Source organism: Janthinobacterium sp. TND4EL3, from assembly GCF_900156175.1.
Lineage (GTDB): Bacteria > Pseudomonadota > Gammaproteobacteria > Burkholderiales > Burkholderiaceae_D > Janthinobacterium.
In genome coordinates, this window is record NZ_FTMV01000014.1 from 165,345 (window position 1) to 220,993 (window position 55,649).

Genomic DNA, 55,649 nt, shown 5'->3' on the forward strand with positions numbered 1-55,649 from the left:
GCGCATCGCGCGCGACAAAGACGAGCTTGCGCCCCTGCCCCTCCTTCCAGGGCGGCCCGCCAGCCATGTCGAAACGCCAGATATTGCCCTGCATATCGCCCGCATAAAGATACGCGAGCGCGCCGCCGGCGCCCGGCACCACGGCGGGCGGACCCAGCGCGTGGGGCATGGCGTCCGCATCCGTGTCATGGCCGCCACCACCGCCGCTGGCCACGGGCACCTTGAGCCGGAAGTAATTATTTCCCAACGCCCAGGGCGTGCCGGGGGCCTTGTCCAGCGCCAGCAGGAAGATGGCGGCGGCCGCTGCGGGCGCCATCGTCTCCTTGCCGTCGTTCATCTGATTGTTGTAGCCGCTGGCGACGATGGCAAAATCGCGGTAGGCCGGCGCGCCCTCCTTGCCGCCCATGTCGATGCGGGCAAAGGCGGGCGGCGCGCGCACATTGCCCATGAGCTTGTCGTCGCGGTCCGTAAATTCCCACAGCGCCCCGTCCTGCGCGAAGCGCAGCGGGTCCGTGATGTCGAGCGCAAACACGCCCTGCGCACCGCCGCCCATGCCCGACACCAGCACCGTCTTCCAGCGGCCCGCCGCCAGCACTTCCGCCGTGGCCGCCGCGCCATCGAGCAGCGGGCCGGGGCTGTAGTGCGTGCTCGCAGCGGCTGGCGCCGCATGCAGCAGCGCCTGCGGCAGATAGGCAAACAATTCACCGCCCGTGCGCGCATCGAAGGCGTGCAGCAAGCCGTCGTTGGCGCCCACATACAGCATTTTCCGGCGCTGCAGCAGCGCCTTGCGGTGCGCGCCATAGCCGGCGCCCGGCATGCCCAGCCCCGGCGCACCCACGTACAGCAGGTTGCCATGCGGCGCGGCGCCCAGACTGCCGGACCTGCGCCGCAGGAAGCCGCCCGGCTGGCCCGCCTCGTGCGTACGCTGGCCCAGCAGATATGCCAGACGCGCCTCGCCTCTGCCATCGCCGCCGTCGAATGCGCCGCGCTGTTCCGCGTCCAGCCGCTTCCAGTCCAGCGGCATCAGGGCGCCCCTGGCGTCGAGCGTGTAGACGGGACGCAAGGCCGCCGGCGTTCCATCGGGTGCCAGCAGGTTCACTCCGCCGGTGCGCCACCATGGCTTGCCGGGAAGCAGCGCGCCATCGGCGCCGACGGAAAACGCGCTGCGCGACAAGGTCATGCTGCCGTCGGCCAGGCGCATCTGCGTCAGGAACCAGTATGCCTCTTCCGTGCCGCCGGCCAGCGCCATCAGGGACGGCCCCGGCAGCGTCACCGCCAGCGTGCCCTTGTCGGCGGAGACAAAGGCCGCGCGCAGTCCCGCGACGAGGGCGGCCGGGTCGCTGCCGGGCAGGTAATGAGCGGGCCAGCGGCCATCGAAGCTCCATTCATCGAAGGCGCTGCCCGTTGCGCTCTTGAAGGGGTTGGCGTCGCCGTTCGCATCGAGAAAACCGCCATATTTGGCCGCAAGAAACAAGGGCGTCGCGGCAGGCACGCCGGCCGGGTCGCCCTGGCGCAAGTCGCCCGCATAGTGCTCGATGTGGTTCATGCCGTCGCTCTTGCCGCCGGGACGCAGCGCCTGCACATGCGACCAGTAAGCCAGGCCCGCCGCATGGTAGCTGGCGCCGCCCTGCCCGTCGGCCAGCAGTTCCAGTGCCGCCAGTTCGGGCCGTGGCGCGGGATTGCCGGGCGTGCCGCCGCTTTCCAGGCCGCCCACCGCATGCGTCCAGGCCATCGCATCGAATGGCGGCGGCGCAAAACCGTCGGGCGCGCGGGCCCGGTCGCCGCTCGATGCGGGAGTCACAGGAACATTGCCGGGCACGTAGCGGTCAAGCGCCATGCCCCCATCGCCGAGGCTGACGACGATATGGCGCTGGCAACTGGCCGTCTGCGGCTCGCTCCACGGAGCGATGACCGGCAAGCCGCCATCAATGGCAGGCGGGGCCGTGGCAGGAGGCACTGCGGCGCTCGCCTGCCGTCCCTGCAGATAGCGCAGCGATTCGTACAGCAATTCGGCCAGCGGTGCGGCCCTGGCGTAGGCGCCCGGATGCCCGGCGTTGCCGCGGCCCAGGCCATTGATGTAAGCGGTCACCCCGCCGCCAGGCCCCGCGCCCTGGAACCCTGCCGGATATGCATACACGCCGGTGGCGGGATTCCACTCGGCGTCGGGATTGTCTTGCGGCAAAAAATCGGGCGCCGCCCAGCGCTGCCGGCCCACATGTGCCAGCGGCGCGCGCAGCACGCCGCCATACACGGGGCCGGCGCCGGCGGGCAGGCCATTCAACAGACCAAACACGCCCACGCGCACCCGGCCGCCATGGCGCTGCACGGCGCCCACCGGCTTGTAGTTCTTGCCATACGCGAGGCACAAGTCGTCGCGCAGCGGCCCTTCCAGCGCATCGCAAACGCGCACGCGCGCGAGGAACACGCCATGCGTGGCCGCAGCGCCGGGTGCATCGCAACTGCCGCCGGCAGGCAAACTGGCGTCGCCGAACAGCAGGCGGTTGCGGCAGGAAACGATGGCCAGTTGCGCCAGCGCAAACGGCGTGGCCGCCGCCACGCCGGCCTGCAAGACCTTGCGCGGAAAGAAGACGGAGTGGGCAAAAAAGTCGACCGGGCTGGCCGCGTCCGGCAGGTAGGCGCGCTGCAGCACCGTCTTGCGCACTTCGTCGATGACGCGGTCGCCGCCCGTCAGCGCGTAGCGGACGATGTCGAGCATGCTGGCGCTGGCCCAGTTCAGAAAGTTGCCGCTAAAACTATCGCCGCCGCAGCCGTGCAGCGCATCGGACGGCTTCAGCACGGAGAAGTAAGCGGTCGCTACGCGCAAGTCCGGCAGCATGGCGCCATCCACGCTGCGGTAGGGGTAGCTGTAGCACATGCCTGCATGGAAATAGCCGGCGTACTCGCGCTGCGGCGCATAGTCGCCGCCATGCGCGGCAGCGGCCGCCGCATGCGTGAGTGACAGGTTGAGCAGCAGGTTCGGCGGCACGCGCGCGCCGTGCAAGCCCGCGTCGGCACGCGCCAGTACCACGGCGGGGACGGCGGCGGGGCACGCCCCACAAACCAGGCTGGCCAGGCCTGCCACCAGCAGCAGCCACGCCCAGCCGCCGCGCCGCCCAGCGAATGGAAAAACCTTCATGGCCCCGCTCCCGCCGCCTGCTTGCGGTAATAAGTCTGCAGCACGACTTGCGTACTTTCCTGCGCGCCAAAACCGATGGCCGTGATGCGGTACACATAGCTTGCCGTGGTCAGGCCGCCGGCTGCCGCACCCGCCTCCGTGCCGGGCTGGTGAAACGGCAGCAATTCGATCAGGTAGCGGGGCCGGCGCGACGGCAGGAAACCCTGCCCCGTCTGCATGACGGCGCCCGTAAACCGGCCGTAAGGCACGGCGCGGCTGCCCGCTTCGGCGCCATCGAGGTCCGCGCTCAACCAGAGCGCCTGCCCGTCTGGAGGCGCGGGCAGGCACAGGCCCAGTGCGCCCGCCTCGCCGCAGCCGTCCGCGAATCCTGCCGCACTGCCCGGCGCAAAGAGGCTGCTGCGGCCCGGCGCGCCGGGCAAGCCTTCGATATCGTTCTGCGCATCCACCAATGCCTCCTCCGCCGCCTGAAATGCGATCTGCCGGTCGCGCTCGCCGCGTGCCGATTGTTCGCCCTGCAAGGCCATCTGCGCCGCCGATATACCCAGCAGCAAGATGATCACGAGCAGGCACAGCACATACACGAGGGTGGCGCCACGGCGGCGCGCACGCGGCAAGCGGCAGCGCGCCATCGTCCTGCCCCCCCCCTTACACCGGCCCGTTGCGCAGCATGATGCTCGCCTGCACCAGTTGCCGCTGCCTGGAGCGCGTTGCCGCAGGCAAGGACGCGCGCGCGATACGCACGCCCGCGTCACCGGCCCCATGCGCCTCGGCATACGCCTTGCCGAACAGGTCGAACTGCGCCGGCCCCAGTTCCGCCATCGCGTCCGCCTGGCCCGCCTCGCCATGCAGCAACAGCGCCACGCGCACGCTGGCCACGCGCTTCCAGTGCGTGCGCCGGTGCAAATCGCGCTGGCGCGCGGCCGCGTCCGCGCCTTCCAGCACCAGCGCCGCATCGCAGGCGTCGAGTGCGCTGGCGTTGACATAGCGGTTCGCCACACCGTCGGGCGGCGTATCCGTGTCGAGGCCATACAGCACCTGGAAGCCGTCGACGCCGCGGATGACGGCATCGGCGCCCCAGCCGTTCGCGCCACGGTACTTGCAGCGCAGTTCGCCTTCGCCATCGGCGCCCTGCGCCACGTAGAAAATGCTCCAGCCCCGCTGCGCCTGCGTTTGCGCGGCGCCCACGCCGAAGCCGGCGCAATTGAGCACGGAACCGTCGCCGCCCCCGTCCTTGCCTGCGCCGTAATAGCGCAGGGCCAGCACGTCGCTGCCGTGCAGGGCGCCGGGCAGCGCCTCGCTGATGCCTTCGCTGTTCTTGCCCAGGCTGCGCGCGTCGAGCCCGGCGATATTCGCGCTGTCGTGATCGGCATGGGCGACGGGCGCCGCGCTGCTGTCCCAGTTCACATAGGCCGTCTGGCGCACGGCGCGGGCGATGGCGTCGAGCGCATAGCGGCCATTGTCGTCCAGGCGCGCGCTGGCGGACTGGTCGCCATAGCTGCCGCTGGCAGCCAGCAGCACGGTACTGGCGGCCAACATCAGCAGCGCGCCCAGCGACAGGGCCACCAGCAATTCGACGAGGCTCAAGCCGCGCTGCCGGCGCCGGTGGACACGCAGGCCGTTCATGCGCCGCCTCCGCCCAGCTGGAACGCCAGCCTGGGCAGCGACTCGCTTGCCGCATCGACGGCGGGAGAACCACCGGGCAGGCGGGTGCGCCAGCCCAGCTTGATGACGACGGGCGCGCCCTTGCCGCCGCTGCACGCCCAGTGCAAGCCTTCGGCGCCGGGATCCCAGGCGGCAAGGTCGCGGCAGATGCGCAGGCGCGCGCCGGGCAAGGCCGATTGCAGCTGCTGTTGCCACTCGGCGATATCGAATTGCGCCAGCTGCGCCGCATCGCAGGCGCCGTAGCAGTCGGGCGCGCCGCCAGCCTCGGGCGCGCCGCCGTCCGCCGCCGCATAGTCCACGTTCAGGTAGGGATTGCCCCCATCGGGGCCGTTCATGAGCACGCTGTTCGCCCGCATGCGTTCGGCCATGCCGGCGGCCAGCTGCGCGCCCGCCGACAACAGCGCCGACTCGTGGCGCGCGCGCAGGGAACTGAGCTGCAGGATGCTGGCGCCCAGCAGGCCCAGCGCCAACAGCAGCAGCGACACCAGCACCTCGACGAGGCTGCTGCCATCCACGGAAACGCGCGCGACGCCTTGCATGGTTGACTCCTGCGGCAAGAATGCAACGGGGACTGGAGCCGCACGCAGGCACGGCCCAGCTACACGATAAGCGCGCGCAGGAACTCAGGCATGAGGCAGCGCAAACGTCGCGGCGATAGGCGAAAAATCAGCAAAAAGCAGGGAAACAAAATGCGCCTGAATTGATCAGGCCGCTTGCCAGGCGAACGCTGGCATGGTGAACACGGGGCGCGGGAGCGGCCCCGGTGTCGACAACGTGAACGTCAGGGCTTGCGCGCCTGTCCCACTTCGGCGATGGCATCCTGGAATTCGGCCAGGTCTTCGAAATTCTTGTAGACGGACGCGAAGCGGATGTAGGCGATCTTGTCCAGACGCTTGAGCTCCTGCATGACGAGTTCGCCGATATAGCCGGAATCGACTTCGCGCAAGCCACTGGTCAGCAGTTTTTCCTGGATGGACGCGATGGCCGTATCCACAGAGGCGGCCGCGACGGGACGCTTGCGCAAGGCCAGCATCAAACTGCCGCGCAACTTATCCGCAGCGAACTCCGTCCGGCTGCCATTCTTTTTGACGACGGCCGGCATGATAAGTTCAATGCGCTCGTAGGTGGTGAAACGCTTGTCGCATTTGCTGCAGCGGCGCCGCCGCCGAATGGCATCCCCTTCCTCCGATACGCGCGTATCGAGAACCTGGGTGTCGCCGTGCTGGCAAAATGGACATTTCATGGGCTGGCTACAACTTTATAGTAATAATTACGGGAAATCGCCGCCCTTGTACAAAGGGCGCCCGAATCACTCCGGGCGCCCTGGGGCACGAAGGAATGTGTCATACAGAATCTTACTCCGTATGACACATTCTGGACAAATAATTATGAGGCGTACACAGGGTGCGCGTCGGCCAGCACTTTCACGGCCGCTTTGACGCGCTCGATGGTGGCGGCGTCATGCGGATTGTCCAGCACGTCGGCGATCAGGTTGCCCACTTCTTCCGCTTGCGCTTCCTTGAAGCCGCGCGTCGTCATCGCCGGGCTGCCCAGGCGGATGCCCGAGGTGACGAACGGTTTTTGCGGGTCGTTCGGGATGCCGTTCTTGTTGCAGGTGATGTGCGCGGAACCGAGGATGGCTTCGGCTTCCTTGCCCGTCAGGTTCTTGGCGCGCAGGTCGACCAGCATGACGTGCGACTCGGTGCCGCCGGACACGATGCGCAGGCCGCGCTTGATCAGGGTCTTCGCCAGCACGTCGGCGTTCTTGATCACTTGCTTCTGGTATTCGACGAATTCAGGGCTCAGCGCTTCCTTGAAGGCAACGGCCTTGCCGGCGATCACGTGCATCAGCGGGCCGCCCTGGATGCCGGGGAAGATGGCCGAGTTGATGGCTTTTTCGTGTTCGGCCTTCATCAGGATGATGCCGCCGCGCGGGCCGCGCAACGATTTGTGCGTGGTCGAGGTGACGAAGTCGGCGAACGGCACCGGGTTCGGGTACAGGCCGGCGGCGATCAGGCCCGCGTAGTGGGCCATGTCGACCATGAAGTAAGCGCCAACTTCCTTGGCGATCTTGCTGAAACGTTCGAAGTCGATCTTTTTCGAGAAAGCGGACGCGCCGGCGATGATCAGTTTTGGCTTGCGCTCGCGGGCCAGGCGTTCCATTGCCTCGTAGTCGATGTCTTCTTCCGCCGTCAGGCCATACGATACGACGTCAAACCATTTGCCGGACATGTTCAGCGGCATGCCGTGGGTCAGGTGGCCGCCTTCGGCCAGCGACATGCCCATGATCAGGTCGCCCGGCTTCAGCATGGCGAAGAACACGCCCTGGTTCGCCTGCGAGCCCGAGTTCGGCTGCACGTTCGCGCATTCGGCGCCGAACAGCTGCTTGACGCGGTCGATGGCCAGTTGCTCGGCCACGTCGACGTACTCGCAGCCGCCGTAGTAGCGCTTGCCCGGGTAGCCTTCGGCATACTTGTTCGTCAGCTGCGAGCCTTGCGCTTCCATTACGGCTGGCGAGGTGTAGTTCTCCGACGCGATCAGTTCGATGTGATCGTGCTGGCGCACGTTTTCTTTTTGAATGACGGCGAACAATTCAGGATCGACGTTGGCGAGGTTGTGATCTTTTGCAAACATGTAAAAACTCCAAGTATGAGGGTTCTTGTACTGGCAGGTTGGATCGAATGAGGGGAGCCGGCGTTAACTGAATAACAACACTGGACAGGCAGCCTCTTCGTGCATTTCCATAGGGGCTGCCCAGGCGAACGGCTGATGAAATCTCACGTTTCCCGGTGGGTGTCCACCTTTCGCCGCTTGGCCGACCGCCACCTGGTGGAGATCGCCCCGACTTTTCGCCAGTCACGTGAGACGTAATGGAAATCAAATTGTAAGTTAAGTGCCCAAATTGAGCAAGGAATGCAACCGTGCGGCTATAATCGCCGCGCGCCGCCGCAGCCCGGGCGCAGCCGCAGGCGACTGCGGGGCATGGCGGCGACTCTTAAGCTGGCCTTAAACCTGGCGGCGGCATGTAAGCGTATGTTACGGGGCTTGCCATTGCAGCCCTCCGTTTTACAATGCTGCAGTGCAACTTGCATGCTGCTTTTGCATGGCATTCCAGCAAGCGCCTCAAGTCACAAGAAGAAAAATCGCGTAAAATGTTGCTCAATCTCACTACTGGCGCAATAAACATGCCTTCAGTCTTTACCTGGAACGTACGTGTCTACTATGAAGACACCGACGCCGGCGGCATCGTCTATTACGCAAATTACCTGAAATTCTTCGAACGCGCGCGTACCGAATGGCTGCGCGCCATCGACGTGGGCCAGCAGCAATTGCTTGAGCAGCATGACGCGATGTTCGTTGTCAAAAGCGTCAACGCCGACTATCATGCGCCCGCCAGGCTCGATGACACGGTAAGATTGACATTAAGCATAGAGAAAATGGGGCGCGCCTCCATTGTTTTCCTGCAACAAGCCTGGTGCGGCGACGTCCTGCTCAACACGGCACGCGTCAAGATCGGCTGCGTCGACTCAAGCATGCGCCCGCGCGCCGTGCCCGATGCCGTCGCGGCCCGCATGCGCGCCGCCTGAGCCCCACCCGCCACCCCGGATAATTCACACAACAGACTGCCAGCCAATGAACGTTACACAAGATCTTTCTTTCCTCGCGCTCATCACCAATGCCCATTTGATCGTGCAACTGATCATGGCCCTGCTGCTGCTGATTTCCCTGACCAGCTGGACCTATATTTTCCGCAAGATGTTTGCCGTGCGCCAGGCGCGCAAGCAGACCATCGAATTCGAACGCAGCTTCTGGGCCGGCGGCAACCTGCATGCGCTGCACCAGAACGCCAGCGGCAACCGCGACCAGAGCGGCGCGCTGGCCCGCATCTTTGATGCCGGCATGGGCGAATTCATCAAGGGCAAGGCTTCCTACGGTTCGCGCGAAGCGCTCGACGTCGGCGCCGTGCTCGACGGCGCCCGCCGCGCCATGCGCGCCGCCTTCCAGCGTGAAATGGACGCGCTCGAATCGCACCTGGCCTTCCTCGCTTCCGTCGGCTCCGTCTCGCCCTACATCGGCCTGCTCGGTACCGTCTGGGGCATCATGAACGCCTTCCGCGGCCTGGCCAACGTGCAGCAAGCCACCCTGGCCGCCGTCGCGCCCGGCATTGCCGAAGCGCTGATCGCCACGGCCATCGGCCTGTTCGCAGCCATTCCCGCCGTCGTCGCCTACAACCGTTTTTCGCACGACATCGACCGCCTGGCGATCCGCTTCGAGAGCTTCGTCGAGGAATTTTCCAACATCCTGCAGCGCCAGTCGCGCTAAGAGGGGGCAAGGTCCATGGGTTCCTCCTTCAATAGCGGCGGCATGCGCGGCGGCCGCGGCCGCAAGTTCAAGTCCGAGATCAACGTCGTGCCGTATATCGACGTGATGCTGGTGCTGCTGATCATTTTCATGGTGATGCCGTCGTCCAACAATCCCAGCGTGGTGAACCTGCCCAACGCGGAAAAGTCGGCGAAACCGCCCGATGACTATATCCAGATCGTGCTGAAACCAAATGGTTCGCTGTCGATCAGCGTGATCGGCAAGGAACAGCTGGCGCCGGAAACGGAACCGAACCGCGACGCCCTGCTGCGCAAGCTGCGCGGCTTGCATGAAAGCAATCCCGACTATCCCGTGATGATCGCGGGCGACAAGGAAAGCAAGTATGACGACGTGATCCAGCTCATCTCGGAAGCGAAAAAGATGGGCATTACCCGCGTCGGCCTGGCCACCAAGTAAGCGCAGCACCCTGTTTCCAGACTTGACCGTTTTTAGATAGACTAGACTTTGCAGACCAAACCAATCGACCATGTACTCGGCAAGCCCTACAGCGTGCCGCGCGAACGCAGCCGCTGGCCCTCGCTGGGCCTGGCGCTGGCGATGCACCTTGGCCTGCTGTTTTTCCTGTGGGTGGGCGTACACTGGCAAAGTACCGAGCCTGTCGCCGTCGAAGCGGAAGTGTGGGACATGAAAGTGCAGACGGCCGCGCCGCCGCCTGAAGTGGCGACGGAACCGGAGCCGACACCGCCGCCGCCGCCCGAGCCGGAAGTGGAGCGCCCTGCCCCGCCGCCGCCACCGCCGGTGGCCGCGCCCGAGCCGAAGGTCGATCTGCGCGAGGCGGAAATCGCCCTGGAACGCAAGAAGGCCAAGCTGAAGGAAGAAAAAGAGAAAGCGGCAGCGGAAGAGCGCCGCAAGCAGGAACAGAAGGAACGCGAGGAAGAAAAGCGCGAACTGGAAAAACAGAAGCAGAAAGAAAAAGACAAGGCTGAAAAGCTGGAAAAAGAAAAGGCCGACAAGCTGGAGAAAGCCAAGCTCGAAAAAGAAAAAGAGAAAGCGCAAGAAAAAGCCGAGAAAGAATTGGCTGAGAAGAAAGCTGCAGCAGAAAAAGCCGCCAAGGCCAAAAAAGCGGCGGCGGAAAAGGCGGCAGCCGACAAATTGCGTGCCGATGACATGAAGCGCATGATGGCGCAGGCAGGCAATGGCACGACGGGCACGGCCGCGAAAGCGACCGCGCCACGCAAGGACAGCGGCTATGTCGCTGCCCTGACGAGCAAGATCAAGAGCAATATCGCGTACAGCGGTAGCACGGACGTGCCGGGCAACCCGCGCGCCGTGTTCAAGATCGAGCAACTGCCAACTGGGGAAATTATTTCGGTCCGAAAGATAAAAAGTAGCGGCCTGCCGGCGTATGACAGCTCGGTGGAAAACGCCATTAACAAATCGTCGCCACTGCCGAAGAAGAAAGACGGCACCGTGGAGCGCGAGATTGAACTCATATTCGAGATGAAGGATTTGCCTAAATGATGACCATGAAAAAAATGAGCTACGTTGTGCTCTGCGCCGGCCTGATGCTGGGCGCGGCCGGCGCCCAGGCGCAATTGCGCGTGGAAATTACGGGGATCGGCAGCAACCAGATCCCGGTGGCCGTCGCCACCTTTGCCAATGAATCGGCGGCACCGCAATCGTTATCCGGCATCATCAAGGCCGACCTGGCGCGCAGCGGCGTGTTCAAGCTGATCGACGCCGATGCGCCCGTGGCGGAAACGGCGCCCGTCAGCTACGAGCAGTGGAAGTCGCGCGGCGCCGACGCGCTGGCGGCCGGCAGCGTGCAAAGCATGGCCGATGGCCGCCTGGACGTGCGCTACAAGCTGTTCGACACCATCAAGGGCGCGCAGATCTCCGGCATGAACAATGCAGCCGCGCCGCAGTTCAACCGCCTGCTGGCGCACAAGATCGCCGACGACATCTATGAGAAGTTGACCGGCGTCAAAGGCGCGTTCGCCACGCGCATCGCCTACGTCACGCAATCGGGCCGCGAATACCGGCTGGAAGTGGCCGACGCCGATGGCGAAGGCATCCAGGTCGCGCTGCGCTCGAACGAACCGATCATTTCGCCAGCCTGGTCGCCGGACGGCACCAAGGTGGCATATGTTTCCTTTGAAAAGAAAAAACCCATCGTTTACGTGCAAAACCTGGTGACGCGCCAGCGCACCATCGTGTCGAACGAAAAAGGCAGCAACTCGGCGCCCAGCTGGAGCCCGGACGGCTCGCGCCTGGCCGTGGCCCTGTCGCGCGACGGCCATACCCAGGTCTACACCGTCAATGCCGACGGCAGCGGCTTGCGCCGCGTCAGCAACAGCAGCGGCATCGATACGGAACCCCAATTCTCGGCCGATGGCCAAAGCATTTACTTCACCAGCGATCGCAGCGGCGGACCACAAATCTACCGCATGTCGGTCAGCGGCGGCGAAGCCAAGCGCGTGACGTTTGGCGGCTCCTACAACATCAGCCCGCGGATTTCGTCCGACGGGAAGACACTCGCTTATATTTCCCGTCGCGACGGCAATTTCCAGCTCTACGCGCTCGACCTGGCTAGTGGCCAGGAACTGCGCCTGTCGGACACCGCCAACGACGAATCACCGAGCTTTTCGCCCAACGGGAAATATATCATGTACGCGACCGAATCCGGACGACGCAAGTCGCTGGCAGTGGTATCGGTGGATGGACGCGTCAAACAGCGTTTGACTACGCAAGCTGGCAATATCAAGGAGCCCACCTGGGGTCCTTTCATGAAGTAATGCAGTACGTTTTACCTTAACCATGACCCGGAGAATAAAAATGAGTAACTTTAAAAGTTTGGCTTTCATCGCCGCTACCGCCGCACTGTTGTCGGCTTGCAGCACCCCTGTGAAACTGGCAGAAACCCCAGTTGTCGAGCGCGCTCCTGAGAAAGTCGCCGCACCAGTTGACACCCGTCAAGTTCAGCCAGTGACGACCGCATCGGTCGATCCACTGGACGATCCAAAAGGCGTGCTGGCCAACCGCAGCATCTACTTCGACTTCGACAAGTACGTCGTGCGTGAATCGGAAACGCCAGTCGTGCAAAACCACGCTGCTTACCTGGTAAAAACCCCATCGCGCAAGATCCTGATCCAAGGTAACACCGATGAACGCGGCGGCGCCGAGTACAACCTGGCCCTGGGCCAGAAACGTGCCGAAGCCGTGCGCAAGTCGATGGCCGCCCTGGGCGTGCCTGAAGGCCAGATGGAAGCCGTGTCGCTGGGCAAAGAAAAGCCTAAGGCACAAGGCAGCAACGAAGCAGCATGGGCAGAAAACCGCCGCGCTGACATCGTTTATTGATGTGTACAGGTGAGCGCGGCAGCATTGACGCTTACCTAACTGGCCAGTCATAGGCATAATAATGGGGCGCAGCGCGGTGATACACCGCCCGGCGCCCCGTTTGCATGCTTGCGTAACCTTTGAAAGCCCGACTCATGATGACATTCTCGAAAGCCGGCGTCGCCGCCGCCCTGATGGCCGCATTTGCCTATCTGCCCCTGCACGCCAACGCAGCCCTGTTCGACGACGACGAAGCCCGCAAGGCCATCCTGGAACTGCGCTCGAAGGTCGACGCACTGGCGCGCGACGTGAACAGCCGCATCGATACCAAGGCGGACAAGACCAGCACCTTGAGCCTGATCAACCAGCACGACCAGACCATGCAGGAGATCGCCCGCCTGCGCGGCCAGATCGAAGTGCTGGGCAACGACCTGGCCAACGCGCAAAAGCGCCAGAAGGATTTCTACGCCGACCTCGACGCGCGCCTGCGCAAGCTCGAACCGCGGCAAGTCACCATCGACGGCCAGGAAGCGGCCGTCGGCGTGTCCGAACAAAGCACGTACGAGTCCGCCTTTGGCCTGTTCAAGTCGGGCGACTACAAGGGCGCCGTGACGGCCCTGGACGCCTTCGTCAAGCGCTACCCGGAATCGGCCTACGCGGCCAACGCGCAATACTGGCTGGGCAACGCCTATTACGCCCAGCGCGACTGCAAGAGCGCCATCAGCGCCCAGCAAGCCGTCGTGAAGAACTACCCGGACAGCCCGAAGGCGCCCGACGCCATGCTCAACATCGCCAGCTGCTACACGGAGCTGAAAGACAAGGCCAACGCCACCAAGACCTACAACGCGCTGATCTCGCGCTATCCGGAGTCCAGCGCCGCCCAGACGGCCAAGGAACGGGCCGGTAAAAAGTAAGAGCGGGGAAAAAGTTGCCCGTTAGGTTTGACAGAATCCCGGGCACCCCCTATAATCTTTCTTCTTCGGGTCGTTAGCTCAGCTGGTAGAGCAGCGGACTTTTAATCCGTTGGTCGCAGGTTCGAATCCCGCACGGCCTACCACGAATACGCAGTACTGATCTGCTTGCGAGTTGTTATAGCAAGCATTTTTTTACGGCACAGTGTTACCGAAGTTGTTGTAAAAAGTTTTTGGGTCGTTAGCTCAGCTGGTAGAGCAGCGGACTTTTAATCCGTTGGTCGCAGGTTCGAATCCCGCACGGCCTACCAAATACTATGAAGAAGCCAACCGTTCGCGGTTGGCTTTTTTGTTTTCAACGGCATCGCCTGCGCGGGATGCGATCGCTGATGCAAATCAAATACCCTGCCACCTGCGAGGCGCCCCTGTTGAACTGTCGTATAATCAGAAAATCATGAACGGCCCCCTATCCTCGATCACGTCCGCATTTGAGACAGCGGAAGCCGCCGAAACCTATGACCACTGGTTTCGCGCCAAGGTATTGGCGTCGCTAAATGATGACCGCCCTGCCCGCCCACATGACACTGTCATGGCGCAACTGAAAAAAATCGTCGCAGCCCAGCCTGATGACCATGCTGCCGATTCTATGGAAGGCTGAAGCGCAGGAAGATTTGACCGCGATCCTCACGTACATCGCGCAGCGCAGCCAGCCAGCAGCGCTGCAGCTTTACAACGACATCGACCACGCCATCTCCCAACTTCCCCATCACCCTCAGTTATACCGACCTGGAAGAGTTTCAGGAACGCGCGAACTGGTTGCCCACCCAAACTATGTCGTCGTATATCGCGCTGAAGCAAGCGCAATAGAAATTCTTGCCGTCATGCATACACGGCAACTCTATCCCTGAGTCCCCTCCCCACATATCGAAAACCAGTCGTTAACGCGACGCCAGCGCCGGCCTTCCGGCCAGATGCGCCAGCACGCTCCCCATCACCCGCCCCAGCGGCACCTCCACCCAGCGGTGAAACGCGGCGCCGGCCGCCAGGCTGGCGCCCCAGGCCGTCAGCATGCCCAGCGCCTGCCACTCCGGTTCGAGCGGCACATAGGTGATAAACAAGGCATTCACCAGCAGGCTGACGGGAAAGTGTACGAGGAAGACGGCATACGAGATGCGCCCCAGGGCATTGATGATGTTCCACGCGCCGCCCTGCGCAGGCGTGCGGGCGCGGCCGAACAGGAACAGCGCGCAGGCGACGAGCAGGGCCAGCGCGATGCGGCTGCGGTAGTCGATGGCCAGGGCCAGCAGGACGGGCACGGCGGCCATGGCCATGAGCGCGGCCATGGCACCCGGTTTGCGGGCCGGGTCGCTGGCCCACCAGGCCAGCATGCCAAGGCCATAGCTGCCGAAGAAATACGGCGCCCAGTTATCCCAGTCCGCGTCGAGATTGAAGTACAGCATGGAAAAGGCGATGCCCACGGTGACGGCCAGCGGCATCAGCCAGTGTCCGCGCCGCCGGCCCGCCAGGCGGCCGCCCAGCCACAGCAGCGATACCGTCAGCAGGTACAGCTGGAAATCGATGGCCACGTACCAGGCGCCGGCCGACAGCGATTCATAGCCCAGCACGCCATGCAGCAGCAAGGCATGGGCGCTCAGCTGGCCCAGGGTGACGGCGGCCGACATGGAATCGTGCTGCATCCAGATGCCGGCCACGGGCGTCAGCACGGCCGCGAGCAGGGTCGCCGCCAGGAAAGGCGGCGCCAGTTTGGCATAGCGGCGCCAGATCGCCTGCAGCGGGGCGGCAATGCCGGGCTGGCCGGCGGGCGAGAGGGATTTGGCGACGAGAAAGCCGCCGATGACGAGAAACACTTGCACGGCGATGCGCGCGTTGCCGCCCAGCCAGTCCAGCAACGCGGGCCACAGCGGCTGAACGTAATCGGACATGGGGCCGTAAAACGCCAGGTGATGCAACACGATCAACTGCGCCGCACCCGCCTTCAAACCATTGATCCAGCCAAACTGCACGCGGGCCGCCTGGCCCGCCTCGATTCCTGCCACTACCTTCATGCACAACCCTTGCCACATTACCACTTTTCAACAACTCAATCCCAGGCAAGCGCATTGCTGATGATTTTGCCGACCGGCCGACATGATAGCCGAGCCTGGCAAATGGCGGGGCACGGCAGGCGGCTAAGCTGCCGGCTTTTCCGCCTCCGGCTGCCCGGGCGCCAATGGCTGCTGCGCCAGGATGGCGTCGAGCAAGCCGGGAAAACGGCTCTCGATATCGGTGCGGCGCAGGGTGTTCATGTGCGTCGTGCCCGCATTTTCCGTATGGACGAGGCCCGCTTCGCGCAAGACCTTGAAATGGTGGGAGACGGTCGATTTCGGCCGCCCGCCGTCGAGGTCGCCACAGGCGGCCGCGTCGACTCTGGCCAGGTGGCGCACGATGTCGAGGCGGATCGAATCGCTCAGGGCGTACAGTACGCGTTCGAGCACGAATTCGCTGGCGGGGGGATGTTTGTGTGGACGCATGAGCAGAATCATACAGCATGCGCTATACTAATTCCATTCTTCGAATATTTACGAACTACCGAATCAGCATTCCTCAACTTTTCTACCAACAAATATAAAGGCCACCATGTCCGCCCTCTTCCAGCCCTACACCCTCAAAAATGTCACCCTGCGCAACCGCATCGCCGTGCCGCCCATGTGCCAGTACATGGCCGTCGATGGCGTGGCCAACGACTGGCATCTGTCCCATTACGCAGGCATGGCCCGTGGCGGCGCCGGGCTGGTGATCGTCGAAGCGACGGCCGTGGCACCGGAAGGGCGCATCACGCCCGGCTGCACGGGCATCTGGAACGATGATCTGGCGCAAGCCTTCGTGCCGGTGGTAAAGGCCATCAAGGCGGCCGGCTCCGTGCCCGGCATCCAGATCGCCCACGCGGGCCGCAAGGCCAGCGCCAACCGTCCATGGGAGGGCGACGACCATATCGCTGAAGGCGACGCGCGCGGCTGGCAAACCATCGCCCCGTCCGCCATCGCCTTCGGCGGCGGCCTGGGCAAGGTACCGCGCGCCATGGACCTCGACGATATTGCCCGCGTGAAACAGAACTTCGTCGATGCGGCCATCCGCGCCCGCGAAGTGGGCTTCGAATGGCTGGAATTGCACTTCGCCCACGGCTACCTGGCGCAAAGCTTCTTTTCCGCCCACGCGAACCAGCGCGACGATATCTATGGCGGCAGCGTGGAAAACCGCAGCCGCTTCCTGCTGGAAACATTGAAAGCCGTGCGTGAAGTGTGGCCCGAGCACCTGCCGCTGACGATCCGCTTCGGCGTGCTGGAATTTGACGGCCGCGACGAGCAAACCCTGCTCGAATCCATCGGCCTCGTGCGCCAGTTCAAGGATGCGGGCATGGACATGATCAGCGTCAGCATGGGCTTTACCATTCCCGACGTGTCGATTCCGTGGGGCCCGGCCTTCATGGGACCGATTGCCGAAAGAGTCCGCCGCGAAGCGGGCGTACCCGTCTCGTCCGCCTGGGGCTTCGGCACGCCGGCCATCGCCGAGCGCGTTGTCAAGGAAGAACAGCTGGACGTGGTGATGGTCGGCAAGGCGCACCTGGCCAATCCCCACTGGGCATATTTTGCCGCCAAGGAACTCGGCGTAGAGCGCGCCTCGTGGACCCTGCCGGCGCCGTACGCGCACTGGCTGGAACGCTACTGATCGTCCTTCACCGTTGCCGGATGCCCTTCCAGGGGCAGTTCCGGCAGGAACAGCAGGAAGACCAGTCCCACCAGCAGCAGCACGGCGCCGGCGCCAAACACGCTGGCGATCGCATGGCGGTACACTTCCACCGTCTGCGCCGCGGCATGCGCACCGAGCGCCGACACGGCTTCCACGCCATGTTTGTGCAGCTGGTGCGCGAGGATGGCGCCGGACGCCGTCACGCCCAGCAAGCCGCCCAGCGAACGGAAAAAGGCCAGCATGGCCGTGCCCACGCCCCGGCGCGCCAGGGGCAAGGCATTTTGCACGGCGATCGTCATGTTCGGCATCACCAATCCCAATCCCGCGCCGAGGAAGAAGATGGCCGGCTCGATGATCCAGTAGCCGCGCGACGTTTCCATGGCCCAGGCCAGCACGGCAAACGCCAGCAGCGCCACGGCCAGCCCCGCCACCTGCACCATCTTGTACTTGCCCGAGCGCGACAGCACGCGGCCGTTGAACATCGACGACGCCACCAGCCCCACCATCATGGCCACCGTCATCACGCCCGATTGCGCCGGAGTGGTGCCCATCACCAGCTGGAAGAACAGGGGGAAGAAGACGCTGGCGCCCATCAGGCCCATGAACGTCACGGCCATCACCAGGCTGGCGATATTGAAGGTGCGGTTTTCGAACAAATCGGGCGGCAGCACGGGTTCGTCCACCCTGCCCACGTGAAACGCCAGCCAGATACCGAGCAGCAGGGCAACGCCGCCGCACACCTTGATGGCGAGAGAGTCCCACGGCCACTCGGTGCCGCCCAGCGCCAGCACCAGCAGCGCCGCCGTGACGGCGCCCGTCAGCAGCGCAGACCCCAGGTAATCGATCTTGTGCGCATGCGTGCGCGCCGGCTTGCGCATGGCGCGCGCGATGATATAAAAGGCCACAATGCCCACGGGCAGGTTGACATAGAAAATCCAGTGCCACGACAAGGCGTCCGTAATGACGCCGCCCAGCACGGGGCCCAGCACGCTGGTGACGGCAAACACGATGGGCACCATGCCCTGCCGCTTGCCCCGCTCGGCCGGCGGCACGATGTCGCCGATGATGATCTGCGCCAGCGGCATGAAGCCGCCCGCCCCCAGGCCCTGGATGGCGCGGAAGATGATCAGTTCCGTCATGTTCTGCGCCAGCCCGCACAGCACGGAACCGAGCAAAAAGGTCAGCAGGGCCGTGAAGATCATGGGGCGGCGGCCATACTGGTCGGCCAGCTTGCCGTACAGGGGCATGGTGGCCGTCGACGCCAGCACGTAGGCCGTGACCACCCACGACAGATGCGCCATGCCGCCCAGGTCGCCGACGATGCGCGGCAAGGCCGTGGCGACGATGCTCTGGTCCAGCGCACCGAGGCCCAACACGGCCATCAGGCCCAGGTAGATGGCGCGCACTTCGCGCCTGGTGACGGGTTTGAAGGCGTCCTTGTCTGCGCCTGCGGCGTGATCGTGGCCGCTCATGCCTGGGCGATCTCAAGCAGCGGCTGCATGGCCGCTTCCAGCGCATCGACCTGCTGCGGCGTCAGGCGGGCGATGCGCCGCGCCAGCGCATCGCGGCGCCGCGCGCGCAGGGTTTCGAGCATGGCCAGGCCGTGCGCGGAGACGTGCAGGCCCGAACGCCGGCGGTCCTGCGGATCCGGCGCGCTGCGCTCGACGAGGCCCGCCTCTTCCAGCGACTTGACCTGGGCGCTGACGGTCGGTCCGCGCACATTCTGCAGCCGCGCCAGCGCAGCCACGCCGATGCCGGGCTGCTCGTGGATCAGGGCCAGCAGCATGTACTGCATCATCGATACGCCGCCCTCCAGCTCGCCCCCTTCGCGCTGCATGGAACGCAGCAGGCGCTTGAACGCCAGGCGCAAGTCATCGGACAGCGCCAGCGCGCGTTCAGGGATGCGAAGATCTTCGGTAGTGGGCATGGGATGAGTTAAATAGGTAGGCTACCTACCCATATTAGACCGTGCATGAGGGCCACGCAAGGCTTTTTTCCATCCTTGCCCCGTCCAGCCCTTCCCAAAACCGCCGTTGGCCGTCATAATAGCCGCCCTTGGGTCGTTAGCTCAGCTGGTAGAGCAGCGGACTTTTAATCCGTTGGTCGCAGGTTCGAATCCCGCACGGCCTACCAAGAATTTGCAGTCCGCTTACTTGCCTTCGTGGCAAGCACGTACCGCACAGTGTTACCGCAGTAAGTAGTCAAAGTTTTTGGGTCGTTAGCTCAGCTGGTAGAGCAGCGGACTTTTAATCCGTTGGTCGCAGGTTCGAATCCCGCACGGCCTACCAAATACTTCAGAGAAGCCAACCGTTCGCGGTTGGCTTTTTTGTTTTGCGTGCCCATTCCACCCCGCCCCGCCCCCTTGCACGCACCGTCAGCACGCTGCGGCACCTCCCTGCAACAGCATAAAAAACCCTTACGTATCAACAAGCTGCGTACGGTAATGATTTGGTTATGTCAAAACCCTGGCCCTGTCAGGCTGTGCAAAGCAGAATGAGCCAGACCAGAGCCGGCCCGCCAGTACGTGCAGGCCAGCATCATCGAGTCGCTGACTCGCACAACCGAGGAGAACCCATCATGCAGATCAAACTTGTCCCAACCCTCATCATCGCCACGCTGCTGGCCGGCTGTAGCGGCGCGCCCAGCGAAAGCGAAGTACGCGACGCCTTGAGCAGGGAGATGACCTTGCAGACCCCCTCCTTCCTGCAGGTCGACATACCGGGAGTCGTCGCCAAGATCAAGGTACTCGGTTGCAGCAAGGCCGATACGAGCGGCTACCTGTGCGATATTCAAGGAGTAGAAGGACAAGTCAGCGGCATGCGCTTCATCAAGACGGACAAAGGTTGGTCTGTCGCACGGAAGTGAGCACCAACACCCCTTGCAATCAATGATAAAAGGCATGACGACATGAGCGACAACGATTCCACCTGCAATTCCCACTCCCCGCATAGCACTATCCACGGCTCCGGCCTGGGAGAACAAAGCATGGCAGGGGTCAACCTCCATGAACATCCATTTTCAGCCGCTGCCAAGGTAGAGACATATCGCCGCAACAATGGACTCGATATCTACACTGGCATGCCGGTGCAACGGCAGCAAGCCAGGCATACGGCCGGTAGCGGCAGAGCTGCCGTAGACCACGTCATGATTGCCGACAGCACCGCCAATGCGCGTGGCGGCACTCTGCGCAAGACGGTCAAAGTCATCTTCGCGATACTCGGCTGCCTGCTGGTGCTCAGCATTATCGATACCGTGCGGCTGCTCGCCACCTACAGCCTCGAAAATCCGCCGCCAAATATTACCGGGAAAGCGAGATAGCCCGTCGGAGGCACGGGGATGCGGCCGGTCCGGGGCATGACGATGCCGCAAGTAGCAGGGGCTGGGGTCATAGCAGGGGCCGGGGCCAGGTCCGGCATTCGTACACGATTTCAGCCTTGGCCGCCTCCATCAACAGCAAGTTGCGCTTTATCCAATACCGATATTGCCCGATTCACTGCCATCCCCATACCTGCCCGGCGTCACCCCCATCACCCGCTTGAACATGGCGATGAAGGCGCTGACGTTGTCGTAGCCCAGGTCCAACGCAATCGTCGTGACGGGCTGGCCGGCGGCCAGTAGTTCCAGGGCGCGCAGGATGCGGGCGCGCTGGCGCCAGGCGGAGGGCGCAAAACCCGTCTCGATGATAAAACGGCGCGCCAGGGTGCGCAGCGAGACGCCGGCCCAGGCGGCCAGCGCTTCCACGCCCCGCTCGTCGGCCAGGTCATCGAGCACGGCGCGCGCCACGCGCAGCAGGCGCGGGTCCGTGGGCAGGGGCAAGCCGAAGGCCTCGTGCGGCGCGGCGGCGATCTCGTCGAGGATCACGCCCGCCACCCGGACCTGCCGCGCGTCCAGTGCGTCAGACCCATCCTCGCCCCAGGTGCTGGCGCGGCCCACCGCTTCGCGCAGCAAGCCCGAGACGCGCATCACGCACGGCGCGGCGGGCAAGCCGGCGCAACTGGCCTCGTCCACATACACGCTCCAGCCCGCGAACGGGCCGTGCGAACGCAGCGCGTGGACGTGATGGGGCGGCACCCACACGCAGTGACTGGCCGGCACCACCCACTGGCCGCTGTCGGCGGCGACGGAAAGCAAGCCCCGCATGGCGCCGAACAGCTGGCCGCTGGCATGGCGGTGCGCCCCCGTCACCCTTTCCTGCGGCTGGACCATGCGCATGGCGCGCAGCAACAGCGGCGATGCCGGAGAAATTGGCGGATTTGACGTATCGAATGACATAAACAACGCAGGCAAGACAATCCGGCCATCATACAGTGAAGTCTTTCCAACCTTCAGGAGTTCACCATGCGTGCAGAAGACGTATTAGCCGATCAACAAAACCAGGGGCAGTTCAAGGGCGTCACCGTGCGCAAGGGCACGGTGGGCGCTTTCCTCGCCAATGCCCGGCTGTGGCTGGACGACGCCAGCAGCAGCGACGACAAGGCCATCGCCGAGCGCGACATTGTCGACGCCCTGCCCGCCCTGCACGCGCTGGGACTGTTCGACATTGTGCAGGTGCGCGATGCGGCGCTGCGCGAACTGGTGTCCGTCGCAACGGAGTAAGCGGCCAACGGCTCGTCCCCGGCGCGCATTTCCTCTATCATGCTGCTTTGCCCGCCTTCGCACCCGCCATGCCGTTTACCATTGCCGCCCCCGTCCACAGCGAACTGATCATCAAGAAAAGCCGTTTCATCGGTTGCGTGCAGCCGATGACGGACCGTGCCAGCGCGCAGCAGGTGGTCAATGACTTGAAGGCGCAGCATCCGGGCGCCTGCCACGTGTGCTGGGCGCTGCTGGCGGGCGGGCAATCGGCGGCCGTCGATGATGGCGAACCGAGCGGCACGGCCGGACGGCCCATGCTCGACGTGCTGCGCCACCAGGACCTGGAAGGCGTGCTGGCCACCGTCGTGCGCTATTTTGGCGGGATCAAGCTCGGCGCGGGCGGCCTCGTGCGCGCCTACACGGACAGCGTGGCGCAGGCGCTGCTGCAGGCGGAAAAGACGGCCATCGTGCGCCAGCGCAACCTGCGCTGCACGGTGCCGTATGCGATGGAAGGCATGCTGCGCCGCGAACTCGACGGCGCCGGCGCCACCTTGCTGAACGTGGCACACGGCGACGCCGTGCTGTTCGACTTCAGCCTGCCCGAAACGGCGGCCACCGCCCTGCTGGCCCATCTGCATGAGGCGGGCAATGGGCGGATAGCCTGGCTGAAGGAAGAGGCCGAAGAGGAAGAATAAACCTACAGGTCGCGCGGCCGCTTGATCTGCAACAAAATAAAATGCGTCCACGCCAGCGCCGGCAGCACCAGCAACAGCAGCATCAATCCGGCCGGCATGTCCGGTACGAAACGCGCGAAGCAGGCAAGAAAGCTGGCGATGGCCAGCCAGAAGCGCCAGTTGAAGGCATACGCCTTGCGCGCCACCGTGGCCAGCGCGATACGCCAGAATTCCAGCAAGGCCCACACGCCGCCCGTCAGCAGCAGGGCGGCCAGCGCGTTGGCGCCGGGGGCGTCCGCCCAGGTGCGCACGAGGTTGTACAGCAGCACGGGATAGCCGGCCGTGACGGCCAGGGTGGCCGGGCCGGCGGCGATGACAGCTTCAAACAGCTGCCCTTTGGAACGATGATCCACTAAATGATGCTCCTCAAGCCACGACGCCGGAATGGGCGGCGATCACTTGCAGCGCGCCGGCCGCATCCTGTGCCCAGACGCGCGTAAAACGGAAGTCGCCATGCGTTTCCACGTCGTGATAACTGCCCGTCAGCTGCATGCGCACGGAGACGACGGCCACGTTGCCGTTGATGCGCACATGGCGCTCGGAGGCACGCAAGTCCGTGATCGTCAGCAATCGCTGCTCGTGCGCGGCCAGGTCCGCATGCTTGCTCAGCAAGTGACCCAGGTGATTGGTAAACAACAATTCATCGGCCAGCAAATCGTTCAGCACGGCCACATCGGACGCCATCATGGCCAGGCGCAAGCGTTCTTCCGCATCGAGCACTTGTACTTCCGTTAAAGCATTCATCTTTTTCCTTATTAAAGTAACGCGCGCATATTAGCAAACGGGAAAACCATGCTGGCACGAAATAGCCAATTTCACAATCATCCGGAAGGCTTATGCCTGTGGAGCATATTCATATAGCGTAATATTCGCAGCAGCATTGCGCAAAACACCCCCATAGTACTGTACAGTGCTTGCCCTTTCGCCCCAGGCTGGGGCAGCAATGACTTGTAGTAAAGTGCTCTCTGCAGTCTCGAATAAAACCAAGATAAGGCCCCTACATGGCAATTAACATCATCCTGAACCTGCTCGTTGCATTGCTCGTCTTCGCCTTCATGTTCCACCAGCAACGCAAGCACGCAACCTTCACCGTGCGTGTCTTCACGGGCCTGGGCCTGGGCGTGCTGCTGGGCGCGGCCGTGCAGTGGCTGTACGGCGCGGGTTCGCCCATCATCGCCGGCACCAATGAATACATCGACATCGTCGGCAGCGGCTATGTCAAACTGTTGCAGATGATCATCATGCCGCTGATCATGGTGTCCATCATTTCCGCCATTTTAAAGCTGAAGGATGCGAGTTCCCTGGGCAAGATCAGCGCGCTGACCATCGGCACCCTGCTCATTACCACCGCCATCGCCGCCGCGATCGGCATTTTGATGGCCAAGCTGTTCGGCCTGACGGCCGTCGGCCTGACGTCGAGCGCTGCCGAAGTGGCGCGCGGCGTGCAGCTGCAAGGCTCGCTGGAAACGGCAAAAGCCCTGTCCCTGCCGAAACTGCTGGTCAGCTTCGTGCCGACCAATCCCTTCCTCGACATGACGGGCGCGCGCAAGACGTCGACCATCGCCGTCGTCGTGTTCTCGATCTTCATCGGCATCTCGGCCACGGGCATCGCCGCGAAAAAACCGGAAATCTTCGCCTCCTTCGAGCACTTCATGAAAGTGGCGCACGCCATCGTCATGCGCATGGTCACCCTGGTGCTGCGCCTGACGCCGTACGGCGTGTTCGCGCTGATGTTTGAAGTGGTGGCGTCGTCGAGCTACACGGACATCTTGAAATTGATCAACTTCGTCGTCGCCTCCTACAGCGCGCTGATATTGATGTTCCTCGTGCACCTGGCCATCATCGCCGGCGTGGGCCTGAACCCCTTGCGCTTCGTCAAGAAAGTCTTCCCCGTGCTGGCCTTCGCATTTACGTCGCGCACGAGTGCCGGCTCGATCCCGATGAGCGTGCAGACGCAGACCCAGCGCCTGGGCACGCCGGAAGGCATCGCCAACTTCGCCGCCTCGTTCGGCTCGACCATCGGCCAGAACGGCTGCGCCGGCATCTATCCGGCCATGCTGGCCGTCATGATCGCCCCCACCGTCGGCGTCGATCCGTTCACCGTCAGCTTCCTGCTGCCGCTGCTGGCCATCATCACCATCGGTTCCGTCGGCGTGGCCGGCGTGGGCGGCGGCGCCACGTTTGCCGCCCTGATCGTGCTGTCGGCGATGGACTTGCCCGTCGCGCTGGCCGGCTTGCTGATTTCCGTCGAACCGCTGATCGACATGGGCCGCACGGCCCTGAACGTGAGCGGCTCGATCACGGCCGGCACCGTCACCAGCCGGGTCATGGGCGAAACCGACCTGGCCGTCTACAACAGCGACGACGCGCCGGACCTGGACGAAGCGGAACACGCCGCCTAAAAGCCCATCGAGTTGCGCGCCGCGCCTTGCCGCTTTCGTCTATATTTATTAATAATAAATACGGAGGAAGGCGCAAGGCGATGGAACAGAAATGGCCGCAGCAAATCTGGATCGTGCGTCACGGCCAAAGTGCCGGCAACGTGGCGCGCGATGCCGCCGAAGCGGAAAAGCAGCTGTTGATCGCCATCGCCGAGCGCGACGTCGATGTCCCCCTCTCCGAGCTTGGCGCGCACCAGGCGCAAGCCCTCGGCGACTGGTTCGCCACCCTCCCGCCTGAACAACAACCGACCGTCGTGCTGTATTCGCCCTACGTGCGTGCGCGGCAGACGGCGCAAGCCGTACTGGCGCGCATCGGTGCCGACAGCCTGAGCGCCGTGGTAGCCGACGAGCGCCTGCGCGAAAAGGAATTCGGCATCCTCGACCGCCTGACCGTGCACGGCATCGCCAGCAAATACCCGGAACTGTACGAACAGCGCCAGCACGTCGGCAAGTTTTACTTCCGCCCGCCGGGCGGCGAAAGCTGGTGCGACGTCATCCTGCGCCTGCGCAGCGTGCTCGACACCATCACCCGCGAATACCGGGGCGAACGGGTGCTGATCGTCGGCCACCAGGTCATCGTCAACTGCTTCCGCTACCTGCTCGAGCGCTGCGACGAGCACGCCATCCTGGCCATCGACAAGGCGGCCGACGTGCCCAACTGCGGCATCACCTCGTACGCCTTCAACCCCGCCCTGGGCAGGCACGGCAAGCTGCAGCTGGACCTGTGCAACTTCGTCGCGCCGCTGGAAGCGGCCGGCACACCCGTCACGGCCCAGCCCGACATGCCGGCCGCGCCGAAATCCTGATCCTTCGGAGCTCATCCATGGACGCCACCGCCATCACGCCCTCCCTGCTGCGCTCCTGGCCGCTGCCCATGCCCCAGCCCGACGGCGACAAGGAAGTGCGCGGCCATCTGCTGATCGTCGCCGGCTCCGAAGAAATGCCGGGCGCCATCGTGCTGGCGGCCACGGCGGCCCTGCGCGCGGGCGCGGGCAAGCTGACCCTGGCGACGGGCGCGTCGGTGGCGGCGCAAGTGGCCGTCGCCATGCCCGAGGCGCGGGTCATCGGCCTGGACGAAACGGCGCTGGGCGGCTTCCGCCACGAAGCGCGCCACCAGCTGGCGCCGCTGGCCGGCAAGGTGGACGCCGTCCTCGTCGGGCCGGGCATGTGCGACACGTCCGCCAGCTGCGAGCTGATGCGCCACCTGCTGCCCCTGTTTGCCGGCAGCCGCCTGATTCTTGACGCCTGCGCCATGCAGGTCGTGCGCCAGCCCGCGCATTTCCGTTTTACGCAGCCGGTGCTGCTGACGCCGCACGCGGGCGAGCTGGCCCAGCTGATGGGCGTGACCAAGGACGCCGTGCTGGCCGACCCGCATGCCTGCGCCGTGGACGCGGCGCGGCGCTGGCATGCCGTCGTCGCCCTGAAAGGCGCCCTGACCGTCATCGCCCTGCCCGACGGCAGCAGCTGGACACATGCTGGCGGCAATATCGGCCTGGCCATATCGGGTTCCGGCGACACCTTGGCCGGCATCATCACGGGCCTGGCGGCGCGCGGCGCGCCGCTGGAGCAGGCGTGCGCCTGGGGCATCGCCCTGCATGCGCTGGCGGGCGAACAGCTGGCCCTGCGCTTCGGCATGCTCGGCTACCTGGCGCGCGAGATCCCGGCCGAGATTCCCGCCCTGCTGCGTAATCTGGCGGCATAAAAACGGCATGAGCATGACGTGGCCGTGGCCATCAGCCAGGGAGTCGTCGCCACCCGACACCACGCCCGCATCGGGCGTGGACTGGGAAGCGGCAGTACGCAAGGTTTCGTTGTAGAAATAAGCATGGCCGCTGCCAGTACGCCCTGTCCTGGCGCCTTCCCTGCCGTTCACGTGGCGCGTTTGCGCCATGTCAAAGCGGATCGCCGCTCCCCCAGCCGAGGGCCGCTGATTTGTAAATCCCGTGAACCTGCGCGCGCCTGCCTACTCTAATTTTTGCTAGCGATGCCAGCCTTGCCACGACGGCCCGCCCGCACCGTGGCAGCCAGCCTGGCATGACCACCCACGACAGCTTTCCAACGAGAAAGGAACAATCATGACGGCCCCAACCCCTAGCACCAGCAAGCTTGTCCTCGGCACCGCCATCGTGTGCGCGCTGCTGGGCGGCTGCAACAAGCGCAACGAATCCACCACCACGGCCCCGGCGGCCGCACCGGCCACCACGCCCGCCACGGGCGGCAGCGGCACCTCGGGCACCGGCGGCACCACCACACCGGACACCACGGCACCGGCCACCCCATCCATGGCGCCGGGCACCACCACCAACCCCGACGGCACGACGACGCCGCCGGCCAACCCGCCCGGCACCACGCCGGGAACCGGAACCGGGACCGGGACTGGAGCCGGAACGACGACGCCACCGCCACGCAGCAGCTAGCAGCCCCAGCCGCCCCGCTCCAGCGCAGCGGCGGGACGGGCGGCAAGCGGTACAGGCAAGAGGTACAGGCAAGAGGTACAGGCAAGAGGTACAGGCAAGAGGTACAGGCAAGCGGTACAGGCAGGCGGCACAACGCCGGCATCAGACTACCAGGGAATACCTGGCAAGGAGCCTTGCGACGAAGGCTCCTTCTTTTTCGCAGCGCAACAGTTCCCCCTGCCACGGCCCATCAACGGGCGGGCGCCGCCTTCGCCGTGGCCCGTGCGCCCAACGCCTGATGGTCGGCCGCCAGGAACAGATACATGGCCGGCACGACGAACAGGGTAAACAAGGTGCCGATGGACAAGCCCGTAAAAATCACCAGCCCCATCGCGTGGCGTCCGGCCGCGCCCGCGCCCGAGGCGATCACCAGCGGCAGCACGCCAAACACCATGGCCGCCGTCGTCATCAGGATGGGGCGCAGGCGCACGGCGGCGGCCTCTTCCACCGCCTCGCGCTTGCTCTTGCCCGTCTTTTGCAACTGGTTGGCCACTTGCACGATCAGGATGCCATGCTTGCTGATCAGGCCCATCAGGGTCACCAGGCCCACCTCCGTGTAGATGTTGATCGAGGCAAAGCCGAGGAAGATGAACATGGTGGCGCCAAACAGGGCCAGCGGCACGGAAACGAGGATCACGACGGGGGCGCGGAAGCTCTCGAACTGCGCCGCCAGCGCCAGGAAGACGATCACCACGGCAAACAGCATGGTGACGACAAAACCGCCCGACTCCTGCACGAACTGGCGCGACTGGCCCGCATAGTCGGCCGTGTAGCCGCTGGGCGCCACCTGGGCCAGCGTCTCGCGCATGAAGGCCAGCACCTCGCCCTGCGAGGCGCCGGACACGCCGGAAAGCGTCACGGAATTGAGTTGCTGGAAGCGGTTGATCGACTCGGGCACGACGTCGTACTGGATATGCGCGACGGTGCTGGCCGGTATCATCGCGCCGTCGGGCGTCTTGATATGGAAGTCCAGCACGGCCGACGGATTCAGGCGGTCCACCTGCAGCACCTGCGGGATCACCTTGTAGGAACGCCCGGCGATGGAAAAATAATTGACGTAGTTGCCGCCCAAAGCCGCGCCCAGCGCCTGCCCCACATCCTGCTGCGTCATGCCCAGCGCGGCCACGCTGTCGCGGTCGATCACGACGGTGGCTTGCGGTTTATCAATCTTCAAGTCCGTGTCGATGAAATAGAACTTGCCCGATGCGCGCGCCTTCTCCAGCACCTGCTGCGCGATGGCATCGAGGTTTTCAAACGGCTCCGTGGTGGCGATGACGAATTGCACGGGCAAGCCCGAGGAGCCGGGCAAGGCGGGAAACTGGAAAGCGGCCACGCGGGCGCCGGCGATCCGGTTCCAGCCCGCCTGCAAGTCCTGCTGCACCTCTTGGGCGCTGCGCGCGCGCTCGCCCCACGGCGTCATCAGCATGCCGCCAAAACCCGAGTTGACCGTCGGCACGCCCGTGATCTGGAACATCTGGCTGTATTCGGGCATGGCCTTGGCCACCTGGTAGATTTGCTCGGCATACACCTGCATCTGGTCCGACGTGGCCGTCGGGTCGCCCACCACCTGCGACAGCACGACGCCCTGGTCTTCCTCGGGCGCCAGCTCGGACTGCGACATCCTGAACATCAGCCCCAGCACCACCATCAATAGCGCCGCCATGACGATGAGCACCACCCAGGTGTCGAGCAGCGCGTGCAGCAGGCGCTGATACCTGTCATGCACCTTGCCAAAGACGCGGTCGATGGCTTGCACGAAGCGGCCGCTGTCTTGTTCCGGGCGGAAAATGCGCGAACACATCATGGGCGACAGGGTCAGGGCCACCACGCCCGACACGGCCACGGCGCCGGCCAGGGTGAAGGCGAACTCCGTGAACAGCGCGCCCGTCAGGCCGCCCTGGAAGCCGATGGGCACGTACACGGCGATGAGCACCACCGTCATGGCCAGGATGGGGCTGCCCAGTTCGCGCGCCGCCAGCAGGCTCGCTTCCAGCGGCGGCTGGCCCTGCTTCATGTGGCGGTCGACGTTTTCCACCACGATGATGGCGTCGTCGACCACCAGGCCGATGGCCAGCACGATGGCCAGCAAGGTCAGCAGATTGATGGAATAGCCGAGCGCCAGCATGGCCGTAAACGTGCCGATCAGCGACAGCGGCATGGCGATCACGGGCACGATCACGGCCCGCAGGCTGCCGAGGAACAGATAGATGACAATGGTGACGATCAGCAGCGCCTCGACCAGGGTCTTGATGACCTCCCTGATGGACGTATTGATGAAGAAAGTCGAGTCGTACACGATTTCCCCCGTCAGCCCGGCCGGCAGCTGCGACTGGATATCGGGAAAGCTGGCGCGCACGCGCTGGGCCACGTCGAGGATATTGGCTTCCGGCGCCACCTTGATGCCGATGAAGACGGAGCGCACGCCGCTGAAGGCGACATTGAAATCATAGTTTTCCGACCCCAGCACGACGGTGGCCAGGTCTTCCAGCCGCACGATGGAGTCGCCGCTGCGCTTGACGACAAGTTTCCTGAACTCCTCGACCGAATGCAGATCCGTGCCTGCCGTCAGGGGAACGGTCACCATCTGGCCCTTGCTCGATCCCAGCGCGGCCAGGTAATTGTTATTGCCCAGGGCGGTACTCACCTCGGCCGCCGTCACGCCGAACGCGGCCATCTTGTCCGCATCGAGCCAGGCGCGCAGGGCGAACAGGCGCGCGCCCAGCAATTCCGCCGTCTGCACGCCGGCGACGGCGTCGAGCTTGGGCTTGACGACGCGGCTCAGGTAATCCGTCACATTATTCGTCGGCAAGGTCTTGCTGTAAAACCCCAGGTACATGGCGTCCGTCGTCTGCCCCATCTGCACCGTCAGCACGGGCGTCTGCGCCTGGGCGGGCAGCTGGTTCTTCACGGAACTGACCTGGGTATTGATTTGCGTCAAAGCCCGGTTCGCGTCGTAATTGAGGCGCAAGGTGGCCGTGATGGTCGACACGCCGCTGCTGCTCGACGAAGACAGGTAATCGATGCCCTGCGCCTGGGCGATGGCCGATTCCAGCGGCTGCGTGATGAAGCCGGCCACCGTCTGCGCATCGGCGCCGTAATAGGTGGTGGAAATGGTCACCACGGCATTCTGCGTCTTCGGATACTGGTTGATGGGCAGGCTGAACAGGGAGCGCAAGCCCAGCACCACCAGCAGCAGGCTCACCACCATGGCCAGCACGGGCCGGCGGATGAAGAGATCGGTGAAATTCATGGCGGCGCCTCGACTCAATGTTCCTGCGGCGTGGGCTGCGGATTGTTGCGCGGCTCGACGACGTTGCTGATCACCACGGGGCTGCCGTTCTTGAGCTTGATCTGCCCGCTGGTGACGACCCGCTGCCCCTCGGCCAGCCCCGTCAGCACGGCCACCTGGTCGCCCCGCGTTTCGCCCGTCGTCACGAACACTTGCTGCACCACCAGGTCGCCCGCCTTCGGCGGGGGCGCGCCGGCCTTGGGCGGTGGCGCCGGATGCACGACGAAGACGGTGGAGCCGTACGGGTTATAGGTGATGGCCGTCTGCGGCAAGGTCAGGTATTGTTTCTTCCCGCCCACTTCCACGTGGACGTTGGCGAACATACCAGGCAGCAACTGCCGCTGGGGATTGGCCACCGTGGCTTCCACCTGCACATTGCGCGTGGCGGGGTCGACCTTGGAACTGATGGCGCTGACCTTGCCCGCAAACGCCGTGTTCGCATGCGCATCGCTGGACAGCGTCAGCACCTGGCCCACCTGCAGGCCGCCCAGCTGCTGTTGCGGAATATAGAAGTCGACATAGATGGGGTCGATGGTTTGCAAGGTCACGATCTTGTCGCCGGGATTCAAATACTGGCCCGGATTGACGGTGGTGATGCCGAGTTTGCCCGCGAACGGCGCGCGGATGGTTTTCTTTGCCACCAGCGCCGCCTGCTGGGCCGCCAGTGCCTGCTTGCTTTTCAGGTCGGCCGCGTCGTTGTCGATCTGCGCCTGACTGATCGCCTGCACGGCAAATTGCTGGCGGTCGCGCGCCAGCACGGACGCGGCCAGTTCGGCGGCCGCCTCCAGCGCGCGCAGCTGCGCCAGGTCGGCGTCGGCGTTCAGCTGCAGCAACAGTTGCCCTGCCACCACTTCCTGGCCGGACTTGAAATGGATGGACCTGACGAGGCCGGCGATTTCGCTCGTCACGTCGACGCCGCGCACGGCCACCAGGGTGCCTACGGAGGACAGCTGCGGTTGCCAGTCGACCTTGCGGATGATGGTTGCCGACACCGTCTGCGGCGCGGGCTTGGGCGAACTGGCCATGAGCTGGCGAATGTGCAGGAAAAATCCCAGCGCCAGCAGGGCAATCAACAGCGCCACCGCCCCCAGCATGATGAGCATGCGCTTCGTGCGTTTCGTCATGGATGCCCTCCCCGTGTATTCCGGCGTCCAAAAATCAGTCCCGGCCCGCCCTCGCCGGCAAGGTGGTTGTGGCGGCAACATTGTCCAGCGCAGGACGGTTCCACCAGCCGCCGCCCAGCGCCTGGAACAGCGCGGCGCTGTCGGCATGGCGGGCCGCCTGCGCCTGTACCAGGCCCACCCTGGCCTGCTGATAGGTGCGCTGGGCATCCAGCAGGCTCAGGTAGCTGATGGCGCCCAGCTTGAATTGCTGCGTACTCAAGGCCAGCGATTCGCGGGCCAGCGCCTCCACCTCGGCCTGCTGCTGCAAGGCGGCCGCATCGGCCTCGAGCGCGCGCAGGCTGTCCGCCACATTCTGGAAAGCGCCCAGCACGGTGGCGCGGTAATCGGCCGCCGCGCCCTCGTAGGCGGCGACAGCCGCACGCCGCTCCGCGCGCAGCGCGCCGCCATTGAAAATGGGCTGGGCCAGCCCGGCCGCCACGCCCCACACGGAGGAACCGCCGTGCAGCAGCGCGGGAATGCTGGTGGCCAGGGCGCCCACATTGCCCGTCAGGGTGAACTGGGGGTACATGGCTGCCGTGGCGACGCCGATCTGCGCGCTGGCCTGCTGCAGCAGTGCTTCGCTGGCGCGGATGTCGGGGCGCTGGCGCACGAGGGCCGACGGCAGGGAGACGGGCAAGTCCCGCGGCAAGTGCAGCGACGCCAGGTCGAACTCGGGCATGCCGGGCTCGCTGGGCAGCCTGCCCGCATACACGGACAGCTGATGACGCGCCAGGGCCAGGGCTTTTTCCAGCGGCGGCAGGGTGGCCCGCGTCTGCGCCACCGTGTTGCGCTGGAGCAATACCGTGGCGCGAGCGATGGCGCCGAACTGGAATTGCTGTTCGATCAGGTCCAGCTGCTTCTGCTGCGCATCGAGTATCTCGCCGGTGGCCTGCAGCTGGGCGCGCAAGGACGCCACGCGGATGGCCGTCGTCACCAGGTTGGCCGTCAGGGCCAGGTACGTCGCTTCCAGTTGATATTGTCTGTAGTCGACCAGGGCTTGCAAGCCCTCCAGCTGGCGCTTGTTGCCCCCAAACACATCCAGCGCATACGACACATTCACGGAGGCGTTATACAAATTGAGGACGCCGCCCACGCCCTCCAGGCTGCTGTTTTTCTCGCGGCTGGCGCCCAGCTGGGCGCGCACGTCCGGATACAGCAGGCGGCCGGACAGGGCGCGGTAGTTTTCATCGGCCTGGCGCAGGGCCGCCTGGGCCGACGCCAGGCCGGGATTGCGCGCGAGGGCGCCGCGCACGAGCTGGTCCAGCGCCGGCGACTGGAACAGCGTCCACCATTGCGCGGGAATATCCTGGCCCGGCACGAAGCGCTGCGCCTGGCCGGCCGGACCGGGCGCCGCCGCCGTTTGCGCCGGCAAGGGCGCCGGGGTATAACTGTCGCCGCCGCCGGGGGCGGCGGGACGCTGGAAGTCCGGCCCGACGGCGCACGCGGCCAGCAGGCATGCCGTGAGGATGCCGAGTATGGGCTGCCGGAGGCTGGAAAACATGGTGCAGGTCCGATACGTTGCCGTGCCACATTACCGTTGAAAAATATCCCCGTACGGACCGGCGGATCTGCCCATCCGTTCTACGATTGTAGAGCACCAGACGTAAAAAGAGCCTTCCGAAGAAGGCTCTTTGACCTGGCACAAGGAATGCGCAGTCGAGGCTGGCTTGAATTACTTTTGCAGGCTGACGGACGCCGCTTTCGGCGCGCGGCGGCCCATCAGGAACAGCACGGCCTTTTTCAGCATGCGGTAGACGAAACGCACCAGCAGCAGGGTCAGCACGCATTCGAGCAAGGTCAAGACCATGGCCACGGCCACGGGCATGCGCGCGGCGCGTCGGTGGAACTTGGCCACGGCGCCATCGCGGGCGATTTCGATGCTGTCATAGAAGGTCGGCACGACCAGCAGGGTCAGGATCGTCGAAGTGATGGTGCCGCCGATGATGGCGATCGCCAGTGGACGGTAGAACTCGCCGCCCTCGCCCAGGCCCAGCGCCACGGGGAACATGCCGGCGATCAGCGCGAACGTGGTCATCAGGATGGGGCGCAAACGCATGCGGCCCGCATACATCAGTGCTTCCTCGCGGCCATGGCCTTCTTCCTCGCGCTTGCGCGCCGCGTCGAGCAGCAGGATGGCGTTCTTGGCCACCAGGCCCATGAGCATGATGATGCCGATAAAACTCATCAGGTTGAGAGTGTTATTCGTGATCACCAGCGCCACCACCACGCCGATCAGACTGAGCGGCAAGGACATCATCACGGCCACGGGCGCCGTGAAGGAACCGAACTGCATGACGAGGATCAAATACATCAGGCCGATACCCATCACCAGCGCGATCAGCATTTCCGTGAACAGCTCCTGCTGGTCCTGGCCGGCGCCGCCCAGCGCCAGGCCGTAGCCGGGCGGGAAGTCGATGGACTTGGCCAGTTTCATGGCGTCGCTCGTCACTTCGCCGTTCGAGCGGCCCTGCGCATTGGCCGACACGGTGATCGTGCGCTTGCCATTCTTGTGCTCGATGCCGGACGGGCCCTTGCCCATGGTAATGGTGGCGATCTGGTCGAGCGGCACCATTTGCGAGGTGCCCGTCACGCTGATCGGCAGGCGCTCGATGTTTTCCGATGCCACGCGGTCGTCGGGATGCAGGCGCACGGCCACGTCGCGCGTTTCACCCGTCGGATCGACCCAGTCGCCCACTTCCACGCCGGCAAAGGCCACGCGCAGCGATTGCGCCGCATCATTGACGGAAATGCCCATCGAGTTGGCCAGGCCGCGGTTGAGTTCAATCTGCAGTTCGTTCTTCGGATCCTGCTCCGACAAGCCCACGTCGACGGCGCCGGGTATGGCGCGCAGCTTGTCCATGTAGGCGTTCGTGATTTCCATCAGTTTGCGCGAATCCGGGCCCGTGAATTCCACCTGGATGGGCTTTTGCGAACCATTGCTCAAGTCATCCTGCACCACGTATTCGGCGCCCACCAGGCGCGACATCTTCTCGCGCAGCTCGACGGCGATTTCCTTGGCCGAACGCTTGCGCGTGTTGCGCTTGCCGATGTCGACATACACGCGGCCGCCGCCCGCATTGATGGAGCTGTTGGTATCCTTGGTTTCAGGCAAGGAGCGCGCCAGCACGGCCGCCGCTTCCAGCTTCAGGCGCGAATACTCGATGCTGCTCGACGACGGCGTGCGCACATTGATCATCAGATTGCCGGAATCGGATGCCGGCAAGAAACTCGTGCCGCCATGCGTAGCGTGCAGAACAATGGCGCCCACCAGGCTGCCGAAGGCGATGACGGCCATCCAGCGGCGGTGATGCAGGGCCCAGGCGATCACGCGGCCATAGCGGTCGGCCTGGTGGTCGAACCAGTGGTTGAATTTCTCCAGCACGCGGCCGATGCCCTTTTTCGGCGCCGCATGTTCCTCGACCGGATCGCCCCAGTAGGCCGACAGCATGGGGTCGAGCGTAAACGAGATGCCGAGGCTGACGAGCACCGAGCACGTCACCGTCAAGGCAAACGGACGGAACCATTCGCCCGAGATCCCCGGCATGAAGGCGACGGGAATGAAGACGGCAATAATCGAGAAGGTCGTGGCGGCCACGGCCATGCCGATCTCGGCCGTGCCTTCCAGCGCGGCCGTGCGGCGGTCCTTGCCCATCTGCATGTGGCGCACGATGTTTTCGCGCACGACGATGGCGTCATCGATCAGCACGCCGATGGCCAGCGACAGGCCCAGCAGGGTCATGAAGTTCAGGGTAAAGCCGCACAGCCACACGGCGATGAAGGCGGCAATCACGGACGTGGGCAGGCTCAGCGCCGTGATCAGGGTCGAACGCCAGGAGTTCAGGAAGGCGTAGACGACGAAAATGGTCAGCACGGCGCCCAGCACCAGCGATTCGATCACATTGTTCAGGCTATGCTGGGCGTTTTCGCCGCCGTCGCGCGTCACTTGCAGGATCGTGCCTTGCGGCAAGGTCTTGTTGATTTCCGCCACCATGTCGCGGATCTTGTTGGCTACGCTGACGGTGGAGGCGTCGCGCACGCGGGTAATCGACATGCCCACGTTGGGCTTGCCGCTGCGCATGCTCAGGCTGTTGACCTCGGCAAAGCCATCCTGGATGGTGGCCACTTGCGCCAGGCGCACGATTTCCTCGCCGCGGCGCTTGATCACGACTTTTTCGAAGTCGGCCGGCGACTCGATACGGCCCACAAGGCGGATGCTTTTCTCGTCCAGGGTGCCGCGCACCTTGCCGACGGGCGCATTGGTGTTCTGGTTGCGCAGGGCGGTGACGACGTCGCTGACGGAAACATTATATTCACGCAACTTTTCCGCGCGCAGCAGTACGGACAGTTCGCGCTTGAGCGAGCCGCCCACGTTGACCAGCGCCACGCCATCGACGGTGCGGAAGCGGTCCGACAGCACGTCCTCGGCCAGGCGGGATATTTCCGCATGGCTTTGCGAGTTCGACGACAGGGCCAGCTGCATGATCGGTTCGGCAGCCGGGTCGATGCGCTGCAGGATGGGTTCACGCATTTCCGTCGGCAATTTGTAGCGCACGGCGGCAATCGCATTGCGGATATTGTCGGACGCTTCGATCAGATTGGTATTGAAGGTGAACTTCAGGAAGATGCTGGCCGAACCTTCATTCGAATCGCTATTGACTTCGGTCACGCCGGAAATGCTTTGCAGCGACTTTTCCAGGCGGTTGACCACTTCGCGCTCGACCGTGTCGGGCGAGGCGCCAGGGTAAGGAATGCTGACGACGATGAACGGCACTTCGACGTCGGGATTCTGGTTGACGCGCAGTTTTTTGAGCGCCAGCAAGCCGACGCACATCATCGCCAGGATCAGGACAATGGTGGCCGTGGGCCGCTTGATACTGAAATCGGAAAGGAACATGGCTTAGTTTCCTTTACCGGCAACGGCGGTGCTGCTGCTGGCCATGGCGGCCGCCGGCAAGGCCTTGGCCGCCGTCAGTTCCACTTTCTGGCCATCCTTGAAGGTCGAACCGGGCGTGCGCAGCACGGTGTCGCCGCTGGCCAGGCCGCTTTTCACTTCCCACTGGCCCGTGCGCACGTCGCGCGCGCCGATGCGCAAATTGGTTTTATGCAAGGCCTTGTCCTTGACTTTCCACGTGTACGTGACGTCGCCCGCCTTCACGAGGGCCGAGTCGGGTATCATCAGGGCGCTGACGGTTTCCGTCTCGATGCGCCCTTCCGCATACAGGCCGGCCACGCGCGGCTGCTCCTTGTCGTTGAAATCGACGAGCACGGCCACCTGGCGCGTGACGGCGTTGGCGGCCGGATCGACGCGGCGCACCTTGCCCGCGAAATCCTGTCCCGGATAACCATTGATGCGGAACAACACGGGCTGGCCCACCTTGACGACGCCGATCTTGTCGGCCGACACCAGGCCTTCCAGGCGCATGCTGGTCGGATCGATGACCTTGATCAATTCCTTGCCGATCTGCGCCGTATCGCCATTCGATACCTTGCGCTCGCTCACGATGCCATCGAAAGGCGCGCGCACGAGGGTGCGCTGCAGCTGCTGGCGCGCCTGCACGGCGCGGCTCTTCGCGGCGGACAGGTCGCTTTGCGCATTGTTGCGGCGGATTTCCGCGTCTTCCAGCGCCTGCGTCGACGTCATGCCCGAGGCGCGCAGGGTCTTCATGCGCTGGAACATGCGTTCGGACTGCTCCAGCACCTGGCTGGCGGCACGGCTCGCTTCCTCGGCCGAATTGAGGCTGTCGCGGATCGACGTTTCATCGAGGCGCACCAGCACGTCGCCCCGCTTGACGACTTCGCCATTTTCCTTCATGACCTGGATCACCACGGCCGACACTTCGGCGCGCAAGTCCGCGTTGCGCTCGGGCTGCACGGAACCCGTAATCACGGGACCGGACGCCAGCGCATTGCTCTGGATGGTCAGCACGTCTTCCGGGGATACCAGCAGATTCACGGCAGCGCCCGCCTGCTCCTTGGCATTCTTGCCGCCCTTGCCGGGATCTTTGGACTCTTTGCCGCAGGCGGCCAGGGCAGAAGCGATTGCCAGAACAAACAGGGTTTTGCGCAACATGGGTAATTCTCCGGATAGATAGGACCGCTACCGGCCCGGCGGCCCGGATAGGGCGGCAGGCGTTAGCAGACATTTATTTTTATTAAAACCACAAGCGCCAAAGTATCCATGAGCGTGTCCGGCCATGTCAATCGGCCGTTTCCTGTAATGCTTTAATCAGTGGATGAAACGTAGTTTTTGCGCCCTGAAACGCAAAACCCCGCCTTCAGGCGGGGTTTGTACGGGAAGAAACGAGTGCTTAGCGGGCAAACACGTAATTGATCAGGAAACCGATCGCCACGCCCGTGCACAGGCCGCCGGCGATTTCCACCAGCGTATGGCCCATGCGCTCGCGCAAGGTCTTGTGGGCGGCGCTGGCCGCTTCCCCGGCCAGGCGGTTGATGGCGGCCGCCTGCTTGCCCACGTGCTGGCGCAGGCTGTTGGCGTCGATGATGACGATGAAGGCCAGGGTCACGGCCACGCCGAAGGCGGGATGGCCTATGCCTTCGCGCAAGGCGATCAGGGTCGCCATGCTGGAAACGACGGCGCTATGGTTGCTGGGAAAGCCGCCATTGCCGACCAGGCCGAAAGCCCACTGCCGGGTGCGGGCGCTGTTGATCAGGAATTTGATCGGTCCGACCAGTATCCAGGCGATCAGGGGCGTGACGAGGTAAGCGATATCCACGGGGTATTCCTTCTTTTATAGGTAGAGAGTGTGTCTGGAGAGACAGGCGCGCCGCAATTATCGCAGATCGCCCGCGCCAGCAAAACTGTCCAGCCGCATCCTGCAAAACGCCGCCCCCGGCGGCAACTAATATAAAATCATGGCATATACAACAATTGACGTATATCAACACCGGCAGTGGCGCACAGCGCGGCGCTGATCATCAAACGTCTTTCATACAACGGGGTATTCATGCGGCATTTCAGAATTTCTTTCTTAGTTACCTTCATTCTCATGGCGGTGTCGGGCTGGTGGGGCTACAGCCATGGCGGCGTGCCGGGCATGATACAAGCACTGTGGATCACGGGCGTGCTGGGCGTCATGGAAGTGTCGCTGTCGTTCGACAATGCCGTGGTCAACGCCTCGGTCTTGCGCCACTGGAATGAATTCTGGCAAAAACTGTTCCTCACGGTCGGTATCCTCGTGGCCGTCTTCGGCATGCGGCTGCTGTTTCCGCTGGTCATCGTTTCCGTCGCCACGGGCCTGGGCCTGGTGGACGTATGGACCATGGCCACCACCACGCCCGATGTCTATGCGAAACACCTGACGGACAACCACGCGCAGGTGGCGGCCTTCGGCGGCGCCTTTTTGCTGCTGGTGTTCCTGAACTTCCTGTTCGATGACGAGAAGGAATTGCACTGGCTGGGCTGGGCCGAGGAAAAAGTCAACGCGCTGGGCACAGAAAGCCTGGCCGTGCTGATCACCATGGGCGCCGTGGCCGCCTGCGTGGCCATGGGCCCCGTGGAAGAAAAGTACAGCGTGCTGGCCTCGGGCATCGTCGGCATCGCCGTCTACATCGGCGTGAACTGGATCAGCGGCTTGCTGGAAGAAGGCGAGCCGGACTTGCAGGATGACGCAGAAGAAGGCGCCGCGCCAGCCAAAAACGGCAATGGCGAGCTGGTGAAAACCGTGGCGCGCGGCAGCATCGGCGGCTTCCTGTACCTGGAAGTGCTGGACGCCTCGTTCAGCTTTGACGGCGTGATCGGCGCGTTCGCCATCACCAACGACGTCGTCATCATCATGCTGGGCCTGGCCATCGGCGCCATGTTCGTGCGCTCGATGACGGTGTATCTGGTGCACAAGGGCACCCTGGACGAATTCGTCTACCTTGAGCACGGCGCCCATTATGCGATCGGCATCCTGGCCTTGATCATGCTGGCGTCCGTCAAGTACCATATTCCGGAGTGGTTCACGGGCCTGTCGGGCGTGGCCTTCATCCTGGTCTCGCTGTGGTCGTCCTTGCGTTATCGCAAACGGCACGCGGCACAAGCTTGAAATCGGGGAGATCGTCCCCAATTGAGAGAGTGATGGCACGAGCGCCTTACGCGCTCATCCCATGCAGGCATGATCGAGTTTAATTTTTTAAGGAGCACCACATGGCAATCAGTTTGCAAAAAGGCGGCAACGTCAACCTGAGCAAGGAAGCACCGAACCTGAAGAAGATCATCGTCGGCCTCGGCTGGGATCCTCGTTCGACGGATGGCGCCACCTTTGACCTTGACGGCAGTGCTTTCCTCCTGAAAAGCGACGGCAAAGTCCGTGGCGACTCTGACTTCATCTTCTACAACAACCTGAAGTCGACGGACGGCTCCGTCGTGCACACGGGCGACAACACGACCGGTGAAGGCGAAGGCGACGATGAGCGCATCGAAATCGACCTGACCCGCGTGCCGGCTGACATCGACCGCATCAGCATCACCGTCACCATCCACGACGCCGACGCGCGCCGCCAGAACTTCGGCATGGTGTCGAAAGCCTTCATCCGCTGCCTGAACGCGGAAGGCGAAAAAGAAATCGCCCGCTACGACCTGTCCGAAGACAGCTCGACGGAAACGGCGATGATCTTTGGCGAAATCTACCGCTACAACGGCGAATGGAAGTTCAAGGCCATCGGCCAGGGCTTCAACGGCGGCCTGGGGCCTCTGGCCCGTTCTTTCGGCGTCAACGCCTAATTCACGCTCGTTAAACCTACTGCGCCGCTCACTTTCGGGCCTGCGTTGCTCGCTGTACCTCCGTACAGCTGCGCTACTCGACCCGAAATCGAGCTTGCTCGCTACGGTTTTCCGAGGTGAATTATCTTAATGTCATATCATTACTGCCGCCTGCACAGATCAGGCGGCTTTTTTTTGGAGATTTATCATGCCGGTATTTAGTGTCACGGGCGACGTCGATCCCTTCCTTCACGTCAGCATGAAGCAGGGCGAAACCATCTATTGCGAATCCGATGCAATGGTGATGATGGAAACGGCGCTCGATTTGAAGGGCAAGATGACGGGTGGCCTGGGCAGCGCCATCATGCGCCGCTTCGCCAACGGCGAATCGTTCTTCCAGCAGCATATCGAAGCGGTGCGCGGCAGCGGCGACTGCCTGCTCTCGCCCACCCTGCCGGGCGCCATCGAGGTGGTCGACGTGGGCGCGCGCCAGTACCTGCTCAACGACGGCGCCTTTGTCGCCGCCACCTCGGGCACGGAAATGAAGGTGCGCACGCAAAGCATCGGCAACGCCTTGTTCGCGCAGTCGGGCGGCTTCTTCGTCATGGAGACGGCCGGCACGGGACAAGTGGTGGTGTCGGGCTTCGGCTCCATGTTCCAGCTCGACGTCGAGCCGGGCAAGGACGTCGTGATCGACAATTCCCACGTGGTCTGCTGGGACAACAGCCTGAAATACGAGATTTCCGTGACCACGGGCGGCGGTGCCAGCGGCGGCGGCATCGGCGGCTTCCTCGGCAATATCGTCAACAGCGTGACCAGCGGCGAAGGCATCGTGCTGCGCTTTTCCGGCTCGGGCAAGGTCTTCATCTGCTCGCGCAACCGCGATGCGTTCCTGAAGTGGATAGCGTCGGGCAAAGCCGGCTGATTCCCCTCCCTCTAAGGCCAGGTTAAGTCTGGTCGCTTAGACTCCCCGCGCGCGCACCTGCGCGCGGCTTCTCCTATTTCCACCCGGTCCCCGTACATGCAAAGAGTCTGGTTCAACAAAACATTTTCCTCGGTCGGCACGGCCATGCGCCTGATCCGCGAAGCCGACAGCGCCGCCAATGGCGGCGCGCCCCGCTATCACATCGTGTGCAGCAATACGAATGCGCATGCGGCGGCCTTTTTGTCGGCGCACGAATACGCGGTCGAACCGTCGGGATTGACGGGCCTCAATTATGTCGAGTGGTGCCTGGAATTTTGCCGCGACCGGGGCATCACGATTTTCTGGCCAGGCAAGGAAGCGGGCCTGATCGGCAGCGCCAGCGCGCGCTTCGCCGCCATCGGCACGCGCGTGCTCAGCGTGGCCAGCGAAGAGACGCTGGCCTTGATGCACGACAAGGCGCGCTTCTGCGACGGCCTCGACCTGCCCATGGCGCGCCCGGCCGACTACCGCGCCGTCACCACCATTGAAGAATACGACGCCGCCTACGCCGAACTGCGCCCGCTGCACGGCAAACTGTGCATCAAGCCCTCGGAATCCGTGTATGGCCTGGGCTTTGCCGTGCTCGACGAAGAACGCACGAGCGCCCAGCTGCTGCTGGCCGGGGCCGCCTACCAGATCAATGCGCAAGAGCTGCGCAGCGGCCTGGCGCAGATGGGGACATTTAAAACCCTGCTGCTGATGGAATACCTCGACGGCCACGAATACAGCGCCGACTGCGTGGCCGACCAGGGCAAGCTCATTTGCGCCGTGCCGCGCAAGAAGCTGCACGCGGGCGGCAGCGGCCAGCTGATCGAGCTGCGCGCCGACCTGCTGGCCGCCTGCGAGCAGCTCGCGCGCGACTACCGCCTCAATGGCGTGTTCAATATCCAGTTCCGCGAAGGCGCGCATGGCCTGGCCTTGTTGGAGATCAATCCGCGCATGTCGGGCGGCATCGGCATGGCGTGCGCGGCCGGCCCCAACCTGCCCTACCTGGCGCTGGCCGGCTTCGACCAGGGCTACGACAAGCTCACCGTGCCCGCCATCCGCGAGGGCATGCGCGTGGGCGAAGCCGCCTACGCCGTGGAGCTGCCATGAACCTCGTCAAGCAGCAGATGCCCACGGGCGAACTGACCCTGAAGGTGGACGAGGCGCGCTTTCCGCTGGACTGGCTGATCGGCTTTGCCGCGCGCGCCAACGCCAAGCGGGGCTTTTTGTTCCTCTCGAAGGTGCTGGGCAAGCACTGGCCCGTCACGCCGCGCGCCATGCAAGCCATCCACGACGACCTGGCCGCGCAGATTCCTCCCAGCCTGCCCGGCCCCGTCGTCTTCATCGCCATGGCGGAAACGGCCGTCGGCCTGGGCCAGGGCGTGTTCGAAGCCTGGCTGCGCGCCAACCCGAACGGCAAGGCCCTGTTTTTGCACAGCTCGCGCTACCGCGTGGGCACGGTGCCCTTCTTCGAATTCGAGGAATCGCACAGCCACGCGCCGCGCCAGTTCCTGCACCTGTCCGACGCGGCCAGCGCCCTGTTTTCCACGGCGCGCAGCCTGGTGCTGATCGATGATGAAGCGTCGACCGGCAACACCTTCGCCAACCTGGTGCAAGTATGCCGCGCGCGCTATCCGCAGCTGGAAAAGCTGCACCTGGGCGTGATCACCAATTTCATGGGCCAGGCCGCCAACGCGGGCCTGAGTGAGCGTTTCGGCCTGCCCACGACCATCGGCGCGGCGCTGTCCGGCCACTACGCCTTCCAGGCCGGCGCGGCGCCGGCCCCCGTGGCGGCCAGCGCGCAGCGCTTCGAGGCCAACGAAGAACGGGGCGCCAGCCCCGCCTTCGGGCGCATCGGCGTGGGCCGCGCCCTGGCGGCGCCGCAAGGGCTGGCCGTGCAGCTGGCGCAGGAAATCGGCGCCGGCGACTCCGTGCTGGTGCTGGGCACGGGCGAATTCATGCACCCGTCGTTTTTGCTGGCGCGCGAATTGGAAAGCCTGGGCAAGAACGTGGTGGTGCAGTCGACCACGCGCTCGCCCATCCTGTCGTGGGGCTCCGTCGGCCATATCGTCCACTGCGACGACAATTACGGCGAAGGCATCGCCAACTACCTGTACAACGTGGCGCCTGGCCAGTACCAGCACGTTTTCATCTGCCATGAAACCCCGGCCAGCCCGGCCCTCATGCAACTCGCCGGCCAGTTGAACGGCCGCCTGTTCCACTTTCAGTCAGAGACCAAAATTGAAGAAATTCCTGTTTGTTGACCTGGACGACACACTGTTCCAGACCCCTAAAAAATGTCCGGGCGAGACCGATTTGCAAGCGGCCGCCTATTTGAAAAATGGCGATGCCTGCTCGTTTACGACGGCGCGCCAGCGCGCCTTCTTTGATTTCGCGCAAAGCGGCATGACATTGATACCCGCCACGGCCAGGAATGGCGACGCCTTCCGCCGCGTCGACCTGCCGTTTACCAGCTACAGCGTGCTCGATTACGGCGGCATCGTGCTGCAGCCTGGCGGCGCGCTCGACGCGGGCTGGCTGTCCCTGATGCAGAACGACATGCAGACGGCGCTGCCCGGCCTGCGGGACGCCATGCGCATCATCGACGATTTCCAGGCCAGGACGGGCATGCCTTCGCGCGCGCGCCTGATCGAAGACTACAACACGCCGTTCTACATCGTCGTCAAGGACCATGAAGCGCGCGGCGAGCGCCTGGCCGACATCGAAGAACAGGTGCTGCAGCAGTGGATCGCCGGTGAAGGGTCCGACTACTTCATCCACCGCAACGGCAACAACCTGGCCGTGCTGCCGAAAACGTTAAATAAAGCGCGCGCCGTGGCCTACCTGCGCGCGGAACTGGAAGCCGAACACGGCCCCATCGTCAGCTTCGGCATGGGCGACAGCCGCTCGGACGCCCGCTTCATGGCCGCCTGCGACTACGCCATCATCCCCAACGGCACCCAGCTGGCGGCCCTCACGGTGGCGGCGCTATGACGCAAGACAAGCAGCATTTCAGCGGCAGCTACCGCCAGGAAGACGTGGAGTTTCTGCTCACGCCAATGGCGCTCGAACCGATACGCGACCTGGCCGAAAAAGAGCGGCTGATCCAGTCGGGCCAGCGCCATTACAGCGAGATGCTGTCGCCGGAATCCCTGCCCTCGCCCGCCTACCTGGCCCTGTTCCAGAGCGCGTTCGCGGCCAACCGCCTGCAGATGGCGCGCGACTGCCTGCGCCTGGCGGCCCTGATCGCGGCGCGCCGCACTGGCCCCATCACCCTGGTGTCGCTGGCGCGCGCCGGCACGCCCGTGGGCGTCATCCTCGGGCACTTGCTGCGCCAGGTATTCCAGCGCGAGTGCAGCCACTATTCCGTCTCCATCATCCGCGACCGCGGCATCGATGCGAACGCCTTGAAGCACATCCTGGCGCAGGGCCATGCGCCGGAGTCCATCGTCTTCGTCGACGGCTGGACGGGCAAGGGCGTGATTTCGCGCGAACTGCGCCAGACGGTCCACGATTTCAACGCGGCCAATGGCACGGCCATCGACGGCGGCCTGTTCGTGCTGTCCGACCTGGCCGGCACGGCCGCCTGCGCCGCCTCGTCGGGCGACTACCTGATCCCGTCGAGCATCCTGAACGCCACCGTTTCCGGCCTGGTGAGCCGCTCCGTGCTCAATGACAGCATCGCCCCCGGCGACTTCCACGGCTGCGTGTACTACGCGCAGTTCGAGCCGCACGACCAGTCGCGCGATTTCGCCGACGGCCTGGTGGCCGACGCCATGGCCGTTGCCGCCAGCAGCGGCATTCCGCTGGCCGAGGCGAGCGATGCGCCGGCCATGGCGGCCCGCTCGCAAGCCTATATGGCGGCCGCGCAGCAGCAATACGGCATCAGCGACATCAACCTGATCAAACCGGGCATCGGCGAAGCGACGCGGGTGCTGCTGCGCCGCGTGCCCGAGCGCCTGATCGTGCGCGACACGAATGCCCCGGACGTGGCACATTTGCTGCTTCTGGCGCAGGAAAAAGCCATACCCGTCACCGTAGAACCGGCGCTGCCTTACCAGGCGGTCGCCCTTATCAGGAGCGCAGTCGATGGATAACAACTCCCTACACCCGCAAAGCGAGCACAAGGCGGCGCTGGGCGCCTCCATGTACGTGCCGACCACGCACAAGGACTTGCTGGCGATCGCCAACGGCGACAAATTCAGCCATTTGCGTTCGGTCATCCTGTGCACCGAAGACGCCATCGCCGAGCGCGATCTCAGCTACGCGCTGTTCAACCTGTCGCTGGCGCTGCAAAACATGGGCGCAGAATCGGATACCCTGCGCTTCGTGCGCGTGCGTAACCTTGAGGTGCTGGCGCGCGTGCTGGCCATGCCCGGCGCCGACAAATTGAGCGGCTTCGTGCTGCCGAAATCCACGCGCCACAACTTCGCCGCGTATTTCGACCTCGTGCGCCACACGCACCACCTCTTGATGCCGACCTTGGAAACGGCGGAAGTGTTCGACGACGAGGAAATGAAGCAGTTCCGTCTCATGCTGTCGGCGCCCGAGGTGCGGCGCCGCATCCTGGCCCTGCGCATCGGCGGCAACGATCTGTTGGCCCTGCTGGGCCTGCGCCGCCCCACCAGCGGCACCATCTATTCGACGCCGCTGGGGCAGGTCATCGGCCGCCTGGTCACCATCTTCAAGCCGCACGGCTTCCAGCTGACGGCGCCCGTCTTCGAGCACCTGTCGCAGGGCAGCTGGCTCGACGCCGAAGTGGCGCAGGACATGGCGCACGGCATGATCGCCAAGACGGCCATCCACCCGGACCAGGTGCCGCAGATCGAGCGCCACTACCAGGTGGCGCAGTCGGACATCGAACTGGCGCTGCGCATCATCGACCCGGACAGCCCGGCCGTGTTCCGCATGCAGGAATCGATGTGCGAAGTGGCGACCCACTCCAGCTGGGCGCAGCGCATCATCGAGCAGGCGCGCCTGTTCGGCATCCGCCACGCCGACGGCGCCGCGGCATCGCCCCCCCATTTGCATCACTCCTTGAATACTCAACTCTCCAGCGACGAAGGGACTGCACGACCATGAGCAATTTCACACGTGGACAAAAAGGCAAACTGGCTGACCTGGGCTTGAACGGCCCGTTCGCCGTCACGCTCGATATCGCTTCCGGTTCGATGGAAGTGGACGTCAGCTGCTTCGGCGTCGATGCGGCCGGCAAGCTGTCGGACGACCGCTACATGGTGTTCTACAACCAGAAAAGCGCGCCGGACAACGCCGTCACGGTGGAGCTGAACGGCCCCCGCTCCGTGTTCCAAATCGACCTTGCCCGCCTGCCCGCCTCGATCGACAAGCTGGTGTTTACGGCGGCGACGGAACAGGGCAGCATGCGCGCGCTGGGCAACTCCAGCATGGCGCTGGGCCAGGCGGCCACGTTTGCCTTCACGGGAACGGACTTCCAGGACGAAAAAGCCGTCATCATCGGCGAACTGTATCGCCGCGACGGCAGCTGGCGCTTCGGCGCCGTGGGCCAGGGTTTTGCGGGCGGCCTGGCGGCGCTGCTCAAGCATTTCGGCGGCAGCGAAGCAGCCCAATCGTCTCCGGCGCCGGCTCCTGCGCCAGCGGCACCGCCGCCGGCAAATAAAGTCTCGCTGTCGAAAATCCGCCTGGAAAAGCGCGGCGACAAGATTTCGCTCGACAAGCGCGACAGCGGCGGCTATGGCCGCATCCGCGTCAACCTGAACTGGAACCAGAACGCGTCGCAAGGCCAGGCGCCCGCATCGAAGCTCGACACGGGCTTCCTCGGCAAGCTGTTCAACAAGCCGGCCGGCCGTTCCGGCGGCATCGACCTCGACATCGGCTGCCTGTTCGAGATGAGCAATGGCGCCAAGAGCGCCGTGCAGGCGCTGGGCAACAGCTGGGGCGCGTATGACAGGCCACCGTACATCCACCTGGAAGGCGACGACCGCACGGGCAGCGTCAGCAGCGGCGAAAACATCTTCATCAACGGCAGCCATTTCGACCAGATCAAGCGCGTGCTCGTGTACGCCTTCATCTACGAAGGCGTGCCGAACTGGGCCGCCACGGATGGCGTGGTGACGATCGAGATTCCCGGCCAGCCCACGGTGGAAGTGCGCCTCGACACAGACAGCCCGCACGCCATGTGCGCCATCGCCATGCTGGAAAACCACGGCGGCAACCTGCAGGTGACAAAATTGGTGGAATACTTCGGCGGCCAAGGTAAAATCACGGCGCACCAGGCCATGGACGAGCGATATAACTTTGGCCTGAACTGGAAAGCCGGCAGCAAAGACTGAGGGACCGCTTGAAAAAGTCCAGGGCGGCCTTGCATTGCCTCGCCCTGTACATTTTCAGGCATCCCCATTTTTTTACCTAGACAACCCTAACATGACCCCTACGACCAAAAAAGTCACCTTCGCCTTCGTCATCTTCCTCGTGGCCGGCTTCCTGCTGCTGTCCGCCTACACGTGGATGGCCCTCAGCTTCTCGTACTCGGAAGGCGAACGGGCGGGCTACCTGCAAAAGTTCTCCAAACGGGGCTGGATCTGCAAGACATGGGAAGGTGAGCTGCTGCTGACGGCATTGCCGGGCACCATCCCGGAAAAATTCCAGTTCAGCGTGCGCGACGAGGAAGTGGCAAAGCAATTGACGGCCGCGGCCGGCAAGCGCATCCTCGTCACCTACAGCCAGCACAAGGGCGTGCCCACGCAATGCTTCGGCGAGACGGAATACTATGCCGACAAGGTCGTGCTGAGCCAGTAATACCCGCAATACCGCGCCGGCCGGCCATTCCAGGCCGGCGCCCCCTCCCAGCCCTTCCCCGCCTTAGCGGCAATGAGTTTCTAGCAAGAAATTTGTGACGTGCCTCACACATTCTCACTTTCTTATACACTACAGCAATTAGTTCTGACTGATTAATTTTACTAATGTAGTAAATGTGCGTGATCTTTGCGCTATCGCATGACGCCCAGCCAGCCGACCAATAGCGTGTATCACCACTACCGGAAACACCATGCACATCCGCCTCTCCGGCCTGCTCCTGCTGGCCAGTTCCCTCCCCCTGTCGCTGCAGGCGCAGGATATCTCCGGCATGGCCGGCGCCCTGAAAGTCAGTTCAACCAAGGAGCGCACCTTCGTCGCCGCCGTCAGCTACACGCAGCCGGTGGGCGACTACAACGCCATGAGCCTGTCCTACATCAATGAGGGCCACCCGCAAGACCACCATCGCGACGGCATGGCGGGCCAGTTCTGGCTGCGCACGAAAAAGGGGGAGCAAGGGCTGATGCTGGGCGCGGGCGCGGGCCGCTATTTCTTCTTCGATACGGCCAGGACGGACGACGGCCTGCACAACTTCGACAATGACCACGGCTGGGGTTCCATCGTCAGCCTGCAGGCACGCTGGCAGTTCGACAACCGCTGGTATGCGCAGGCACAGCTCAACCGCATCAAGCCGGACGGCAAGGACAACACCACGCATCTGCTGATCGGCGCGGGCTACCGCTACGACGGCGTGCCGGGCGCCAAGCTGCACCTGCAGAACTGGGCGCACGACGACACGCTGACCGTCTCGACGGGCCACACCATCGTCAACAGCCTGCGCTCGGAGTCCTCGCGCCCGTTCACGCTGGAATACCGGCGCGCGGCGGGAAAATACGTGGACTGGACCGTCACCGCCCTCGATGAAGGCGACACGGACCTGGCGCACCGGCGCGGCGTGGCCGCCCAGCTGTGGCTGATCCGCTCGCTCAATGAAAAGGTGGAATTCGGCATGGGCGGCGGCCCCTACCTGGCGTGGGATGGACGCGACACGCAGGGCCACAGCACGCGCCTGACAGGCTTGCTGTCAGCCGTTGCCCGCTACCACGTCGACCGCCGCTGGGTGACGCACGTGGCGTGGAACCGGGTCGTCACCGATTATCACCGCGATGCGGATGTCATTTTGGTGGGAGTGGGACGGAAGTTCTGATGGAAAAACGTAAAAAATCTTGCTCTTCCGCCAAAGTAACGATACCGAACGAAACCGTCGCGAGCGGCAGTGATTTGCGGCTGAGAAGCGCAACCGAACGTTAGTACGGGGCGCCGAGCCGGTGCGCATCGCCAGCCGCAAAGCGCGCCGCGCAGTAGGTTTGGTTCGCTATCCTACCTAGCGCGAGCGCCAGACGGCGCCGGCCGACTCGTTAGGCTGCGTCAGCCGCTCGATCACTTCGCGCGTCAGACTGGCCGAGCTTACCTGTTCAGCCTTGGCGCGGGCAGCGGCCAGCGAGCTGGAAAACGCGCTTTGCTGCTGTTCCAGGCTGGCGCGCAGGGCGGCCAGTTCGCGTTCCTGCTGTTGTGCGCGGGCCGTTTCCAGGTCCAGCAGTTGCTGCCTGGCTTCGGCCATGGCGCGCGTCGTGTCGGCCGCCTTGCGCTGCAGGGCCGCGTGGGCCTGGGCGCTGGCCAGCAAGGCTTGCTGCGCATCAAGTTTCTCGCTGGCGGCCTGCCGGGCGGCCAGTTCCAGCTGTTCGCGCTGGCGCATGGCTTCCAGCGCTTCCTGTTCCATGCCGGCGCGCGCTTCGGCGGCCTGCGTCGCCTGCTTTTCCGCTTCCAGGCGGCCGGCGATGGCTTTCGACGCCCGCTCCTCGGCCGCCGTCGTCTGGCGCTGCTGCACCAGTTTTTGCGCGATCAGCGCCAGCGATTCGCGTTCGGCGGCAACGAAGTCGCGTTCGGACGCCAGCAGCGCATCGGCTTCCCGGGCTTTGTCCTCTTCCACGCGGGCGCGCTCGCTGTGCACCTGGCCCAGTTCCACGGCCAGGCGCGCCTGCGCCTGCACGGCTTGCGCGGCGGCCGCCTTTTGTTCGCCTTCGACCAGCGCCTGGTCCGTCAGGATGCGGATGGCGTGCGCCTCCTTTTCCGCCGCTTCCCGCAAGGCCTGCTCGGCCGCGTGCTGGCCGCGCAGCAGTTCCGCTTGCGCCGCTTCGGCGGCGATGCGATCCTGCGCCGCGTTGAAGGCCAGCGCTTCCGCGTCCAGTTTCTCGTTCAGGGCGGCGATGGCGGCCTGTTCGGCGGCCAGGCGCTCCTGCTCCTGAGCCTGCAGTCGCGCAGCCTGCGCCGCTTTTTCCTCGGCCAGCGCCAAGGCCTGCGCCTGCGCGGCCAGCTGCGCGCCGCTGCTGGCGATTTCCTGTTCCTCGGCCGCGTTCTGGCGCGCAGCCAGTTCCGCCGCCTGGCGCGCCAGTTCGGCGCGTTCCTGCGCCAGGCTGGCGGCGCGCTGCTGTTCTTCCAGTTCGCGGGCTGCCGCCACGGCCGCCGCCTGCTCGGCCGCTTCCAACGCCTTGGTCTGTTCCAGCGCGGCCGTTTCCGCTTCCAGCCTGGCGTGGCCGGCGATTTCCGCATCCTGTTCGGCGGCGACGCGGGCCAGCGCCACGGCGCGCAGCTGGCGGTCCACCTCGATGCGCGCCTCGGTGGCGGCCAGGATGCGCATGTCGGCGTCGCGGCGCGCCTGGGCGCTGGCGGCGGCGACCATTTCCAGGCGCTCGCGGTGGACGGCCGCGTCGCGCAATTCCTTTTCCGTCTGCAGGCGCAGGTGCAGCGATTGCGCCGCATGGCGCTCGGACTCCGCCTGCGCCAGCGCGATGGCTTCGCGTTCCTGCTCCAGGTGGGCCAGCGCGCGCGCCTCTTCCAGCGCGCGCACTTCGGCGGCGGCGCGGTTGAAGGCCGATTCCAGCGCGATCTGGTCGGCGCGCTCGCGCTGCACCGTCAGTTCCAGCGCTTCGCTTTCCGCTTCGGCCAGCATCTGCGCCGTCTGGCGCGCGCCGTGGGCGTGGCGCTCGCGTTCGCGCGCCAGCACGGCAACACGGGCGTCGGCCGAGGCGATGCCCACCATTTCCTCCTTGGCCGCCTGCACGGCGGCGACGCGCTCGACGGCCTGCAGGCGCGCCTGCTCCGTCTGCACCTGCAATTCCTCGGCGGCGCGGGCCGCCTGTTCCGCCAGTTCCGACTGCACCGCCACCTGTTCGCTGGCGCGCAAGCGGCTTTCCTGCTCGGCGCGGGCGCGCGCCTCGGCGGCCAGGCGGATTTCATTGTCCGATTCCACGCGGGCGCGCAGTTCGGCCGTCTCCTGCTTGACCGCTTCCAGGCGGGCCACGCTGGCCTGCGCGGCGGCGCGCATGGTTTCCAGGCGCTCGCGGTTGGCGGCGATGGCTTCCTCGGCCGCCTGCGCGTTTTGCTGCGCGGCGGCGGCGGCGGCCGCATCGATGGCGGCGCGGTCCTCTGCCAGCGAGCGCACGCGCGCTTCGGCCAGGGCACGGCTCTCTGCGGCGCAGGTGGCTTTCGCTTCCGCTTCCACGCGGGCGATCGCCTCGTGGATGGCCTTCAATTCCATTTTCTGGCGTTCGGCGGCGGGCGCCTTGATGTCGGCTTCCTGCTCCGGCTCGGCCGCAGCCTGCGGCTGGGCGGCGGCGACAGGCGCAGGCGCCTCGGCCTTGCTCTCCAGGTCCTTGAAATCATGCAGCGAAACGATGCTGTCCTGGTCGAACTCGTCGTCGGCCGAATAGGCGACGGTGAGGGAAACGGCCTGGCGCTGATTTTGCTGTGCTTGCATGATTTCTCGCTTATCCGGGTAAATTTCTGTTGCTTATGGGGGTATTACCACCATTATCGAACAGGCATGCACAAATCAGCGCGGCAAGAAGAAGGACGTTTACCGCCCTTTTCCCACGTTTAGGTCAAATGGGCCAGAGCGGCGCTTCGTCCATCAATGCCACCTGCTCCCTGAGTTCCAGAATCCGGTCCTGCCAGTAGCGCTGCGTGTTAAACCACGGGAAGGCGACGGGGAAGGCGGGATCGTCCCAGCGGCGCGCCAGCCAGGCCGAATAGTGGATCAGGCGCAGGGTGCGCAGCGCTTCGACCAGGTACAGCTGGCGCGGGTCGAAATCGCAAAAGTCTTCGTAGCCGGCCAGGATGTCGCTCATCTGGCGCACCTGGTCGCCGCGCTCGCCCGACAGCATCATCCACAGGTCCTGGATGGCCGGGCCCATGCGGCTGTCGTCGAAATCGACGAAATGGGGGCCGGCGTCCGTCCACAGCACGTTGCCGCCATGGCAGTCGCCGTGCGTGCGCAGCAAGGCCACGTCGCCCGCGCGGTCATAGCAGCGCCTGACGCCGTCGAGCGCCTGCTGCGCCACGCTGGAATAGGCGGCCAGCAGTTCGGGCGGCAGGAAATTACCCTCAAGCAAGAATTCGCGCGGTTCGACGCCAAACGTCTGGTGGTCGAGCGCCGGCCGCTCCCGGTAGGTCGACAGCGCGCCGACGGCGTGGATGCGGCCGATGAAGCGCCCTATCCATTCCAGCGTGGCGGGGTCGTCCAGCTCGGGCGCGCGGCCGCCGTGGCGGGGAAAGACGGCAAAGCGGAAGCCCTGGTACTGGTGCAGGGTGCTGCCGTTGATGGCCAGCGCGGGAATGACTTGAATTTCGCGCTCGACCAGCTCGGACACGAAGGCGTGTTCTTCCAGGATGGCGGCGTCGCTCCAGCGTTCGGGGCGGTAAAACTTGGCGACCAGCGGCGCGCTGTCCTCGATGCCCACCTGGTAGACGCGGTTTTCATAGCTGTTGAGCGCCAGCAGGCGGCCGTCGCCGCGTAAGCCCACGCTGTCGAGGGCATCGAGCACGCAATCGGGGCTCAGGGCGGAAAAGGGATGGACGGGCCGGTCGTCCTCGTGCGGCTGGTTTTCATTGTGCATGAGCGACATTGTAAGGCGCGCGCGCGCCGCCGGTGCAAACACTTCGGTGATGAAGCGCCGCAAGGCGTATACTGGCGCCTTACATTTCATCAAAGAGCAAGCCATGTCACTCGAACAGCCATTATCAGAAAAAGAATTTGACGAATTAGACCAATTCCTGTTGTCGGACCGGTGCTCCGAAGACGCCATGACCATGGATATGCTGCACGGCTATCTGACGGCCGTGGCCATCGGCCCGGAACCGATCATGCCGGCCGAGTGGTTGCCGCGCGTATGGGGCGAAAATGCCGAGGATGCGCCGAAATTCAAGAACAGCAAGGAAGAAGAGCGCATCGTCAACCTGATCATGCGCTTCATGAATGAAGTGCTGGTGACGTTTGAAGTGGCGCCGAAGGAATTCGAAGCCCTGTTCGTCGAACACGACTACGAAGGCCAGACCCTGATCGACGCCGAAGCCTGGTGCTGGGGCTTCTGGGACGGCATGGAACTGCGTCCCGGCTCGTGGAACGAAATCTGGGATTCCGAAGTGGCCGCGCTGATGCAGCCGATCTACCTGCTGGGCGCCGACGAAATCAAGGAAGAAGAACTGAAACTGGTGGAAGACCCGGTCAAGGCGCACAAACTGGCGCAGGAACTGGAAGCGAACCTGCCGGCCATCCACCGTTTCTGGGTGCCGCGCCGCAAGGCTCCCGTGCAAACCCTGAAGCGCGACGAGCCGAAAGTGGGCCGCAACGACGACTGCCCTTGCGGCAGCGGCAAGAAGTACAAGAAATGCTGCGGCGCCGAGCCGGCAGCCGAGTAATCAGCACATCCGCGCCGGGCACTGTCCCGGCGTTTTCTTATCCCCTCCTGTTACGTCCCCTCGGCGCACATCAGTTGCAGCCGTGCAGCCAGCCCCCCCCCTTTTTTTGACAGTGCCTGCCCCCAGCTAGCCCACCTGCGGCAACTTTTGCGTCTTGAGCGGGTACGACGAAATGGCATCGCCACCCACGCTGGCGATGCGCTGCGGCGAGTCTGGATTCAGCGGGCCCGCGTCGGCAACGGCGGCCAGCGCCAGCGCACCCGCCCCCATTTTTTTCAGCGCGATGCGGCGCGCCACGCTGGCGGCGATCATGCGGCGCATAGTTCGCCCTCCTGCGCCACCCTGTCGACGATATGGCGCCATTCGCACAGCTCATGCATGCCCGGCTTGCGTTCGCCGAAGAACATGACGATGGTATCGCCCTTCGCATCGAACAGTTCCACGGACGTCACCAGGCCATCAACGGTCGGCTTTTTTACCACCCAGGCGCTGGCGACATGGTCTTCGCGCAAATGCAGGTTGAAGCGCGCATCGAGGATATTGATCCACGGCCCCATCACGGCGACCTTGTGCACGGGCCCCGAATGGATCTGGATCATGCCCGCATTGCCGACGAAGGCCATGATGGACACTTTGTCGCGCGCGGCGTCGTTGAGCAGGTCGAGCACGCAGGAAGTGTCGATCTGCTGCACGAAGCGCGCCTCGGCCAGGCGCAGGCCCTGCAGGCGCGAGACCGCATATGTTTTCAGCAAGGTGAAGAATTCATGCGTGTCGCGCAGGTCGGCCCAGGCGGCGCGAAAGCCGGCCACGTCGATCTGCGCGTCGGGCAGTTCCGCAGGCGCCGGCGCCGGCGCCGCCACGGCGATGCCGGCCGCCTGGTCCGCGTCGGCAAAGCGCGTCACCAGCGCGTCGTAGGCGGCCAGCTCGCTTTGCGGCTTGAGGAAAATCTTGTGTACGGCATGGCCGGCGGCATCGAAAAATTGCAGGCTGCGCTGCACCTCGTGCTCGCCCATCTCGCGTACGGCAAAGCCATGCGCCCACTGGCGGTAAAACACGCGCAGGTCGATGTCGCCACCGAGCACCAGGCCCATGTGGTTGTTGTGGCTGGCCTTGCGGTAGACGCCCGTCTTTTCATGCACGCACGAGGCGTTGCGCGTCAGCGCCATGACTTCGCCCAGCGGCTCCAGCGCGGCGACGATGGCGGGCCAGTCGGCCTGCAGGCGCTCGGCGCCCAGCAAGGCGCCATCGGCCAGCGACAGGCCCGCATGCGCGGCGATCAGTTCGCCCTCGGAAATGGCCAGTTGTTCGGCGATATCGCGGTGGCGGGCCTTGCTCTGACGGCGCAGGCGGGCGAATTCGCTGACGATCAGCTCGGAATTGCAAACGGGGGGCATGCTCGACACGGTGTCTCCTTTCAAGGCGAACACTGGCTGGCATGGGCTGGCTGGTGGTGGGGAATCTTGAAATCAATTATAAATGAGAATCATTCGCAATCAAGACTTATTTGCAGGCGTGCTTCTGGGGGGGGCGAAAAAAAAGGCTATGTCACCGTCAGGTGTGGGAATGCTCCCACCGTTGCTTTCAATAACGCTTCAGGCGAGCGGATGCGTCTGGCGTCGAGGATCCAGCGCCATCCCAGGTAATTCGGCAGGTAGCGCGTCGCCACGCCGTGAAAGGGCCTCAGCCATGCGC

At 64.4% G+C, this 55,649-nt stretch carries 53 protein-coding genes, 4 tRNA genes, 1 pseudogene and 1 riboswitch (1 of these 59 only partly in view); of the genes and pseudogenes, 34 read left to right on the forward strand and 24 right to left on the reverse strand.

Going from position 1 to position 55,649, the window contains the following annotated elements:
* The 6 genes from BXA07_RS21095 to glyA all read right to left on the reverse strand — a co-directional run.
* On the reverse strand, positions 1-3,136 hold the 5' portion of the coding sequence (locus BXA07_RS21095; RefSeq protein ID WP_076570577.1) for a pilus assembly protein. 734 nt of this gene lie to the left of the window's left edge; 3,136 of the gene's 3,870 nt are visible here — the first part of the coding sequence; its start codon is at positions 3,134-3,136; its stop codon lies off the left edge, out of view.
* Positions 3,133-3,765: a pilus assembly PilX family protein gene (locus BXA07_RS21100; protein WP_076570579.1), complete on the reverse strand. Its 633-nt coding sequence runs from the start codon at positions 3,763-3,765 to the stop codon at positions 3,133-3,135. The genes BXA07_RS21095 and BXA07_RS21100 overlap by 4 nt, the downstream gene beginning before the upstream one ends.
* A gap of 16 nt (positions 3,766-3,781) precedes the next feature.
* The gene (locus tag BXA07_RS21105) at positions 3,782-4,759 is read right to left on the reverse strand and encodes a PilW family protein (RefSeq protein ID WP_076570580.1); all 978 of its coding nucleotides are present in this window, start codon (positions 4,757-4,759) and stop codon (positions 3,782-3,784) included.
* Positions 4,756-5,337: a type IV pilus modification protein PilV gene (pilV, locus tag BXA07_RS21110; RefSeq protein ID WP_076570581.1), complete on the reverse strand. Its 582-nt coding sequence runs from the start codon at positions 5,335-5,337 to the stop codon at positions 4,756-4,758. The genes BXA07_RS21105 and pilV overlap by 4 nt, the downstream gene beginning before the upstream one ends.
* A 242-nt stretch (positions 5,338-5,579) precedes the next feature.
* A complete protein-coding gene (gene nrdR / locus BXA07_RS21115; RefSeq protein WP_071324704.1) occupies positions 5,580-6,041 on the reverse strand; it encodes a transcriptional regulator NrdR in 462 nt (153 codons plus the stop codon).
* 143 nt (positions 6,042-6,184) lie between these two features.
* Positions 6,185-7,432, reverse strand: coding sequence for a serine hydroxymethyltransferase (gene glyA, locus BXA07_RS21120; RefSeq protein ID WP_076570583.1), 1,248 nt, complete (start codon positions 7,430-7,432; stop codon positions 6,185-6,187).
* A gap of 111 nt (positions 7,433-7,543) precedes the next feature.
* Positions 7,544-7,668: riboswitch (ZMP/ZTP riboswitch) on the reverse strand.
* Positions 7,669-7,983: 315 nt separating this feature from the next.
* Between glyA and ybgC the strand changes: the two genes are divergently transcribed.
* From ybgC to BXA07_RS21170, 11 genes are all read left to right on the forward strand, one after another.
* Positions 7,984-8,385 carry a tol-pal system-associated acyl-CoA thioesterase gene (gene ybgC / locus BXA07_RS21125; RefSeq protein ID WP_076570674.1) on the forward strand — a complete coding sequence of 134 codons (402 nt, stop codon included), beginning with the start codon at positions 7,984-7,986 and terminating at the stop codon, positions 8,383-8,385.
* 46 nt (positions 8,386-8,431) lie between these two features.
* Positions 8,432-9,121, forward strand: a complete 690-nt coding sequence (gene tolQ, locus BXA07_RS21130) for a protein TolQ (RefSeq protein ID WP_076570585.1) — start codon at positions 8,432-8,434, stop codon at positions 9,119-9,121.
* A 15-nt stretch (positions 9,122-9,136) separates the two neighbouring features.
* Positions 9,137-9,577, forward strand: coding sequence for an ExbD/TolR family protein (locus BXA07_RS21135; protein ID WP_083708441.1), 441 nt, complete (start codon positions 9,137-9,139; stop codon positions 9,575-9,577).
* A 48-nt stretch (positions 9,578-9,625) separates the two neighbouring features.
* Positions 9,626-10,642, forward strand: a complete 1,017-nt coding sequence (gene tolA / locus BXA07_RS21140; protein WP_083708442.1) for a cell envelope integrity protein TolA — start codon at positions 9,626-9,628, stop codon at positions 10,640-10,642.
* On the forward strand, positions 10,639-11,916 hold the full coding sequence (tolB, locus tag BXA07_RS21145; protein WP_076570587.1) for a Tol-Pal system beta propeller repeat protein TolB: 1,278 nt from the start codon (positions 10,639-10,641) through the stop codon (positions 11,914-11,916). Before tolA ends, tolB begins: the two co-directional genes overlap by 4 nt.
* Before the next feature lie 40 nt (positions 11,917-11,956).
* On the forward strand, positions 11,957-12,478 hold the full coding sequence (pal, locus tag BXA07_RS21150) for a peptidoglycan-associated lipoprotein Pal (RefSeq protein WP_076570588.1): 522 nt from the start codon (positions 11,957-11,959) through the stop codon (positions 12,476-12,478).
* A 134-nt stretch (positions 12,479-12,612) separates the two neighbouring features.
* Positions 12,613-13,371: a tol-pal system protein YbgF gene (gene ybgF / locus BXA07_RS21155; RefSeq protein ID WP_076570590.1), complete on the forward strand. Its 759-nt coding sequence runs from the start codon at positions 12,613-12,615 to the stop codon at positions 13,369-13,371.
* Between the two features lie 67 nt (positions 13,372-13,438).
* Positions 13,439-13,514 (forward strand) — tRNA-Lys (locus BXA07_RS21160).
* Positions 13,515-13,603: 89 nt separating this feature from the next.
* Positions 13,604-13,679 (forward strand) — tRNA-Lys (locus BXA07_RS21165).
* 143 nt (positions 13,680-13,822) lie between these two features.
* Positions 13,823-14,026 (forward strand): type II toxin-antitoxin system RelB family antitoxin, encoded by a 204-nt coding sequence (locus BXA07_RS30335; protein ID WP_139335687.1) that lies wholly within the window; start codon positions 13,823-13,825, stop codon positions 14,024-14,026.
* Entirely contained in the window at positions 13,995-14,276 is a 282-nt protein-coding gene (locus BXA07_RS21170; protein ID WP_076570592.1) for a type II toxin-antitoxin system RelE/ParE family toxin, read from the forward strand. The genes BXA07_RS30335 and BXA07_RS21170 overlap by 32 nt, the downstream gene beginning before the upstream one ends.
* A gap of 30 nt (positions 14,277-14,306) precedes the next feature.
* Here BXA07_RS21170 and BXA07_RS21175 read toward each other — a convergent pair whose 3' ends face one another.
* Positions 14,307-15,434 (reverse strand): acyltransferase family protein, encoded by a 1,128-nt coding sequence (locus tag BXA07_RS21175; protein WP_076570595.1) that lies wholly within the window; start codon positions 15,432-15,434, stop codon positions 14,307-14,309.
* A gap of 123 nt (positions 15,435-15,557) precedes the next feature.
* Positions 15,558-15,899, reverse strand: a complete 342-nt coding sequence (locus tag BXA07_RS21180) for an ArsR/SmtB family transcription factor (protein WP_076570681.1) — start codon at positions 15,897-15,899, stop codon at positions 15,558-15,560.
* A 106-nt stretch (positions 15,900-16,005) separates the two neighbouring features.
* On the opposite strand from BXA07_RS21180, the gene BXA07_RS21185 reads away from it, so the two are divergent.
* A complete protein-coding gene (locus tag BXA07_RS21185) occupies positions 16,006-17,094 on the forward strand; it encodes an NADH:flavin oxidoreductase/NADH oxidase (RefSeq protein ID WP_076570597.1) in 1,089 nt (362 codons plus the stop codon).
* Here BXA07_RS21185 and BXA07_RS21190 read toward each other — a convergent pair.
* Complete coding sequence (locus BXA07_RS21190) at positions 17,088-18,587, reverse strand: MDR family MFS transporter (RefSeq protein ID WP_244556349.1); 1,500 nt, start codon at positions 18,585-18,587, stop codon at positions 17,088-17,090. The two genes, BXA07_RS21185 and BXA07_RS21190, sit on opposite strands and share 7 nt — an antisense overlap.
* A complete protein-coding gene (locus tag BXA07_RS21195; protein WP_076570599.1) occupies positions 18,584-19,042 on the reverse strand; it encodes a MarR family winged helix-turn-helix transcriptional regulator in 459 nt (152 codons plus the stop codon). Before BXA07_RS21195 ends, BXA07_RS21190 begins: the two co-directional genes overlap by 4 nt.
* A gap of 130 nt (positions 19,043-19,172) precedes the next feature.
* Between BXA07_RS21195 and BXA07_RS21200 the strand changes: the two genes are divergently transcribed.
* The 4 genes from BXA07_RS21200 (at position 19,173) to BXA07_RS30340 (ending at position 20,433) form a co-directional block, all read left to right on the forward strand.
* A tRNA-Lys gene (locus BXA07_RS21200) sits at positions 19,173-19,248 on the forward strand.
* A 79-nt stretch (positions 19,249-19,327) separates the two neighbouring features.
* Positions 19,328-19,403: transfer RNA gene (locus tag BXA07_RS21205), tRNA-Lys, on the forward strand.
* A 289-nt stretch (positions 19,404-19,692) separates the two neighbouring features.
* Positions 19,693-19,980: a hypothetical protein gene (locus BXA07_RS21210; RefSeq protein WP_076570601.1), complete on the forward strand. Its 288-nt coding sequence runs from the start codon at positions 19,693-19,695 to the stop codon at positions 19,978-19,980.
* A gap of 42 nt (positions 19,981-20,022) precedes the next feature.
* On the forward strand, positions 20,023-20,433 hold the full coding sequence (locus BXA07_RS30340) for a hypothetical protein (RefSeq protein WP_139335688.1): 411 nt from the start codon (positions 20,023-20,025) through the stop codon (positions 20,431-20,433).
* 147 nt (positions 20,434-20,580) lie between these two features.
* Here the strand turns inward: BXA07_RS30340 and BXA07_RS21215 are convergent, their stop codons facing one another.
* Positions 20,581-21,327, reverse strand: a complete 747-nt coding sequence (locus tag BXA07_RS21215; protein WP_244556351.1) for an AraC family transcriptional regulator — start codon at positions 21,325-21,327, stop codon at positions 20,581-20,583.
* A 126-nt stretch (positions 21,328-21,453) separates the two neighbouring features.
* On the opposite strand from BXA07_RS21215, the gene BXA07_RS21220 reads away from it, so the two are divergent.
* Both BXA07_RS21220 and BXA07_RS21225 read left to right on the forward strand, forming a co-directional pair.
* Complete coding sequence (locus BXA07_RS21220) at positions 21,454-21,711, forward strand: hypothetical protein (protein ID WP_076570603.1); 258 nt, start codon at positions 21,454-21,456, stop codon at positions 21,709-21,711.
* 68 nt (positions 21,712-21,779) lie between these two features.
* The gene (locus BXA07_RS21225; RefSeq protein WP_076570685.1) at positions 21,780-22,385 is read left to right on the forward strand and encodes an IMPACT family protein; all 606 of its coding nucleotides are present in this window, start codon (positions 21,780-21,782) and stop codon (positions 22,383-22,385) included.
* 2 nt (positions 22,386-22,387) lie between these two features.
* On the opposite strand, the gene BXA07_RS21230 is transcribed toward BXA07_RS21225, so the two are convergent.
* Both BXA07_RS21230 and BXA07_RS21235 read right to left on the reverse strand, forming a co-directional pair.
* Positions 22,388-22,777 (reverse strand): hypothetical protein, encoded by a 390-nt coding sequence (locus BXA07_RS21230; protein ID WP_076570605.1) that lies wholly within the window; start codon positions 22,775-22,777, stop codon positions 22,388-22,390.
* A 13-nt stretch (positions 22,778-22,790) separates the two neighbouring features.
* The gene (locus tag BXA07_RS21235) at positions 22,791-23,168 is read right to left on the reverse strand and encodes a nuclear transport factor 2 family protein (RefSeq protein WP_076570607.1); all 378 of its coding nucleotides are present in this window, start codon (positions 23,166-23,168) and stop codon (positions 22,791-22,793) included.
* 257 nt (positions 23,169-23,425) lie between these two features.
* Between BXA07_RS21235 and BXA07_RS21240 the strand changes: the two genes are divergently transcribed.
* From BXA07_RS21240 to BXA07_RS30345, 4 genes are all read left to right on the forward strand, one after another.
* Entirely contained in the window at positions 23,426-24,826 is a 1,401-nt protein-coding gene (locus BXA07_RS21240) for an L-cystine transporter (RefSeq protein WP_076570609.1), read from the forward strand.
* A gap of 80 nt (positions 24,827-24,906) precedes the next feature.
* Positions 24,907-25,671 (forward strand): histidine phosphatase family protein, encoded by a 765-nt coding sequence (locus BXA07_RS21245; RefSeq protein WP_076570610.1) that lies wholly within the window; start codon positions 24,907-24,909, stop codon positions 25,669-25,671.
* Between the two features lie 17 nt (positions 25,672-25,688).
* On the forward strand, positions 25,689-26,567 hold the full coding sequence (locus BXA07_RS21250) for an NAD(P)H-hydrate dehydratase (protein WP_076570612.1): 879 nt from the start codon (positions 25,689-25,691) through the stop codon (positions 26,565-26,567).
* A 373-nt stretch (positions 26,568-26,940) separates the two neighbouring features.
* Complete coding sequence (locus tag BXA07_RS30345) at positions 26,941-27,282, forward strand: hypothetical protein (RefSeq protein ID WP_076570613.1); 342 nt, start codon at positions 26,941-26,943, stop codon at positions 27,280-27,282.
* Positions 27,283-27,511: 229 nt separating this feature from the next.
* On the opposite strand, the gene BXA07_RS21260 is transcribed toward BXA07_RS30345, so the two are convergent.
* From BXA07_RS21260 to BXA07_RS21285, 6 genes are all read right to left on the reverse strand, one after another.
* Complete coding sequence (locus BXA07_RS21260) at positions 27,512-30,571, reverse strand: efflux RND transporter permease subunit (protein WP_076570615.1); 3,060 nt, start codon at positions 30,569-30,571, stop codon at positions 27,512-27,514.
* A 14-nt stretch (positions 30,572-30,585) separates the two neighbouring features.
* A complete protein-coding gene (locus tag BXA07_RS21265; RefSeq protein WP_076570616.1) occupies positions 30,586-31,734 on the reverse strand; it encodes an efflux RND transporter periplasmic adaptor subunit in 1,149 nt (382 codons plus the stop codon).
* Positions 31,735-31,768: 34 nt separating this feature from the next.
* Positions 31,769-33,274 carry an efflux transporter outer membrane subunit gene (locus BXA07_RS21270; RefSeq protein WP_076570618.1) on the reverse strand — a complete coding sequence of 502 codons (1,506 nt, stop codon included), beginning with the start codon at positions 33,272-33,274 and terminating at the stop codon, positions 31,769-31,771.
* 171 nt (positions 33,275-33,445) lie between these two features.
* A complete protein-coding gene (locus tag BXA07_RS21275) occupies positions 33,446-36,667 on the reverse strand; it encodes an efflux RND transporter permease subunit (protein ID WP_076570619.1) in 3,222 nt (1,073 codons plus the stop codon).
* A 3-nt stretch (positions 36,668-36,670) separates the two neighbouring features.
* On the reverse strand, positions 36,671-37,843 hold the full coding sequence (locus BXA07_RS21280; RefSeq protein ID WP_076570621.1) for an efflux RND transporter periplasmic adaptor subunit: 1,173 nt from the start codon (positions 37,841-37,843) through the stop codon (positions 36,671-36,673).
* Between the two features lie 238 nt (positions 37,844-38,081).
* Positions 38,082-38,507: a divergent PAP2 family protein gene (locus BXA07_RS21285; protein WP_076570622.1), complete on the reverse strand. Its 426-nt coding sequence runs from the start codon at positions 38,505-38,507 to the stop codon at positions 38,082-38,084.
* Positions 38,508-38,738: 231 nt separating this feature from the next.
* Between BXA07_RS21285 and BXA07_RS21290 the strand changes: the two genes are divergently transcribed.
* The 11 genes from BXA07_RS21290 (at position 38,739) to BXA07_RS21340 (ending at position 49,407) form a co-directional block, all read left to right on the forward strand.
* Positions 38,739-39,821, forward strand: a complete 1,083-nt coding sequence (locus BXA07_RS21290) for a DUF475 domain-containing protein (protein ID WP_076570687.1) — start codon at positions 38,739-38,741, stop codon at positions 39,819-39,821.
* 101 nt (positions 39,822-39,922) lie between these two features.
* Entirely contained in the window at positions 39,923-40,498 is a 576-nt protein-coding gene (locus BXA07_RS21295; protein ID WP_046682304.1) for a TerD family protein, read from the forward strand.
* 187 nt (positions 40,499-40,685) lie between these two features.
* Positions 40,686-41,402 carry a TIGR00266 family protein gene (locus BXA07_RS21300; protein ID WP_076570624.1) on the forward strand — a complete coding sequence of 239 codons (717 nt, stop codon included), beginning with the start codon at positions 40,686-40,688 and terminating at the stop codon, positions 41,400-41,402.
* A 96-nt stretch (positions 41,403-41,498) separates the two neighbouring features.
* Positions 41,499-42,536 carry an ATP-grasp domain-containing protein gene (locus BXA07_RS21305; RefSeq protein WP_076570626.1) on the forward strand — a complete coding sequence of 346 codons (1,038 nt, stop codon included), beginning with the start codon at positions 41,499-41,501 and terminating at the stop codon, positions 42,534-42,536.
* Entirely contained in the window at positions 42,533-43,690 is a 1,158-nt protein-coding gene (locus BXA07_RS21310; RefSeq protein ID WP_076570627.1) for a phosphoribosyltransferase domain-containing protein, read from the forward strand. Before BXA07_RS21305 ends, BXA07_RS21310 begins: the two co-directional genes overlap by 4 nt.
* Entirely contained in the window at positions 43,668-44,420 is a 753-nt protein-coding gene (locus BXA07_RS21315; protein ID WP_076570629.1) for an HAD family hydrolase, read from the forward strand. The genes BXA07_RS21310 and BXA07_RS21315 overlap by 23 nt, the downstream gene beginning before the upstream one ends.
* Positions 44,417-45,523, forward strand: coding sequence for a cysteine protease StiP family protein (locus tag BXA07_RS21320; RefSeq protein WP_076570630.1), 1,107 nt, complete (start codon positions 44,417-44,419; stop codon positions 45,521-45,523). Before BXA07_RS21315 ends, BXA07_RS21320 begins: the two co-directional genes overlap by 4 nt.
* A complete protein-coding gene (locus BXA07_RS21325) occupies positions 45,516-46,508 on the forward strand; it encodes an HpcH/HpaI aldolase/citrate lyase family protein (RefSeq protein ID WP_076570632.1) in 993 nt (330 codons plus the stop codon). The genes BXA07_RS21320 and BXA07_RS21325 overlap by 8 nt, the downstream gene beginning before the upstream one ends.
* Complete coding sequence (locus BXA07_RS21330; RefSeq protein WP_076570633.1) at positions 46,505-47,737, forward strand: TerD family protein; 1,233 nt, start codon at positions 46,505-46,507, stop codon at positions 47,735-47,737. Before BXA07_RS21325 ends, BXA07_RS21330 begins: the two co-directional genes overlap by 4 nt.
* Before the next feature lie 91 nt (positions 47,738-47,828).
* Positions 47,829-48,203 (forward strand): hypothetical protein, encoded by a 375-nt coding sequence (locus BXA07_RS21335; RefSeq protein ID WP_076570635.1) that lies wholly within the window; start codon positions 47,829-47,831, stop codon positions 48,201-48,203.
* Between the two features lie 250 nt (positions 48,204-48,453).
* The gene (locus BXA07_RS21340; protein WP_076570636.1) at positions 48,454-49,407 is read left to right on the forward strand and encodes a hypothetical protein; all 954 of its coding nucleotides are present in this window, start codon (positions 48,454-48,456) and stop codon (positions 49,405-49,407) included.
* A 177-nt stretch (positions 49,408-49,584) separates the two neighbouring features.
* Here the strand turns inward: BXA07_RS21340 and BXA07_RS21345 are convergent, their stop codons facing one another.
* Together BXA07_RS21345 and BXA07_RS21350 are read right to left on the reverse strand one after the other, a co-directional pair.
* On the reverse strand, positions 49,585-52,017 hold the full coding sequence (locus tag BXA07_RS21345; protein ID WP_076570638.1) for a coiled-coil domain-containing protein: 2,433 nt from the start codon (positions 52,015-52,017) through the stop codon (positions 49,585-49,587).
* Positions 52,018-52,141: 124 nt separating this feature from the next.
* The gene (locus tag BXA07_RS21350; RefSeq protein WP_139335689.1) at positions 52,142-53,155 is read right to left on the reverse strand and encodes a serine/threonine protein kinase; all 1,014 of its coding nucleotides are present in this window, start codon (positions 53,153-53,155) and stop codon (positions 52,142-52,144) included.
* A gap of 103 nt (positions 53,156-53,258) precedes the next feature.
* Between BXA07_RS21350 and BXA07_RS21355 the strand changes: the two genes are divergently transcribed.
* On the forward strand, positions 53,259-53,957 hold the full coding sequence (locus tag BXA07_RS21355) for a UPF0149 family protein (protein ID WP_076570639.1): 699 nt from the start codon (positions 53,259-53,261) through the stop codon (positions 53,955-53,957).
* A gap of 126 nt (positions 53,958-54,083) precedes the next feature.
* On the opposite strand, the gene BXA07_RS21360 is transcribed toward BXA07_RS21355, so the two are convergent.
* The 3 genes and pseudogenes from BXA07_RS21360 to BXA07_RS30350 form a co-directional block, all read right to left on the reverse strand.
* Positions 54,084-54,278 carry a hypothetical protein gene (locus BXA07_RS21360; protein ID WP_076570641.1) on the reverse strand — a complete coding sequence of 65 codons (195 nt, stop codon included), beginning with the start codon at positions 54,276-54,278 and terminating at the stop codon, positions 54,084-54,086.
* Positions 54,266-55,351, reverse strand: a complete 1,086-nt coding sequence (locus BXA07_RS21365; RefSeq protein ID WP_076570642.1) for a hemin-degrading factor — start codon at positions 55,349-55,351, stop codon at positions 54,266-54,268. Before BXA07_RS21365 ends, BXA07_RS21360 begins: the two co-directional genes overlap by 13 nt.
* Positions 55,352-55,497: 146 nt before the next feature.
* Positions 55,498-55,649, reverse strand: a pseudogene (locus BXA07_RS30350) (IS1595 family transposase); the annotation flags it as partial.

Bases quoted from the DNA above. Each gene is read 5' to 3' on its own strand.
- BXA07_RS21105 (WP_076570580.1), bottom strand. From the start codon at position 4,759: ATGAACGGCCTGCGTGTCCACCGGCGCCGGCAGCGCGGCTTGAGCCTC.
- BXA07_RS21320 (WP_076570630.1), top strand. From the start codon at position 44,417: ATGACGCAAGACAAGCAGCATTTCAGCGGCAGCTACCGCCAGGAAGAC.
- BXA07_RS21280 (WP_076570621.1), bottom strand. From the start codon at position 37,843: ATGTTGCGCAAAACCCTGTTTGTTCTGGCAATCGCTTCTGCCCTGGCC.
- BXA07_RS30345 (WP_076570613.1), top strand. From the start codon at position 26,941: ATGACGGCCCCAACCCCTAGCACCAGCAAGCTTGTCCTCGGCACCGCC.
- BXA07_RS21245 (WP_076570610.1), top strand. From the start codon at position 24,907: ATGGAACAGAAATGGCCGCAGCAAATCTGGATCGTGCGTCACGGCCAA.
- BXA07_RS30335 (WP_139335687.1), top strand. From the start codon at position 13,823: ATGAACGGCCCCCTATCCTCGATCACGTCCGCATTTGAGACAGCGGAA.
- BXA07_RS21225 (WP_076570685.1), top strand. From the start codon at position 21,780: ATGCCGTTTACCATTGCCGCCCCCGTCCACAGCGAACTGATCATCAAG.
- BXA07_RS21240 (WP_076570609.1), top strand. From the start codon at position 23,426: ATGGCAATTAACATCATCCTGAACCTGCTCGTTGCATTGCTCGTCTTC.
- tolQ (WP_076570585.1), top strand. From the start codon at position 8,432: ATGAACGTTACACAAGATCTTTCTTTCCTCGCGCTCATCACCAATGCC.
- BXA07_RS21100 (WP_076570579.1), bottom strand. From the start codon at position 3,765: ATGGCGCGCTGCCGCTTGCCGCGTGCGCGCCGCCGTGGCGCCACCCTC.
- BXA07_RS21340 (WP_076570636.1), top strand. From the start codon at position 48,454: ATGCACATCCGCCTCTCCGGCCTGCTCCTGCTGGCCAGTTCCCTCCCC.
- BXA07_RS21210 (WP_076570601.1), top strand. From the start codon at position 19,693: ATGCAGATCAAACTTGTCCCAACCCTCATCATCGCCACGCTGCTGGCC.
- BXA07_RS21215 (WP_244556351.1), bottom strand. From the start codon at position 21,327: ATGCGCATGGTCCAGCCGCAGGAAAGGGTGACGGGGGCGCACCGCCAT.
- BXA07_RS21325 (WP_076570632.1), top strand. From the start codon at position 45,516: ATGGATAACAACTCCCTACACCCGCAAAGCGAGCACAAGGCGGCGCTG.
- glyA (WP_076570583.1), bottom strand. From the start codon at position 7,432: ATGTTTGCAAAAGATCACAACCTCGCCAACGTCGATCCTGAATTGTTC.
- BXA07_RS21305 (WP_076570626.1), top strand. From the start codon at position 41,499: ATGCAAAGAGTCTGGTTCAACAAAACATTTTCCTCGGTCGGCACGGCC.
- BXA07_RS21350 (WP_139335689.1), bottom strand. From the start codon at position 53,155: ATGCACAATGAAAACCAGCCGCACGAGGACGACCGGCCCGTCCATCCC.
- BXA07_RS21355 (WP_076570639.1), top strand. From the start codon at position 53,259: ATGTCACTCGAACAGCCATTATCAGAAAAAGAATTTGACGAATTAGAC.
- BXA07_RS21235 (WP_076570607.1), bottom strand. From the start codon at position 23,168: ATGAATGCTTTAACGGAAGTACAAGTGCTCGATGCGGAAGAACGCTTG.
- BXA07_RS21190 (WP_244556349.1), bottom strand. From the start codon at position 18,587: ATGAGCGGCCACGATCACGCCGCAGGCGCAGACAAGGACGCCTTCAAA.
- BXA07_RS21250 (WP_076570612.1), top strand. From the start codon at position 25,689: ATGGACGCCACCGCCATCACGCCCTCCCTGCTGCGCTCCTGGCCGCTG.
- BXA07_RS21180 (WP_076570681.1), bottom strand. From the start codon at position 15,899: ATGCGTCCACACAAACATCCCCCCGCCAGCGAATTCGTGCTCGAACGC.
- BXA07_RS21270 (WP_076570618.1), bottom strand. From the start codon at position 33,274: ATGTTTTCCAGCCTCCGGCAGCCCATACTCGGCATCCTCACGGCATGC.
- BXA07_RS21345 (WP_076570638.1), bottom strand. From the start codon at position 52,017: ATGCAAGCACAGCAAAATCAGCGCCAGGCCGTTTCCCTCACCGTCGCC.
- tolB (WP_076570587.1), top strand. From the start codon at position 10,639: ATGATGACCATGAAAAAAATGAGCTACGTTGTGCTCTGCGCCGGCCTG.
- BXA07_RS21185 (WP_076570597.1), top strand. From the start codon at position 16,006: ATGTCCGCCCTCTTCCAGCCCTACACCCTCAAAAATGTCACCCTGCGC.
- BXA07_RS21260 (WP_076570615.1), bottom strand. From the start codon at position 30,571: ATGAATTTCACCGATCTCTTCATCCGCCGGCCCGTGCTGGCCATGGTG.
- ybgF (WP_076570590.1), top strand. From the start codon at position 12,613: ATGATGACATTCTCGAAAGCCGGCGTCGCCGCCGCCCTGATGGCCGCA.
- BXA07_RS21335 (WP_076570635.1), top strand. From the start codon at position 47,829: ATGACCCCTACGACCAAAAAAGTCACCTTCGCCTTCGTCATCTTCCTC.
- BXA07_RS21290 (WP_076570687.1), top strand. From the start codon at position 38,739: ATGCGGCATTTCAGAATTTCTTTCTTAGTTACCTTCATTCTCATGGCG.
- BXA07_RS21365 (WP_076570642.1), bottom strand. From the start codon at position 55,351: ATGCCCCCCGTTTGCAATTCCGAGCTGATCGTCAGCGAATTCGCCCGC.
- BXA07_RS21310 (WP_076570627.1), top strand. From the start codon at position 42,533: ATGAACCTCGTCAAGCAGCAGATGCCCACGGGCGAACTGACCCTGAAG.
- BXA07_RS21170 (WP_076570592.1), top strand. From the start codon at position 13,995: ATGACCATGCTGCCGATTCTATGGAAGGCTGAAGCGCAGGAAGATTTG.
- BXA07_RS21330 (WP_076570633.1), top strand. From the start codon at position 46,505: ATGAGCAATTTCACACGTGGACAAAAAGGCAAACTGGCTGACCTGGGC.
- pilV (WP_076570581.1), bottom strand. From the start codon at position 5,337: ATGCAAGGCGTCGCGCGCGTTTCCGTGGATGGCAGCAGCCTCGTCGAG.
- BXA07_RS21360 (WP_076570641.1), bottom strand. From the start codon at position 54,278: ATGCGCCGCATGATCGCCGCCAGCGTGGCGCGCCGCATCGCGCTGAAA.
- BXA07_RS21275 (WP_076570619.1), bottom strand. From the start codon at position 36,667: ATGTTCCTTTCCGATTTCAGTATCAAGCGGCCCACGGCCACCATTGTC.
- BXA07_RS21295 (WP_046682304.1), top strand. From the start codon at position 39,923: ATGGCAATCAGTTTGCAAAAAGGCGGCAACGTCAACCTGAGCAAGGAA.
- BXA07_RS21265 (WP_076570616.1), bottom strand. From the start codon at position 31,734: ATGACGAAACGCACGAAGCGCATGCTCATCATGCTGGGGGCGGTGGCG.
- nrdR (WP_071324704.1), bottom strand. From the start codon at position 6,041: ATGAAATGTCCATTTTGCCAGCACGGCGACACCCAGGTTCTCGATACG.
- BXA07_RS21300 (WP_076570624.1), top strand. From the start codon at position 40,686: ATGCCGGTATTTAGTGTCACGGGCGACGTCGATCCCTTCCTTCACGTC.
- BXA07_RS21135 (WP_083708441.1), top strand. From the start codon at position 9,137: ATGGGTTCCTCCTTCAATAGCGGCGGCATGCGCGGCGGCCGCGGCCGC.
- BXA07_RS21195 (WP_076570599.1), bottom strand. From the start codon at position 19,042: ATGCCCACTACCGAAGATCTTCGCATCCCTGAACGCGCGCTGGCGCTG.
- BXA07_RS21175 (WP_076570595.1), bottom strand. From the start codon at position 15,434: ATGAAGGTAGTGGCAGGAATCGAGGCGGGCCAGGCGGCCCGCGTGCAG.
- pal (WP_076570588.1), top strand. From the start codon at position 11,957: ATGAGTAACTTTAAAAGTTTGGCTTTCATCGCCGCTACCGCCGCACTG.
- BXA07_RS30340 (WP_139335688.1), top strand. From the start codon at position 20,023: ATGAGCGACAACGATTCCACCTGCAATTCCCACTCCCCGCATAGCACT.
- ybgC (WP_076570674.1), top strand. From the start codon at position 7,984: ATGCCTTCAGTCTTTACCTGGAACGTACGTGTCTACTATGAAGACACC.
- BXA07_RS21220 (WP_076570603.1), top strand. From the start codon at position 21,454: ATGCGTGCAGAAGACGTATTAGCCGATCAACAAAACCAGGGGCAGTTC.